Below are 56,951 nucleotides of genomic sequence, written 5' to 3' on the forward strand. Positions count from 1 at the left end.
TCAAAGTTAAGATGATGGTATGACAATTTTATATACTCCATAAACCCTTTAAATTAATTAGGTGGTTTATGTCGCACTTCAAGTTTTACTCTGCCCTCCATAAAGTCGATATTTATAATACAAGGTGAAAAATTTGACATTCGTTTGAAATTTATTCAATGATGTTAGTCTCGTAATTTTATAATTATTATAAAGGTGAGCGACCATGAGTGAAAAAAATGAATGTCGTGAGTGTCTAGTCTGTGGGAAAAAATTCTCCACTAGAAATCTCATTCCGATGGGTGCAATAAGAAAAGTTATTACAGAAGAAATTTCACATGATTTTCCAGCGTGGTTACCCCAGAACTTTATTTGCCAAGCCGATTTAACTAAGTATCGCATTCAGTATGTTCATTCGCTGTTAAAATCAGAGAAAGGCGAAGTCACTGACCTTGAGTTTGAAGTTATAAAAAGCATGGAGCAGCATGAGCTCATCACAAGAAATGTTGAAAACAAACTAGATCAGCATTGGACTTTAGGGGAAAGACTTGCAGACAAAATAGCGACTTTTGGTGGTAGTTGGTCTTTTCTAATTTGTTTTGCTATTTTTATAGCAATTTGGATTGTTGTAAATACTGTGGTAATGATTACACATCCTGCCGATCCGTACCCGTTTATTTTATTGAATTTGATATTATCTTGTTTAGCAGCCATTCAAGCCCCAGTTATTATGATGAGCCAAAATAGACAGGAAGCAAAAGATAGATTGCGTTCACAAAATGATTATAAAATTAATTTAAAAGCTGAGTTGGAAATCCAACATTTAGATGAAAAATTAGATCATCTTTTAATGCATCAATGGGAGAGGTTAACTCAAATACAAGAAATTCAACTAGATTTATTATCTGAAATGAGCAAGAAGTCTTAAAAAGGCTTTTCATTTTTCACAGTGCTCAATGTAGAAATAGAACCATGTTTTCATAATTATAAAAATGGGGCACATGCAGGTTTTATGTTACACATGATAGATGCGCATCAAAGTCAGCAAGACGTTGATGATCTGGAGGATTCACTTGAAATTCAAAAAGGGGCAGGCAACTTTAAAAAATTATTGGTTTATACACTTGGTGGAACTAAGGATGGTGTCAAAGTTATCCCGCTTGCAGAAGTTGCTGCCAAGGATGAATTTTATAGTATTAAAATTGCCAGTCGTGATGATCAACTTGCAGGGCATCGCATACCACCTCAACTTATTGGAGTCGTTCCTCAAAATAGAGGTGGTTTTGGTGATGTCGAAAAGGCAGCTAAAGTTTTTATTATAATGAGATTGTGTATTACCAAAATCTGCTTAAACAAATTAATGAAAGGTTAGGGGTAGAGGTTATAAAATTTAAAGAATATGAGCTTTTAGCTACTCAGGAATAAGTCAGAATTAAAAAATATATATAATAAAAAAAAGCCCAACATCCTGTTGGGCTTTTTTATTGTCTCGATTTTCGATCAAGCTCAGTTTTCTCGAACAAACTTAGGATCAATAATTAAAAGCTTGATGAGTTAATGTACTGTTAATAAGTGCATAGGTAATCCATGATTTTGATTTGAATGAGGTACAGGTGTCAATGTACCAAGTGTATCCATTGTAAATTCTTGGGTTTTATCTAAAGCTGTAATAAATCCTGATTTGCCATCAGGATTGATGGAAAAAGTTGCCCGTGTTTGAGTGCTTGGGGAGCTGGTATCATTAAAATTGTCCCAAGTTGTAGCTATTGAATAAGATCGGAAAGTTCCATCATCTTTTAAATTGAATTGCATAATTTGGGTTACATCAGCGACATAAATTTTATTACGAGTTTCGTCAATCTCAAAAGCATTTAGATTGAGACCAAAGTTCTTACTAGCTGATACTAATTCAAATTTACCTGCTGAATCTTGCTGTAAAAGCAATACTCGATCATTCATTGCAAAATAAACGCGGCCTTGCTTGCTGACCTGTAAATTATGGCTATATGGCTTTAGATATTCTTGAATTGGGTATGTGTATGAATTTACCTTCTGAATAATACCCACATTCAAATTTCGAGAATCGTATTGATACAAGTAGCCTGTATCATCTATCGCATATAAATAGTTATTTACAGTATCATTTTTAATTTCAATAATATTTTTATTGAGTTCAGGAAAATCTGAAGTTTTATAGGTGGACTGCCATTTGAGCTGACCATCAGCTAAAATTTTATATATGGTAAATTCTTTATTGGCGAATGTTGTGAGTGTTTGACTTGTTTGATCGATACTTAATGTTGAAGTCGCACTGTTAAGGTTCACAGGTATAGATGGCAATTTACTGGTGACACCATTTTGATTGATTTTATAGCCATAAAGATAACCATCACCATGGTTAACATAAGCATAAACTGTACCGTTTTCAGCATTAAATAGATTTAATGAGTTTACTTTTGCATTAGGTAATGTATCAATGATTTGCGTGTTGGCAAGATTTAAACTTCCATTTGAATTCAACGGTGTTCTTTGTAATAGCGTTGGTTGTGGTACTTCATTTGCTTTATAATTTGTATTGGTGAAATAACTATATGCGTAACGAGTTACATCGGTATTAGGAGTAGGAGGAGTAGTCGTTGAGGTATCAGTCTTCGGAGGTGTTGTGTTTGAAGAGTGGTCTGATGATCCACCAGCACAAGCAATGAGCATAGAAGATAATATACATAGAGTAGTTAATTTTAAATTTAGTACCATAAAAATATTTCCAAATAAGATTTTTTTCAATTTTAAAGTAAAGTTAATATTTTCTAAAATTAGCATAATAGACCTTATACAAAAGCAAAAATGGGAGATTTAGGCTCCCATTTTTTACTAATCTTTTTAAACTTTAAGTATAATTAACCTTCTCACTGTAAACTTAAAGAGCTTTCAATTTCAACAGTTTTTTCCAACTTTCTAGTTTTGTTAAACCACCGACATAACATTTAATATGCGGATAATTTTCTGCCTGATTTAATGTATAGATTAGACTATTAATGCGAAGCCCATCATAAAATCCGCACTAGTTAAACGATTTTCAATAAAGTATTGTTTATCTTCTAAATAGTCATTTACAAACTTAAATATTTTTAACAAGTAGGGTGCCATTATCGAACTTTCGGTAAATGAATCCATTGTAAATAATCGGCATAATTTGATTCACCAATATCAGGTGCTAACTGAGGCGCTAATTTTAACTTTGCAATCTTTGTGCAACAAAGCCGTACATCATTGTAGTTATAAACAAGGGAAGAAACAAAAACAGATATTACAAAAATACATAGAGCTATTTTATAATTGGCAGAGAATTCAAAAAGGGTTGGATTTTAAAACACCAAATCAAAGGGCAGAGGATTTTTACAAGTTAGTTGCCGAGAATTTCCCAAGTAGAAGTTTCCTGTAATTTATGTATACATCAATTAAAATTGTAACTCAAAAAGTTGAATGAACTGGCTGATAAAATTATCTGAACTATATGTTATAATTTCTAACTTGTAATCGATAAAGACCGTTTATGAAACGTTCTGAATATAAAGCTGCCTAACCGCAGCTTTTTTAATTGATCTTGTTTTTATCGGAAATATGACTTTGGTACGTTTATTGAATGTTATAAACAGGCTAAATTTGCACGGCAATATATTTTAAATGAATTTATTTTATCAACGAATAGCTCAAATCTGACAGGGGCTCAACAATGACAAATCCAAATCCTTCAACGGGTTTGCTCGAACGCTTATTTAAACTAAGCGAAAACAATACGACGTTTAGAACTGAAGTATTGGCAGGTTTAACGACATTTTTGACAATGTGTTACATCATTATTGTCAATCCTTTGATTCTTTCTGAAACAGGTATGGATCACGGTGCTGTATTTGTAGCGACCTGTCTTGCTGCTGCAATTGGCTGTTTAGTGATGGGGGTTATTGCAAATTATCCAATTGCACTTGCTCCTGGAATGGGTTTGAACGCTTATTTCACTTATTCAGTTTGTTTGGGGATGAAAGTGCCTTGGGAAACGGCATTAGCAGCTGTTTTTGTTTCGGGTTTAGTTTTTATTGCGATAAGCATGTTTAAAATCCGTGAAGCAATTGTCAATGCCATTCCGATGTCACTGAAGTTTGCAATTGGTGGTGGTATTGGTTTATTCCTTGCATTGGTTGCATTGAAAAATGCAGGCATCATTGTTGATAATCCTGCAACACTTGTTGGTTTAGGTGATTTGAAAGATCCTAAAGTGTTATTGGCTTTATTAGGCTTTTTGATGGTGGTAGTGATGCATCATTACCGTGTGCGTGGTGCAATTATTCTCAGTATTTTGGCAATTACAGTTCTGTCAACATTATTGGGCATTAACGAGTTTAAAGGTATTGTAGGTACAATTCCTTCAATTGCACCCACATTTATGCAAATGAACTTTGAAGGTTTATTCACTGCAAGTTTAATTGGTGTAATTTTCGTATTTTTTCTGGTTGATTTATTTGACTCTACAGGAACATTGGTCGGTGTTTCACATCGTGCAGGTTTACTGAAGGACGGTAAATTACCACGTCTGAAAAAAGCATTATTTGCCGATTCAACAGCGATTGTGGCAGGTGCTGCATTAGGTACATCATCGACAACGCCTTATATTGAATCTTCGGCGGGCGTTGCCGCAGGTGGTCGTACGGGTCTGACTGCTGTAGTCGTAGGTATACTCTTTATTGCCTGTTTATTCCTTGCACCATTGGCGCAATCTGTACCAGGATTCGCTACTGCACCTGCATTATTATTTGTTGGTGTGTTGATGATTCAAGGGATCACCAATATTGAATGGGATGATATTACAGAAGCTGTTCCAGCATTCTTAACGATCGTATTCATGCCATTTACGTATTCTATTGCAGATGGTATTGCCATGGGCTTTATCAGTTATGCATTGGTGAAATTATTCACAGGCAAGGCTGCAACTGTACCGTATATGGTATGGATTATTGCTGTGCTTTGGGTGATTAAATTCGCTGCATTTGGCGGATAATTTCTCCTGTTAGAAAAAGGGTGTAAACTCATGTTTACACCCTTTTTATTTTGTATTTTATGAAAATTTTTGAGGTAATAACATGAACAGAAATGAACTCATCCGCGCTCTACCAAAAGCAGAATTACATGTGCATATTGAAGGGACGTTTGAGCCAGAACTCATGTTTGCCATTGCACAGCGCAATAAAATTGACATTCCTTACAAGTCTGTTGAAGAAGTAAAACAAGCATATAACTTTCATAATTTACAGTCATTCCTCGACATCTATTATGCAGGGGCAAATGTTCTCATTCATGAACAGGATTTTTATGATCTTGCTTGGGCATATTTTGAGAAATGTGCAGAAGATAAAGTGGTGCATACCGAAATGTTCTTCGATCCGCAAACCCATACAGATCGCGGTGTGGCATTTACAACTGTGATCAATGGTTTGCAACAAGCGCGTGATGATGCACAGCAAAAGTTAGGTATTTCTTCACAATTGATTATGTGTTTCTTGCGCCATTTGAGCGAAGAGGCTGCTTTAGAAACATTGCAGCAGGCCTTGCCATTTAAAGATCAGATTATTGCTGTTGGCTTGGATTCAAGTGAAGTTGGACATCCTCCTTCAAAATTTGAACGTGTCTTTGCCAAAGCGCGTGAAGCTGGCTTTTTAGTTGTAGCTCACGCAGGCGAAGAAGGACCTGCAGAATATGTGTGGCAAGCGCTAGACTTATTAAAAGTTAATCGTATTGATCATGGTGTGCGTTCAGAAGAGGATCCTCAACTAATGCAGCGTTTGATTGCTGAAAAAATGCCTTTAACCGTGTGTCCATTGAGTAATTTGAAACTATGCGTCGTGGATGATATGGCACAACATAACATTCACCGTTTACTGCAACAAGGCGTGCATGTGACAGTTAATTCAGACGATCCATCTTATTTTGGTGGATATATGAATGATAATTTCTTTGCAATTGCCGATGCATTAGATTTGTCTAATGATGATTTGAAGAAATTGGCAAAGAACTCATTTGAGGCCTCTTTCATCAGTGATGCAGAAAAACAAAAATGGATTCAACAGATTGACGCCGTGGCTTAAATCACCACTTAACAGACTTCTTTCATGGCTTATTATATTTTTCTGACCTTCATTCAGAGAGATAAAAAGAGTTAAGCCCTTATGAAAGAAGTCTATTCTGAAATTTTAAGGAAAGCAGTGTAGTGATTGCTGCTTTCCTTAGAGGTGAATGATGAATTTATTAGCAAAAATATTGATGGTTTTTTGTAGTATGCAGTGTGTTACAGTCATGGCTGCAACAGTTCAAGAGCAGACGTGGACGCAGAAAGTATTTAAGCCTTTGATTGCGCTACAATGTGCTAATGAGCTGAAATCATCAAAAATATGGCAAGCCTCTTCATTCTTTTTCAGTGCAGAACAGCAACAGAAAGCGCAGCAAAATATTTGTGGATGTGTTAGTGATAATGCTTTGAATGATGTGTCTACAAAAGAATTATTATTGGCTTCGGTGAATGAAACAGCAAAAAATAAATTAATAAGCCATGCGATATCGAGCAGCCTGAAAGGTTGCGCGCAGGAAGCTTTGAAATAATTACATAACCAAGCAGTTTTAAGCAATAAAGCACATCATTGGATGCACTTTATTGTATATATCTTATTTTCCTTGACGTGTCATGCTACGTAAAACATTGTCTTTATCTATAAAATGGTGTTTTAAAGCGGCAAGAATATGACCAATCAATAAAAGACCTGCTGCCCAAGAAAGATAGATATGCAATGGTTTTACGATATAAAGCAGGTCGTCATTGGCTTCAACTAAGCGCGGAATTTCAAAAAGATAGAGTACAGGTGCAGGATGTCCAGCACTCCAACTAAATAAACAGCCTGTAATCGGTAATGCAAGTAACATGAAATACAATGCAAGATGACCCATATGAGCGAAGGATTTCATCATCGGTGACATGCTATCGGGGAGTTTTGGAACAGGATGGGTATAACGCCAAAAAATTCGAATAATCACAAGAAAGATGATGACCGTTGCAATATTCTTATGCAAGGTAATAACAGATCCTTTAAAGCTACCATCAACTTCGTAGCTTAAAAAATTGCCACTATAAAATCCGATAGCATAAGCTACAATAAAAATGATCGCCATAATCCAATGCAACCATTGAGCTGTTCTTGTGTAGTAAGGAGATTGACTTTGTTCCATGTGGATCTCTAGATGCTGTTTGCAATAATTGAGTAATAATAGACATTTTTTTATGAAAGTGCAGCCTCATAATTTCAACGTATTGTTTTAATATTGAAACGCTGTTTATAAATGTAGAATAATTAAACATTAAGCTTAAAATTACATGGATGCTAAATTTTTTTATATCTTCTGAATGAGGCTTTAGGCAGAATAACGGCACTTATTTATTTAGAAAAAAAGGAAATACCGTGAAAAAATTGATTGCTGTACTTGCTCCATTCGTCCTTGTTCTTTCTGCTTGTGCGACTACGGATTCAACGGGTACCGGTGCAATGCAAACCACTTCGCAGTTAGGGAATGTTGCACTTAAAATTGCGATTAATGCAAAATGTACCACAGAGTTAGGTAATTTACCTGCTTGGAAAACTGCAACAAAAGTAATGACTGCTGACCAAAAAACCAATGTGCAAGGCCAAATTTGTGGTTGTGTAAGTGAAAAAGCACCACAAAATGTAACAGCAGTTGATTTAGCGGCTGCAGCGATAGATCCACAAGCACGCGTAGCGATTGTGTCAAATGTTGTGACAAAAACAATTAATGCCTGTGTTGCAGAAGCTGTAAAATAATACAGTTATAATCCGTGCTAAAATGTAAAAAGGCTGACTTGTTCAGTCTTTTTTTATGATAGGAATGAAAATGTTAATTGCTGGTGTAGATGAGGCGGGCAGAGGCCCATTGGTTGGTTCAGTGGTCGCTGCTGCCGTAATTTTAGATCCTCTTAATCCGATAGAAGGATTAGATGATTCAAAAAAATTGACCGAAAAAAAGCGTGAAAAGTTATATACAGAGATTAAAGAAAAAGCTTTAGCGTGGGCAATTGCCGAGGCAACGCACGAAGAAATAGACCAAATTAATATATTACAAGCTTCGTTATTGGCAATGCGTCGTGCTGTAGAAGCATTGAAAACTCAACCAGAGCATGTCTTGGTCGATGGCAATAAAATTCCACAAGGTTTAACGATGAGCTGTGATGCTGTTGTCGGTGGTGATGCTCTACATGCTGAAATTTCAGCAGCAAGTATTCTGGCTAAAGTAACCCGTGATCGTGAAATGGTTGATTTAGATTTGAAATATCCACAATATGGTTTTGCTAAACATAAAGGTTATCCAACAAAGGCTCATTTTCAAGCGATTGAAGAACATGGTGTGGTTGATCAACATCGTCGTAGCTATGCACCCGTAAAAAAGGCATTGGGTATCAAATAGTATTTTATTTTAAATTATTGAATTATATAAATTTAAAGCGGCCTATTAAGCCGCTTTATTTTACAAAATATCTAAAATCTTATCGATTATAGTTATTTTGCGCAGCAGCAGTATTATCTTCTTCAAAAGAAGGTTGATAATCTTGATCTATGTGTTGAAGATGTTCGTGCATTGCGCGTTCATGTTGAATTCGTTGATAGATTTCTTCACGATGAACAGACACTTCTTTTGGTGCATTTACACCAATACGAACTTGATTACCTTTGACACCAAGCACAGTTACACTGACTTGATCCCCAATCATTAATGTTTCTCCGACACGACGGGTCAGAATCAGCATGTTTATCTCCTTGCCTAAACGCTAAACCTGCAATGAATTTCTAAAAGAAAGACAACCTCGATAGCAGACACAATTTTAACAGAATAATGTGACAAGTTTTTCACTTTTATACATTCTGCTGAAATTATTCTTAAACTAGATGATCTAATATAACAGAGCCACTATGGTAAAAACTATAGTGGCTCTATTAATTTATCACTTGTTAGCGTGAAATATTTAATTAAATTGTTTGAATATTATGCACGTACGCTTGATTCACCATGTTCACGGTCTAAACCGAATGCTGTGTGAAGTGTGCGAACTGCGAGTTCTAGATAATTTTCTTCAATAATCACTGAAATTTTAATTTCAGACGTTGAAATCATGAGAATGTTGATGCCTTCACTCGCTAGAGCAGTGAACATCTTGCTTGCGACACCTGCATGAGAGCGCATACCTACACCCACGATAGATACTTTGACAATATCATCACGAGTTGCAACTTCACGTGCACCAATCTTTTGTGCTGTATCTTCAAGAATAGCTTTGGCTTTTTTTAATTCACTACGGTTTACAGTAAATGTGAAGTCAGTTGTACCATCTTCTTCAACATTTTGGATAATCATATCCACTTCGATGTTTGCATCGCCAATAGGGCATAAGATTTTAGCTGCAATACCTGGTTCGTCAGGTACACCTAAAATAGTCAATTTTGCTTCGTCACGATTGAACGCAATACCCGAAATTATAGGATTTTCCATGTTATCTTCCGCTTCTGTAGTGATTAGTGTCCCGACATTTTGTTTGAAATCTTCGTCGAATGCGCCATCATTGTCATTGTCAAAACTGGATAATACGCGTAAAGGCACTTGGTATTTTCCTGCGAATTCAACTGAACGAATTTGCAGAACTTTTGAACCAAGAGATGCCATTTCAAGCATTTCTTCAAAAGAAATGCGATCAACTTTTTTCGCTTTTGGCGCAACACGTGGATCTGTTGTATAGACACCATCAACATCTGTATAAATCTGACATTCATCTGCTTTAAGAGCAGCAGCGAGTGCAACACCTGAGGTATCTGAACCACCACGACCTAAAGTCGTTGTGTTACCTTCTGCATCAAAACCTTGGAAACCTGCAACAACAATCACATGGCCTGCATCAAGATGACCTGTCATGACATCAGTATCAATCGATTCAATACGTGCTTTATTGAATGCGCTGTCAGTTTTAATACCAACTTGACGCCCAGTCAATGAGGTTGCATTTACACCAATCGAATTGAGTCCCATTGCTAACATAGAAATCGTTACCTGTTCACCCGTAGACACCATCTGGTCTAGCTCACGAGGGTCAGGGGTTTCGGTAATGGCTTTCGCTAAAGCCAATAAGCGGTTGGTTTCACCACTCATTGCTGATACAACCACCACAATTTTGTGTCCGTGATCATGCCAACGCTTTACACGACGAGCAACATTTAAAATGCGCTCAGGAGTACCCATTGAAGTACCGCCATATTTTTGAACGATTAATGCCATAGTTGTTCCATTTTAAGCCATGACTCTGAATTGGCTTCAGAGTCTTTACACAAAAGGTGAAGTATTATTTTGCTTCAAGCCATGCAGTTAAACCTGCAATAACTGAATCAAGCTTCTCGTTAAGTGGCGCGCCACCTTGTGCTAAATCAGGTTTACCACCACCTTTACCACCTAGCTCAGTTGCTAAATGTTTGATGATGTCACCTGCTTTGATTTTTGCAGTAAAGTCGCTTGCAACCGATGCAATTAGACTGACTTTGTCAGCATCTACACCTGCAAGTACGATTACTGCATGATCAAGTTTGGATTTGACACTGTCGTGAAGATGACGAAGTGATTTCGCATCTTGACCTTGTACAGTAGCAATCAATGTCTGGCGATCTGCAACATTCTGAACCTGACCCATCAGATCTGACGCTTGGAAGTTCGCCAGCTTTTGGTGCAATTGTTCAATTTGTTTTTGTAATTGATGAGCATGTTCTACAGTTGCTTGAATTTTTTCAACAGTATGATCTTTTTGAGCTTTGAGTAAGTCATTGATGTGTAAGATATCGGCATCAAACTTTTGTACAATTTCAAGTGCTTTTGTACCAGTAACAGCCTCAATACGACGTACACCTGCCGCTACACCACCTTCAGAAGTGATTTTGAATAGACCGATATCACCTGTACGTTTGACGTGAATACCACCACATAGCTCAATTGAGAAGTTTTTATCTTCTTTGATTGAACCCATAGACAGTACACGAACTTCATCGCCATATTTCTCACCGAACAACATCATTGCGCCTTTTTCTTTAGCAGCATCGATATCTAAAAGTTCAGTAGAAACAGCAGTATTGGCAATGACTTCAGCATTAACAATACGTTCAACTTGTTGCAGTTGTTCAAATGTCACAGGTTGGTCATTGGCAAAGTCAAAACGTAAAATGTCAGAAGCAACCAATGAACCTTTTTGTTGCACATGTTCGCCTAAAACTTGACGTAAAACCGCGTGTAGAAGGTGCGTCGCTGAGTGGTTACGTGCAGTTGCTTCACGAATGTCTGCTTTAACAATCGCTTCAACATTTTGAGTCGCTTTTAAGCTGCCCATTGTCACGATACCTTGGTGAACGAATGCACCACCAGATTTCTTAGTATCTTGTACTTCAAAAATACCTGTATCATTTTTGAAAAGACCTGTATCACCAATCTGACCACCGCTTTCTGCATAGAAAGGGGTTTGGTTCAGAACGATAAGCGCTTCATCGCCTTCAACGACTTCTTCAACTTGTTCGCCATCTTTATAGATCGCAACGATTTGACCTTGACCTTGAGTTGCGTCATAACCATCAAATTGAGTTTCACCTTCAACTTTAACAATGCTGTTGTAGTCGACAGCAAATTTACCTGCATCACGTGCGCGTTGGCGCTGTGCAGCCATTTCGACTTCAAAGCCAGCTTCGTCAATGGTTAAATCACGCTCACGTGCAATATCCGCTGTTAAGTCAGCAGGGAAGCCATAGGTATCGTAAAGTTTAAATACAACTGCACCAGGGATGACTGAACCTTTTAAGTTAGCAAGTTCACCTTCAAGTAGTTTTAAACCTTGCTCAAGTGTTTTAGCGAATTGTTCTTCTTCTTTTAGTAATAGTGCTTCAATACGAGTTTGATTTGCTGCCAGTTCTGGATAAGCAACACCCATCACATCAACAAGCGGTTGAAGCATTTTGTAGAAGAATGAACCTGTTGCACCGAGTTTATTACCATGGCGTACTGCACGACGAATAATACGACGTAATACATAGCCACGACCTTCATTCGATGGATTTACTCCATCGGCGATAAGGAAGCAGCAAGAACGCGCATGGTCAGCAACCACTTTAAGTGAAGCAGGGTATTGAATTGGAGTATTTTTTTCAGTAGCTTCAGCTTGAAGCGCTGTAGTATCTAAACCAATAATGTCGGCAGCAGATTTAAGTAAATTTTGGAACAAGTCAATTTCATAGTTTGAATTAACGTGTTGTAGTACAGCAGTAATACGTTCCAAGCCCATACCTGTATCTACAGATGGTGCAGGAAGGTTATGCAATACACCATCAGCAGTACGATTAAACTGCATGAAGACGTTATTCCAAATTTCGATGAAACGATCGCCATCTTCTTCTGGTGTGCCTGGTAAACCACCCCAAATGTGATCACCATGGTCAAAGAAAATTTCAGAACAAGGACCACATGGGCCAGTATCACCCATTGCCCAGAAGTTATCAGAAGCGTATTTTTCGCCTTTATTGTCACCAATACGGATAATACGATCTGCAGCTAAGCCAATTTCTTTGTTCCAAATGTCAAATGCTTCATCATCTGTATGATAAACAGTGGCATATAATTTATCTTTAGGCAGTGCTAACCATTCTTCACCAGTGAGGAAATTCCAAGCAAAGCGAATAGCATCACGTTTGAAATAATCACCGAAAGAGAAGTTACCTAACATTTCAAAGAATGTGTGGTGACGTGCTGTATAGCCCACGTTATCTAGGTCGTTGTGTTTGCCGCCTGCACGTACACATTTTTGTGATGTTGTTGCACGTACATAGTCACGTTTTTCTAGACCAAGAAAACAGTCTTTAAACTGATTCATACCAGCATTGGTAAACAGCAAAGTAGGGTCGTTGGCAGGTACAAGTGAACTCGACGCGACACGTGTATGTCCTTGCGATTCAAAGTAACGCAAAAAAGCTTCACGTATTTCAGCAGTTGTCATAAAACGAGTACTCACAACCAAGTCACTCCATAATTCTCATATTGGCTAAAAACGCACAGTTCAAGTCTGATTTGTATGCTTATTCTGTACATTGGCTTAATTTTTTAAAACGCCAAAGTATAACGGAAAAACACCGATGTACCAATGAATTTAAGGTGAATTGAGGGTTTTTATATACATTTTTAACTTTCGTCTAAATCAAGTTTGAATTGTATAAATTAAAAATAATGTACCTTTGTCATCATAAGATTTAGGCAATATTAAAAAGGATCGATTGCTAATAAATTATGATGCTGCAATTTATACGATTGACCATTAAACTGAATAATCTGTTGTTGCTTATATTGTTTGGTTAAAGATTTACAGGTTTTGTAATCTGTTATTGTTTGGTTTTTAGTCTCTTTGAGCACAATGTCTTGAAGACCATGATTGGTTTTATTTGAAAGAATTAAAATACGTCTAACCTCAGAGCTCGTATTATTACCTGCACAATTTCCAATTCTTTCATAGCCACTTTCATTGGTATCAATACCTGCAAAAACTTGTTTGATTGGTTGTTTAGGCTCAACTTTAAACAAAGCAAGATTGTTGTGACTATAGGTAAAACCGCCTTGGTGTGAGGATGATGTTTCTAAGCCAATCACATCTATATTCGGCAATGTTGAAAATCGTGTGTTATGGAGTTTTGCGCCATCGTAATGATCTGCATCTGAATAAAAAGTTTCGGGTGCTTTATATTTTTGTAGAATTTTACCTTGGGTCGAATCAATTAAATATAAATTGAGATCATGTTCCATATCATCATAAGCTGTAAAAGCTATAGGCTGGCTGATCGCGAGAAGATGGATTTTTTGTTCTGAATCTAAATTGATACAGCTTTTATACGTTTTAGCATCACTGTCTGAAAATTGATGATTGACCAATTTAAATTGTTGAATTAAAGAAGTTTGTAATTGTTCTGAACAGCTTTGGTAGGGGGTTGCAAAACTATTTCCTGCAATCAAAACCAGTGCAGTATTCAGTAAAATTTGCGATGTTTTCATGTTCAACCTTTTAAATTATAAAATCGAATTAAATTCCAGAGTCTAAAAATTCAACTGTTCAAAAATGATATTTTTACATCAGATATTCATAATATGGTTTTGTTCTTTGACTGAGAGGAGCACATTTCTTTTTATCCTCACGACGTTGGAAAGTTATTTTTGAGAAATTTTTATTACAAAATAAAGCATATTCTAACAGTAGCCTCTATAAATCTTATAACATATACGGCATAAAGTAGTTTTGCTGTAAAAGGACATCTGATGCAACGTGTGGCAATAAATGGATTTGGGCGAATCGGACGGAATGTATTACGAGCTTGGTTCGAAAATCCGAAAAACTTTCATTTTGAAATTGTTGCTATTAACGATATTGCCGATGTTGAAACACTCGTACATTTATTTAAATACGATACCACGCATGGTCGTTTTGATGGTGCAGTCAATATTGTTCAGGAAAATGACCAAATTTATATGACGATTGATGCACGTCAAACTCAGCTTAAAGTACAAGTTTTAAGACAAGCTGAGCCTGAAAAACTGCCTTGGCAAGCGCTTAATATAGATGTGGTTTTAGAATGTACAGGCTTATTCCGTTCAAGAATGGCTGCGACTAAACATCTTACAACAGGGGCGAAACGAGTCATTATTGGCGCAGCACCGTTTGATACAGTTGATGCTGCCATTGTTTATGGTGTGAATCATCATGAATTAAAAAGTTCCGATCAGATTATTTCCAGTGTGTCATGTACCACGCAGGCTTTAGTGCCATTGGTTAAAATTATTGACGATGCTTTTGGGATAGATACGGCATTAATGACCGAAATTCATGCAGTAACAGCAGATCAATCGGTTCTAGATCATGCACATCGTGATTTACGACGTGCAAGAGCGTCTGGGCAAAATATCATTCCAACAACATCTTCGGCTCTCGGTGCATTAAAACAAGTCATGCCTAAGATGGAAAATCGTATAGACGGATACTCAATTCGTGTTCCGACCATAAACGTGGCTGCAATTGATTTAACCTTTATTTCTAAATCACCCATTACCAGTCATTCTATTAATCAAACACTGATACAGGCTGCAAAATACGATTATGCCGAAATCATGTCTGTAACAGATGAGGCGTTGGTTTCAAGTGATTTTAATCATTCGCCATATTCGCTTATTGTCGATTTAGCGCAGACTATGGTGGTGGGGCATCAAGCTAAGGTTTTTGCTTGGTATGATAATGAGTGGGGATATGCAAATCGTTTACTCGATTTGTGTGAGCTGTTTAACTCATAATAAACTAGTTTTTAATCATATATTTTTAAATAGGATTAAACTCAGTTCATTTTAATTCAGCCATTGTTTGATATAAAAAAGTTTCTTTTGGTTCGTGGTTTTTAGCGTGTAATTTTAAGGGGAAAAATAAGATGATATTTATGATTACAGGAATAGTGATTCTTTATTTTGCTGTGATGTTTTTGATCTGGCAAATGGGTAAAATGACTAAGGAAAATCAAGAATTTTTAATCATTCAAAGTGAACAAGAACAGCATATTAATGCACAAGAAGAACATCTCAAGCAAACTTTACATATTATGCAAGATTTAGCGAAAAAGATGCATATACAACAAGAAGTGCTTGATAAAACCACTGCGCGTATGGCGCAAGTTGAAATTCAAAATGTTGAATTGGTTCGTTTGTTGCATCAAAATTTTTCAGATAAATAAGCCATTATTTTTAAAAGAGATGCAGCTATATTCTATTTAAAGCGTATCTCGAATCCTCTTAAAGCAATCTGAATCACTACGGTTGCTCATACGGCTAGATAAATAAAGAACAAGTAAGTTGCGAAAAAAAGCCTCCACGAATGGGGGGCGCTGATTAACTGATGACACGATTTTATTTTCATTATTCTATCATTTATTTAGACTGCTTTAAACTTTTTATGAATATCAAAAGCTATATCTATAAAACTTTCTAAGCGTGATTTGAATTCATTTCACTAGGTAATAATCAAATATTATTCATGTTTAGTCAAGTTCATTAATTTCATGTTATAGTGAATTTTATTCATGACATTAAAGTTATGAAGCATATTAAGTACTTTAATATGCATTAATTTTCTCTTATTTACGATTGAATCGATCATGGAATAGATTTCAATGTTAGAAATCCGTCACCTAAAGACTTTAACTGCCTTGCGTGAACATGGTTCACTTGTTGCAGCAGCCAATGACTTGTGTTTAACACCATCTGCTATTTCCCATCAACTCAAAGAATTAGATCATTGGTATGGTGTAGAAGTTGTTAATCGCCGTAATCGTCCTGTTACTTTTTCCAATGTCGGTCAGCGACTGTTAAAACTTGCAGATGATGTTTTGCCGCAGATTCAGATTACACAATCGGACATCACCCGTATTGTGCATGGGCAAACAGGGCGCATTATATTTTCATCAGAATGCCACAGTTGCTTTGATTGGTTAATGCCTTTGCTAAACCAATATCGTCAGCAATACCCAGATGTAGATCTAGACTTTGCTTCTGGTTTTGAATCGAATCCGCATGAACTATTGCAGAATGCAGAATTTGATTTACTGATTACCGCTGACCCAATTGCATTAAAAGGTATTGAATATTTCCCAATTTTTGAATATGAATCACGTTTAGTATTGTCCAATACTCATCCGTTGGTACGTACGGAAAGTGTCACGATTCAAGAACTTGCAGAAGAGACGTTGATTACTTATCCTGTAGATAAGCATCGCCTAGATATCATGGCGAAATTGTTTATTCCTGCCAATATTTTACCCAAACATATTCGTACAACAGATTTAACCCAAATGCTTATCCAATTGGTTGCAAGTGGTCGTGGAATAGGGGCTTTACCTGATTGGGTTGTGTATGAGTATGAACAAAAAGGTTGGGTGACGTCTCGCCGTTTAGATTGTGTATCACCGCAAGGTCTGCGCCGTACATTGTATGCAGGCTATCGTGTGGAAGAAAAAGAGAAAAGTTATTTTGAAGGGTTTTTAAAGCAACTTGGTAAATTTTCACAGAAGCGTAATCATTATTACCAACAGTAATGTTTGGATTTTCATGTAGTGTAGAAGTAACTTTTATCGACCTATTTTTAGAAAGGCTAGGAAATTTTAAATAGATATTTTGAGTAAAAAGTGTCTCGTTTTTTAGGACTATGATACAGACATTTCATAGTTTTAGTAATTTCCTTTAAATGTGAGTCATTTTAATATGTCGGTATTCAAGTTATTATTGTGCATTAATTTAAGCTTTATATGAAAGCCATACATCAATGCATAATTGAGTTGTAAATTTAATAAAGGGTGCAAGTGTTGGCTTGGCTTTATTTCCAGAGGATGGCTTAGAACTGAATAAATTGATTGAATTTGTAGATTTAAAAATGTATGGGAATAAGAGAGTTCGAAAAGATTTAAATCTCAAAATATGAGATATTAAAAATATAATTAGCAATTATGTTTAAATAAAGCTTTTGTATTTATCGTTTATTTTTCATGTATATTTGAAATATTACATGAAAAGAGTTTTAAAATGTTAAAGCTATCCAAGGATATATGGATTATTTGCGCAGGATTTGTCGCAGCCATGCATATTGGAAAATTACCTCCTGTTGTACACATTTTACAAAATGAACTGCATATTAGTTTGATTCAAGCAGGTTTATTGCTGTCTCTAGTGCAGGGTGCAGGTATGTGTTTTGCATTATTACTTGGCAGTTATGTCGAAAGAATTGGCTTAAAAAATTGTATTGTTATTGGCTTGTTGCTTTTATTTAGTGCAAGTCTATGGGGGAGCTTTAGCCATGATATTTACTCATTATTATTACTCAGAATTGTTGAAGGATTTGGCTTTTTATTGGTGACTTTAAGTGCGCCCGCATACATTCGAAAACTGGTTCCTCCAGAACAAATTCATAAGAAAATGGGTGTTTGGAGTGCCTATATGGGCGGCGGTGTTGGTATTGCGATACTCATTTCACCTTACCTCATCGAATATTTTTATTGGCAAGGCGTTTGGATTTTCTTTGCCATATTATCGGTAATAATCGCTTTGATCATTTACAAGCAAGTCCCCAATGTTCAAGAGATAAATCAAGATTTAAGCCTTAAATATCGAGTGATTGAAAGTTCTGAGAATCAAACGGTGAATGCAAAAAATATCGATGTTAAACAATTAATAGCCATCACTTTAAAACATCCACCTGCTTGGATTTTGGCTATTATTTTTGCAACGTATACAGGGCAATGGTTAGGTTTAATTGGCTTTTTACCATCAATTTATCAGCAAAATCAGATTTCTTTACAAATGGCAGGGGTGCTGACTGCAATCGTTGCAATGAGTAATGCTGTTGGAACAGTATATTGTGGCCATTTGATTCAAAAGGGGATTAGACCTAAATATTTAATTCAAATTGGTTTTTTGATTCTAATTTTTTGCGCAATTGGTTTTTACGGCTTCAAGCAATTTTTACCATTCATTTTGCAATATGTTCTGGTTCTTAGCTTTTCATTGTTTGGCGGTTTTGTTGCCGCAGTCGTTTTTTCCCAAGCTTTGCATTTTGCAGTTCATCCTTTGGCAATTAGTACTACAATTGGGTTGATTTTACAATTATCAGCCATTTCACAACTTGTTTTACCGCCAAGTGTGGCTTTTATCGTTTCACAATTTGGCTCTTGGATCTGGGTAGGCGTACTGATGGCAATATTGTCATGCTGTGGAATCGTCTCTAGTCAGGTGTTATTCAAAACAAAATATAAACAAGTATCGCTAAAACAATCTTCTGGCATAGAGCGAGAGTTGCTTGGTGACTAAACTAAAAGGTGGTGATTGAGGTGAAACTAAAATTCAATCGATATTTCGAGCGAGCATACAATTTGAATCACCATCAAAATTTAAGTAAAGACGTGGGTAATTGACGTAAATAAACGGCTTAAGACTTACCAATTAATAAAGATAAAATACCTGCTGCAATCAATGGACCAACAGGAACGCCACGTAATAGTGCAACGCCTGCAACTGTACCAATTAATAAACCTGCAACAACATTGGGTTGGTTGGTCATCAACTGTACGCCACGACCGCCTAACCAAGCGACCAATAGCCCGATTGCAATTGCAGTTAAAGATTTCCAATGCATGAATGATTTTAAAATAACATCACCCGGAATTTTGCCACTTGCGATTGGGGTTAATACACCAATGGTTAAAATAATGACACCAACTTCTAAGCCATGTGTTTGTAATAAAGGAAAAAATTCACTTAAAGGTGTAATTCTAAATACAATTAATACTCCAGCAGCAATTGTGATCGCCGTGTTGTGGCTAAATACTCCACATGCAAGTAAAACGATTAGGACAATTAAGTTAAGGTCAAGACTGGAAAAACTCATCTAGATTCATCATTTTCAATTAATACTTGGTTTTATTATAACGAAAAGCCAAGTCAGGTTTGGAAAAGTCATGTGATTAAGAATATTAAAATAGCGATTATGATAGTTTTATGTGAAATGAATGTGTGATTTTATGTTGAATAGTCGATTTGTATGAGTTGTAACATCGCTATGTTGTTTATCCTCAGGTAAACTCCGCACTTCAAAAGAAAGGTTTAAATTTATGCTGTTGGAAAAAATGTTGCAATCACAAGGGTTCGGTACACGTAAAAATTGCCAACAGCTCATTCAAAATGCTGCAATTAAGATTCAAGATGACATCATCACAGATCCTAAATTTAGATTGGATTTACAAGATTTAGAATTTGAAGTGTATGGGAATACATTCCAATACCGTGAAAAAGTCTATATCGCTTTAAATAAACCGCAAAATTATGAATGTTCTCATCAAGCAACACATCATTTTAGCGTATTTGATTTGTTTGATGATGTGCTTAAGAATCGTGGATTGCAGTGCGTAGGGCGATTAGATCAAGATACAACGGGCTTGTTGTTGCTCACAGATGATGGGCAGTTTTTGCAAGCTTTGACGCACCCTAAAAAGCATGTGCCAAAAGTTTATCAAATCAAAACAATTGACCCGATTACAGATGAGCAAATTCAACAGCTTGAAAATGGTGTTGAATTACGTAATGAAAAAGGGAGTTTTGCCGCAACTGAAGTAACACGTATTGCAGAACATGAATTGAGTATGGCAATTCATCAAGGAGTTTATCATCAAGTTAAACGAATGCTCGCTGCCGTGGGTAATAAAGTAGAATCTTTACATCGTGGGCAAATTGGTCAGCTCAAATTAGCTGAACTGCCAGAAGGCGAATGGGTTTATTTAACTGAAGCGCAATTTGTTGCAGCAAAAAATACAGATATCAACTATTTCCAAACACTTTAATTGTTTGAAGTATTCATACTAGACCATTTGCGTAAGTTAAAAACAACCAACTATTTACAATTAAAGATGCTATAAAACCAATATTGGTGGTTTCTTCTCTTGCGCTATATATTGTCTGGGAGAAGGTTGGGATAAGGGGGATTTATCAACAAATCCTCTCCCTGAGCCTCTTCTTTAAAAGGAGAGGGAATTCCTACTTACTTATTTTAAAAAACAATGATAGGTTTGAAATTCGGTATCTTTTACAAAGCCCATTTTTTCATAAAGTTCGATCGAGTGATAATTATTTTTTTGCGTTTCTAAGCTAATTCTTAATGCATTGTCATGTCGTGCAAACAAAATTGCAGTATCAATGAGTTGCTTCGCTGAACCTTGTCTACGAAATACAGGGGTGACATAAACATCATCTAGAATATAATAACTAGAACAAGCTACAGAAGAAAAACCCTGATATAACAATACAAATCCTGTAAAAGTCTGATCTTTTATATGAATGAAAATAACACTTTCTTTATTTTCAAAGCGCTGTTTTAGAAAGTTGTAGGATTCTTTAATATTCGATGAAGTACCATAAAATTGACGATATTCATCAAATAAAACAGCAAGTTGGTTTAAGTCTTCTTTGCTCGCACGTCGCACGATCATGGATATACTCCTTGCAATGATTTTTTATCTTTGCAAAAGAGCATAACCAAAAAAAATCAATATGCGCTTAATTAATTGTTTTAAAATGCGACACTGTTAAATTTTGTCACTTTCACCCAAAATGGCATTCAGTTCTGCAAATAGGTCTTCATCGTCGTCTATTAAATCGTCAGAACGATGTGTTTGATCATTTTGCTGTTCTTGTTTCAGTTTTTTTAACTTTAACAATTGATCCATGTTGATGCTCTGATTTTCAATTGCGAAGGGGATCGATTTTGTAATCACCACTTGCTTAAAAAAAAGGCGAACTGCTTGAGCAGGCGTGATCCCCAGTTGTTTAAAAACGGCAAATGCCAGTTTTTTTTCTTGTGAATCAAGGCGTACTTGATAAACTTCCGTTTTTCTCATGTATTTGACCAAACAACATTAAGTTTGAATGCTTATTCTACTCAAAGCTTAAACAATTTCAATGTCTAATCATCAAAAAGTCATATATTTGTCATTACGAAATAATTACAGTGTCAATTCATACTCAGAACAAAAACACATAATTTGCTTTGTTAATGGGTCTAAGAACTCAATTTGTTTGGCTAGAAGTTGCAAGGGTTGTGAAAAATCATCGTCATTTTTGTGAACGACTGTTGGATAAAAAGGATCATTTTTGATTGGAATATTTAAATAATTCAAATGCACACGAAGCTGGTGTTGTTTACCTGTTAATGGTTTGAGTAAATATTTTGCCCAAGACTGGTTGCGTTCAAGTATTTCAATGTCTGTACTTGAATTGGCATTACCTGCAACCACTTGCATAGTGTAAAAAGGATGTCCTTTTTCCATTCTCAAATTGAGCTGACATGGAAAGGTAAGATTTGAATTGTAAGCTGCAATTGCGTGATAGATTTTTTTAACTTCTCGTTCGGCAAACATTTGCTGGTAAACACCGCGTGTAGCTTTATTTTTAGAAAATAATACAATACCTGCCGTTTCACGATCTAAGCGATGAATGGGTGTAAGCTGTTCATTTCCAGTGCTCTTTTTTAACCGAACGAGTAAGGTCTCCTGAACGTATTTTCCAGTCGGGCTAATAGTTAGAAAGTGCGGTTTGTCTACCACTAATAAGTCATTATTTTCAAAGATGATTTTTTCTAAGAATGGTACGTGGATTTCATGTTTCAAAAAGCGGTAATAATAAAGATGCGTATTGCTTTGTAAGGCACTTGCCACAGACAAGGTTTGACCTTGTATATTAAGGATTAATCCGTCTTCAAAGCGTTGTTGCCATTCATTTTTTTCGATATGAGGGAAGTGCTCACACAAATATTCAAAAGTTGTTTGATATTTTTGATTTGTAGATTCAATAAAGACTTTAGATGCAGTCACACCATTACGCATGGGCGGCTGGTATTCTGAAGCTGTAATGGGTTTTTTCATGATAGAGATAAAATCATAGATTTAAGGTAAGTTTGTATGTAGAAAAAGCAGATGAAATATTTTCCAAACAATGCGACATAGGTTTTAAAGCTGCGCAATGCTATCATAATGGCTGGTTGGAATCATGTCGTGAGTGCTATGCAATATTCAAGTAAATTAAGCCTGAACAATGAACAGGATACGCAAAAACTGGCGCAAAAACTGGCGCAAAACATTGCAAATGGCGTAATTTATTTAATCGGCGATTTAGGTGCAGGAAAAACCACGTTAACACGGTATTGGCTACAAAATTTAGGTCATCAAGGTGCGGTAAAAAGCCCAACGTATACTTTGGTTGAACCGTATAAAATTCATGGAAAAGACATTTTTCATTTCGATTTATATCGCTTAAATGATCCGTATGAACTTGAATTAATGGGTATTCGTGATTATTTAGATATTCCAAATGCTTTATTTTTGTTTGAGTGGCCATCTAAAGGTGGTGAAGAAATTCCTCAAGCAGATCATATTATCGAAATTCATAAAACTGATGATGAAAAGGCTCGTGAAGTAACCATTAACAGTATTTCTGCTGAATTAATCAAAGCCTTAAATTGATTGCGTACATACATGAAGTATGTCGTGAACAATCTCATTTTTAAATCTATAGATCATTATTCATTTTAGGTTAATTGAATGCTACGTGAAGAAATTAGTTTAAGACGTATTCAAACTTTAAATCCTGCTTTGGCGAACCAAATTGCCGCAGGTGAAGTGATTGAGCGCCCATCCTCCGTGGTCAAAGAGTTGTTGGAAAACTCGATTGATGCAGGGGCGACTGAACTGATTATTCGTGTGGCGCAAGGTGGCAGTACGCTCATTGAAATTATTGACAATGGACGGGGCATTCATGCAGATGATTTGCCATTATCTGTAACACGGCATGCAACCAGTAAAATTCAAACCGCAGAAGATTTGCAAGCTATTATTAGCTTAGGCTTTCGTGGTGAGGCATTGGCTTCAATTGCAGCGGTTTCAAGGCTAACACTGACCAGTAGTCAAGATGATTCGGGGATCGGTTATCAGCTTGAAGTGAATGGAACGGCTTTTGATCAGCAAGATATTCAAGCGGTTGCTGCACAGCAAGGCACACATATCCGTATACAAGATTTATTTTTTAATGTGCCTGCGCGTCGTAAATTTTTAAAAAAACCAACGACAGAATTTGGGCATATAGAAGAAATTGTTCGTCGTATGGCTTTGACTCATTTCGATATTCGATTTGTGTTAGAACATAATGATAACATTCGTTTAAATCTTCCTATTGCAGATAGTGGCGAATTACGTTTCCAACGGGTTCAACAACTTTTAGGTCGCCAATTTACCGAAAATGCCTATTGGATTGATGCAGATAGTATCAGTATGCGTCTATCCGGTTGGCTCGGTCATCCATCTGATGCACGTGTTCAATCAGATCTACAATATGTCTATGTGAATGGTCGTGTTGTTAAAGATAAAACTATTTCCCATGCATTAAGAATGGCTTACGATGGAATTTTGCATGGTCATCAACATGCAGCTTATTTACTGTTTTTAGAAGTAGATCCTGAAAATATTGATGTGAATGTGCATCCAACTAAGCATGAAATTCGCTTTCTAAATCAACGTGAAGTGCATGAATTTGTACGACATTATGCCAAAGCAACTTTAGCGCAATTTCAAACGGCAACAGCTGAATTGTCTTCTGCAATGAAGCAAGATGACACGACCGAAAATCAATGGCAACAACAGCCACGCCATCAGGAGCAATTTCAATTACATCGTGATACGAATAACGTACAGGGAAACCAGCAGTCGAATACAAGCTCTGAAAATAGCCTAAGCAATACTGGTTCAATTGCAAATCAAGTCGTCAGTGATGGACTGAATGATTTCAGTACATATCAGCCACAAGCGATTCATTATCAACAAAATCAATCGCAACAGTCTCAACTACAGTATCGTGGAACACAGCAACTCAATAATGCTTTAAAAAGCTATCTCGCTCCATTACGTGAAACGGATGGTTCAAATGCCAATCCTATTTATGATGCAGAAAATCTTTCAGATCAAGACTCTTATAATCGTTCTGTAGATGCTATTTCAAATCAGGCGACATCATATGTAGATGAATATCCGCTTGGTATTGCGATTGCACAACTGCATGGTATTTATATACTTTCACAGAATACTGAAGGTTTGATCATTGTTGATATGCATGCAGCACATGAACGAATTTTGTTGCAACAAATGAAACTGGCTTGGGATAAACCTGAATTTTGGACTTCACAGCAATTGCTTATTCCTAAAGTCATTTCAATTACACGTATGCAAGCGACCCGTATTGATGAATTAAAGTCTCAATTGGAGCGATTGGGCTTAGATGTAGATCAATATGGTGATGAGCAAGTAATTGTTCGAGGTGTTCCTGCCATTTTACACAAGGCCGATTTTGACTCGCTTGTGCCAAAATTACTCAATGACTTAGACCCCAATGATGAAGCGCAGGCATTGCAACAAAAGCGTGATCATATTTTAGCGGGTATGGCATGTCATGGAGCGGTTCGAGCCCATCGTATGCTCAGTCTTTCGGAAATGAATGCTTTGCTGCGCCAAATGGAACAAACTGAATTTGCGAGTCAATGTAATCATGGGCGTCCGACATGGCGTGCATTTCCATTGTCACAGCTTGATAAATTATTTGCTCGAGGAGAGTAGTTTTACATGTCAAATCAATTGCCCGTCATCAACTTAATGGGGCCAACAGCGAGCGGGAAAACCGCTTTGGCATGTGAGCTTTTTGAGCGAGGCGGTTATGAGCTCATATCCGTCGATTCTGCATTAGTTTTTAAAGATATGAATATTGGTACCGCTAAACCTTCAAAAGAGGAGCAGGCGCGCTATCCGCATCATTTAATCGACATTATTAGCCCACTTGAAGTCTATTCTGCTGCTGAATTTGTCGAAGATTCAAGCCGCTTAATTGATGAAATTCATGGTAAGGGTAAGACACCGATTCTAGTGGGTGGAACAATGCTGTATTTCAAAGCATTACTGGAAGGTTTGTCTAGTAATTTACCCAGTGCAGATTATGAAATTCGTGCAGCGATAGAGCTAAAGGCAGAAGCTGAAGGGTGGCAAGCAGTTTATGATGAATTAAAGTCAGTTGATCCGCTCGCAGGTGAAAAATTTAAAGTCAGTGATAAGCAGCGTATTATTCGTGCATTAGAAGTTTATAAAATTACTGGACAGGCCATTACACAATTACAAGCAGAACAACCTAAAAAGCAACCATATCGCTATAATTTCCATAATTATGCATTACTCCCTGACCGCGTAGAATTGCACAAACGTATTGAGACTCGTTTGGAAAAAATGTGGGAAATCGGATTTTTAAATGAGGTTGAGAATCTTATGAATAAATACGATCTAGATGAGGATTTGCCCGCTTTTCGTTCTGTAGGCTATCGCCAAGCTATTGATTTTTTAAAAAACAGCGACTTGAGTCAAGAAAGTAAACTTGAAATGCAAAATAAATCGCTATATGCGACACGACAATTAGCAAAACGTCAATACACTTGGTTACGTTCGTTGCAAGAATTACACCATTTTAAAACTTATTTAACGATAAGCCGAGCTCAAGAAGACTTGCGAAACTTATACGGATAAAGCAAAATTTAGCTACTACCTTTTTTATAAATTTTAATTGAAAAATAAAGGTAGTTTTTGCGCTGAATTTTTAATTTTTTTTTTGGAGTATAAAATGTCTAAAGGTCAAACTTTACAAGATCCGTTCTTAAATTCTCTCCGTAAAGAACGTATTCCAGTTTCTATTTTTCTTGTAAATGGTATCAAATTACAAGGTCATATTGAATCTTTTGACCAATACGTTGTTTTGTTGAAAAATACAGTAAGCCAAATGGTTTACAAACACGCTATTTCAACGGTTGTTCCAGCACGTAATCCACGTCCTGCTGGTGCTCCTGCTGGTGCTCCACAAGGCGCTGTTGGCGGCTTCGGTGGTCAACCAACTGGCGGCTTTGGCGGTCAACCTGGTGGCTTCGGTGGTCAAGGTGGCTTCGGCGGTGGTCAACCTGGTGGCTTCGGCGGTCAAGGCGGCTTCGGCGGTCAAGGTGGTGGCTTCGGCGGTCAAGGCGGTTTCGGCGGTCAAGGCGGTGGCTTCGGCGGTGGTCAACCTGGTGGCTTCGGTGGTCAAGGTGGCTTCGGTGGTCAAGGTGCTGACTTTGGTGGCGAAACTAAATTTGAAGATTCACAAGAAGACGAAAACAATCGTTAATTTTTATTAAATTAATGATGTAAAAAAGGCGCCTCATGGCGTCTTTTTTATATCAGGAGATTGACTGCAAATCTTATAGGGATAATTGGATGAGTCGGTAGACTAAAATAAAACCAGTCATTTAGACTGGTTTTATTTTAGTATCTTTAAGTAACTTAGTTACTTGATTTTGGATCTAAGTTAGGATCTTTGATTTCGATATAGGTGTTTGCACGTAACTCACGTAACCAACTGTCAAACTCAGACTCGAATTGACGCTCTCCTAAAGTTTGGCGTGCTAGACGTTTTTGATATTCACCGGTCATATCTTGTTGGCGTGTACCTGTTACTTGCAGAATGTGCCAGCCGAATTGTGTTTCAAAAGGTTGGCTGATTTCGTTAACAGTAATACTTTGCATCGTTTTGTCAAATTCTGGCACCATCATACCTGGGCTGACCCAACCTAAGCTACCACCATCACGTGCTGAACCAGGATCACCTGAGTAAGTTGAGGCAAGTGTTGCAAAGTCAGTGCCTGCTTTTAAACGATTATAAATGCTATCAATCATTTGTTTAGCATTTTCAGGGCTAACCACTTCAGAGGTTTTAATCAGAATATGACGAGTATTGTATTGTGGGACTAATGCTTTTTTGTCGTCTGATTTCTTTTCTAATAATTTAAGAACATGAATTCCGTCTTTCGCTTTAATCAACTCAGTCGTTTGACCAATTTCCAATGTACTTACGCGCGCAGCAAGTTCAGCCGGAATTTCTGAAAGGGGACGGAAACCCATATCTGCACCATCAACTTTTATTTGGGCAGTTGTGAATTTTTTTTCTAAATCTTTGACATCATTGCTGTTTTTTAAGCCGCCACGAACAGCTTTAGCAGTATTGTCTAACTCTTCAGCAGAAGCATTTCCTGATATGCGCATGTGTAATACATGTGCTTGGCTGCCTACAGCGGCTTGACCTTCTGGTGATTTTAAAAAGTTATCGACGTCTAAATCTGTAATTTTGATACGTGACATCACTTGTTGTTGGCTCAGTTTCTGAATCAATAAGTCTTCTGAAATGCGACTACGTAATAATTCATATGTCCCAGGCGCAACAGAGTCTAATTTTTTTTGGAATGCTTCTAATGACGGCGCGCCAGATTGTTGCGCAATTCTGAGTACCGCATCATTTAAGCTTTTTTCATCTGCTTTTAAACCGTATTTTTTGACTTGTTCAAGTTGTGCATCATGAGTGATTAATTGATTTAAAACTTGAGTCTGTAAAATATTAGTGGGTGGAATAGGCTTATTTTGAGCTTGCAATTTATGGACTGCTTCAGCTACACCTTGATCTAAATCACTTTTTAAAATTGCTGTTGAACCAACAATTGCAATAATTTGATCTTGTGGTGCCGCATGGAGCGAAATAGAGGTAGAAATTAACAAAGCTAAGGTTGATGCTTTAAATAAACTTTTAAATTTTTGCGTCTTCATTAATGTGTCCAAGATTGATTAGCTTTATCAAAACCTAAAATACGATTTTCAAGTAGTGAGCTTAATTTGTTGTTCAAACCACCAAGTCCTTTTAAGGTGATTTCAGCCATCACAGCGCGTTTAGGTTTTGTATCTGGAAGAGAAACATCATCTAAATCATTGAAGTATGAGCGACCATACACTGAAACTCCCCAGCAACAAGACTCATAATTCACACCCAATAAGTATTCACGTGCGACATGATTGTCAAGATCATATTGAACATGACCCATGATACGCCAATTGTCTTTTACGGGTTGTATAAATGATGCAACTGCTTGATCGTATTGATCTTGGCGGTCTGGCAGGTTATTTCGATAGAAATAACCGACATTGTAGAGATTGCCTTTTGCGCCTGTGTAATACAATTGGAAGTCGTGTTGGGCACTATCACCATTCGACATCCACGCAGAATTGGTATTAATGGTGAAATTTTGTGAAAGTTGACTAGAGAGACTGATTACGGGGCCAGTACGTTTTTCTGTATCAAAGTCATCTGCCTTGTTGAGCAGTGTAACTTTACGGTCATCAAAGTAAAAACTTTGACCAACACTCGCTCTTAAGCGTTCCAATCCAACTGTATCAAATAAGCTATAACTCATACCGAGCGACAAGAAGTTGTTATCTTCTAAGCGGTCATGCCCATAAAAACGATTCGGGCTGAACAATTGGTCATAGCCAATAGATGCTGTGGTTGAGTCGAAATTCGGATTACCATCTTGGTTTTTATAAGGTGCATATGCATAGAATGCACGCGGTGTAATGGTTTGTAAGAATTTACCATCTTTTTCGAAAGTTAACCCAGTATCCAATGTGAATTGAGGCACAGTAATGGATTTGGTTTTATTATCTGTTCCAAGTGCTAATTCTGTTTCTTGGTCATAGAAGGTATTTAAACTACGAATAGAAACTTCAGGAATGGCAAATGCCCATGGATTTCGGAAATTATAGCGTGTCGCGAATTGGTTGTATAAGCGCGTACCACTTGGTTGGGTAATCTGGTTGGTGTTGCTATCGTTAATATCTTTTTTGAAATAGGCAGTATCGTTATTGTATTCGTATTCCCAACCTTGTGGATTACCACCAATATAATTTAATAAAAATTGTGGTAAACGTGCATAAGGTTTATCTACATCGGAAATGGTTTTATCCAAAGTTTGGAAGTCTTCCACTTTAAATTGTGCTTTCAGTCCTGGAATGCCATGTGCATAATTTAATTCCCATGCACGGCGTTGGTTCAGCTCGGTACGTGAGTTTGGATTACTGTCTAGATCTGAAAAGAAATCTTTATCAGAAACATAGTTGTATTCTACATTTGTTGACCATTGCTCACTGATTTGCCAATTATGCAGTAAATGTAAATCTGAGCGGTCTTCATCATTATATTCACGGTCTGAAGGTAAATAGCTACCCCAAACACTGCCTGCACCGAAATTTTCAGTTAAATAACGGAATTCGCCTTGTGCCATTAAACCACGGTCAGTGATTAAGCGTGGGGTAATGGTGGCATCATAATTGGGTGCTAAATTTAGATAAACAGGAACTGCAACTTCAAAACCGCCGTCATTGGTAAAACCGAAACTTGGATTCAAAATCCCTGTTGTTCTGCGGTCATCAATGGGGAAGTTGAAATAAGGCACAGCTAAGACGGGAACATCTTTGACATAAAGTTTAGTTCCACGTGTTACCCCACGACCTGTTTCTTGGTCAATTTTAATTGTATCCGCTTGAATTTTCCAAGTTGGTTTTTCATCGGGTGGGCAAGTGGTATAGCTAGCTTTTTCTAAAATAATTTGAGTCGGCGAGATTTTATCAATTTTTTGAGCATGACCATGTGCATGCGTCAATTCAGCAATATAGAAACTATTATTGAGCTGACCTGTTCCGCTTTTTAGGTTGTAATCAATTTCATCACTTTGCGCAATAATACCACCTTGCGCCATCTGCACATTGCCTTTGGCTTTGGCAAAAGTTTGAGTTTTATCAATAGTCACTTCGTTGGCACGAATCATACGACCAGATTGGTCAATCATCACATCGCCAGAAAGGACTGAATCACCATTTGGATTGTAATAAGCATTATCAGCTGTGACAACAGATGTGCCATCTTCAGGGCTTGTTGCTTTGGATTGGCTGTTAAAGGGCGTAATCCAAACTCCTTCACAGTAATGATTGCTTGTATTTTTTGTATGGCGAACTTGTGCTTCTGGTGAATTTTTATCGACATAATATTGTTCAAAGAAATTTTGACCTGCAAAACTTTCTTTAATTGCGGATTTTAACTGCGTATTGTTAACTTCCGAAACATTTTCCGTAGATTCAGCATAGCTAGACACAGAACTTCCGCAAAGAAGTGTCAAAATGGCTGTCGCTAAAGGATTAAACTTAAACTGATGCTTCATTTGTTTCATTAACCAACTATGCAAATCGCAATTAATTATTGTCGCATGATAGAGAAAAAGTTGATAAGTAGCTACACTTAGGGCTTCAAAAATGCAGCCTGAATTAGATTTAATTGCAAATGAATACACAACGTGAACAAACAATACAAACTTGGATTACATCTGTACTTAATTCAGATCAATTTCAAATCAACTTTTTAGCTGGCGATGCGAGTTTCCGTCGTTATGCACGAATTAGCTTGAATAATAAAACATTTATGTTGATGGATGCACCTCCTGAGAAGGAAGATTGTCGTCCTTTTGTGTCTATAGATGAATTCTTTGATAAAAATGGTGTACGCGTACCCCATATTGTCGCAAAAGATTTAGAACAAGGGTTTCTACTGATTGAAGATTTTGGTGATGTTTTACTGTCTACTTTACTCAATGATCAGACCGTAGATGCACATTATGAACAGAGCTTTAAACAGTTAATTCAATTACAATCTATTGATGGTGTTGATCATTTCCCTGCCTATACTTACGACAAGCTGATTTCGGAAATGACGTTGCTGACCGATTGGTTGTTGCCATCTTTACAGATCCAACCAACTGAAGCAGAACAGGCTTTAATCAAACGTACTTTTGCAATACTTGCCAATGCCGCTTTAGCGCAGCCTCAAGTGATTGTACATCGTGATTTTCATAGCCGTAATCTGATGATTCTAAAAGATGAAACAGAACAAGGTGTGATTGATTTTCAGGATGCGGTGATTGGTGCGGATACTTATGACTTGATTTCGATTACCCGTGATGCCTACGTACAGTGGGGTCCTGAACGTGTCTATACATGGTTCAAAGTGTTCTATGATCTATTGCCGAATTCTGCAAAAGAAGGGCGTGATTTTGAACAGTTTAAACAAGATGCTGATTTAATGGCGATTCAACGTCACATCAAAATTTTAGGTATTTTTGTGCGCCTATTTGAACGTGATGGGAAATCGGGATATTTGAAAGATTTACCGCGTGTTATGTGGTATTTACTTGAAGAAAGTAAGCCGTATGCAGAATTACAACCATTCATGAATTTCATTCATGCTAAAGTTTTGCCGAAATTTGAAGATAAATTTGGTAAATACGAGGTTGTTGCTTAATGAAGGCGATGATTTTAGCAGCAGGTTTAGGCAATCGTATGCGTCCTTTGACGTTATATAAACCTAAACCTTTGCTTGAAGTAGGTGGGAAGGCTTTAATTGTTTGGCACATCGAAAAACTAAAAAATATTGGTGTGACTGAAATTATTATCAATTCTGCATGGTTGGCAGATGTTTTGATCGGCACGTTAGGTGATGGCTCGCAGTTTGGAGTGACTATTCGCTGGACACGTGAAGATCAAGGTTTGGAAACGGCTGGCGGTATTATCAATGCTTTGCCTTTATTAGGTGCAGAGCCGTTCATACTTGTGAATGGTGATGTGTGGACGACTTTTGATTTTGCTTCGCTTCTAGATGTGAATTTGGATGATGATCTAGCACATTTGGTTTTTGTGGCTAATCCAGAGCAGCATCCAAATGGTGATTTTACTTTGGCTGATGGTCGTGCATATACATTCGATCAGCAGCAACAGGGTGAAAATTTAACATTTAGTGGAGTGTCTATTATCCATCCAAAAATGTTTGATGGTTTGGAAAATGGTAAGCGACCGCTTGCACCTTTGCTGAAACAAGGCATGTCGGATGGTCGGGTTTCTGCCGAAAAAATGCAGAGCGCATGGGTTGATGTAGGAACACCTGAGCGTTTAACTGCCTTAGATTTGCAAATTAGACAGGGTCAACACAACTAAGTGTGTATTAACTCGTCGTTAAGTACTGTTCCACGGACTAGAAATCGGTATACTTTCTACAAATTTTTTTGAGATGTAATATATTATGCATCCATTTTTTCCAGAGCTAAAGCAAGGCAGTCAACAGCTTGGGCTAGAACTAAGTGAAGAAGCACTAAATTTGCTTTTGAAGTATCAAGATGCGTTAGCCTTGTGGAACAAAGCTTATAATTTAACGGCAATCCGTGATCCTAAAGAAATGTTGGTTAAACATTTGTTGGATAGTTTAAGTATTTTAAATGATTTGCCCGCGGGTCGATTACTTGATATTGGTACAGGTGGTGGAATGCCAGGCATGATTATTGCCTTATGCCAACCCGATCGCCAATGTGTTTTATTAGATTCAAATGGTAAGAAAATTCGTTTTCTTAAACAGTTTATTGCAGATTTAAAATTAAAAAATGTAATTGCTGTCCAAACCCGTGTTGAAAATGAAGACATGATTCAAGAGTTGGGTCAGTTTGATGTGATTACCAGTCGTGCTTTTGCATCACTCACAGATTTCATTACAGCATCTACGCCTTATATGAATGCAAGTAGTGTGATTGCCTCGATGAAAGGCTTAGTTCCCACAGATGAAATTGAATTACATAAAAATCAATTTAGTTGCAAAATCATTGAATTAAAAGTGCCACGCTTAGATGAACAACGACACTTACTTTTACTCAAACAAATTTAAAACAAACTAAGGATTGGGGTTACCATGGCTCAAATTATTGCTATCGCAAACCAAAAAGGTGGCGTAGGTAAAACCACAACAGCCGTGAATTTGGCTGCCTCTTTAGCCGTCTTAAAAAAACGTGTTTTATTGGTCGATATGGACTCTCAGGGCAATGCCACGATGGGTTCTGGAATTCAAAAAAATGATTTGCTTTATTCAGTAACCGACGTGTTATTGGGTGAAGTTTCAATTGAAACAGCAATCAGTAAAGCAGAAGTTGGTTATAAAGTTCTAGGTTCAAACCGTGATTTGGCAGGTGTTGAACTTGCAATTGCAGATCAAGAAGGGCGTGAATTTATTTTACGTGAAGCCTTGAAGCAAATTGAAAAAGACTATGATTATATTATTGTCGATTGTGCACCGAGTTTGAGTCTGATTACAGTCAACGCATTAGCTGCTGTTCATTCTGTAATGATTCCGATGCAATGTGAATATTATGCATTGGAAGGTTTGGCAGATCTTACGCAAACCATTGATAAGATTCAGCAAGCTTTAAACCCTGATTTAGAAATTATCGGTGTATTACGTACCATGTATGATGCACGTAATGCATTAACACGTGATGTTTCTGAGGAATTAGAACAGTATTTTGGTAAGAAGCTATATGATACTGTGATTCCGAGAAATGTACGTCTTGCAGAAGCACCTGCTCATGGTTTGCCGATTATTTATTTTGAAAAAAGCTCAAAAGGTGCAATTGCATATTTAAATTTAGCAGCTGAAATGTTGAAAAAAAACAAAGTGAAAAAAGGAAGTAACGCATGACCGTTAAAAAAAGAGGGTTGGCTAAGGGTCGTGGATTAGATGCATTATTAGGTTCAATCCAAAAAGAAAAATTACAGCTCGAAGTTCAGGCACTTGATCATGGTCAGCTCAAACAGATTGATGTGAATCATTTAAAACGTGGGGCTTATCAACCCCGTCGTTTTATTGATGAAAATGAGTTGCAAGAGTTGGCAGCATCGATTCAAAAACATGGTGTGATGCAGCCGATTGTGATTCGTCCAATCGAAGATAGTGAGACACCTTACGAAATTATTGCAGGTGAACGTCGTTGGAGAGCTGCTAAACTCGCAGGTCTAGCTGAAATCCCTGCGATTGTTCGTGATTTGACAGATCAAGTCGCAATTGCTTTGGCATTGATTGAAAATATTCAGCGTCAAGATTTGAACCCGATAGATCAAGCTTTGGCTTTACAGCGTTTTCATGAAGAGTTTGGTCTGAGTCATCAAGAGATTGCGGATACTGTAGGCAAAGCACGTACCACGGTGAGTAATTTATTGCGTTTGTTAAGTCTTGCTGATGAAATTAAAGACTTAATGCAACAAGGTCAATTGGACATGGGGCATGCCCGTGCCATCTTGACGATGAAAGCCAAAGATCAAATACAAATTGCAAAAATTGTTATTGATAAAAGTTTATCTGTTCGTCAAACAGAACAGTTGGTACGTGATTGGAATACGCCAAAGCAGGATAAGTTGAAAGATCCACAAGCACCCGATGTGCAGCAACTTACACAAAAGTTGTCTGAGCGTTTTAGTGCAAGTGTGAAATTAGACTACAACAAACAGGGTAAAGGAAAACTCGTCATTAGCTACAATTCACTTGATGAGTTGGATGGTATTTTAAACATCTGTTTAATAGAAAAATAATTTTTAAAAATGGTTAGATAAGGTTGGGGAACTAAAGATGTGGGAACTTGTTAAAGCTGGTGGCTGGTTAATGGTGCCATTGGTGCTGTGTTCAATTTTTACGGTAGCAATTTCGATTGAGCGATTTTTACGGTTAAAACGATCTTTGGTTCTACCCAAACCCTTGTTGATGCAAAAAGGACGTCAAATTGATGATGTACTTGATGCGATGGAGCAAGATCAAGCTGTTCGTCAAACCTCATTGGGTTATATTTTTAAAGATGGCATAGATGCCTATTCACAAGGCGAAGCCTATGCGCGTGCGCAGATGGAGGCAACTGCGTCTCGTGAAATTGGTTTTTTAGAAAAAAATATTAACTTTTTAGGTACATTAAGTGCGGTTGCACCTTTGTTGGGTTTATTGGGAACAGTAATCGGAATTATCGAATCATTCCTTGTGATTGATTTAGGTTCTACTGCAAATCCAACCATGATGATTCCGGGTATTTCAAAAGCATTAATTACCACTGCAGCGGGTATGGTGATTGCTATCCCTGCTTTATTTGCCTATCGTTATTTTCAGCGTTTAGTTCAAGAGTATGTGGCTGAATTAGAACAGCAATCTACACTATTCCATGCGTCATTGTTTTTTCAAAAGCACCATGAGAAAGAACAACAAAAAGCTAGCTAATCGTTAGGGATGTGGTAATGAAATTTAAACGCAAAGCGGTTGAAGATATTCATATCAATCTTACGCCAATGATTGATTGTTTATTGTTTATCTTAGTGATTCTATTACTGACGACGACTTTTAATCAACAAAGTCGTATTAACTTATCTTTACCAGATGCACAAGGTGTTCCACCAAAAGAATACCAACACAAAATTGAAGTCATGGTAGACTCGACAGGGCATTATTCTGTCAATGGTCAGGCGCTTTCTAGTCAAGAAATTGCGGATTTAAGCACAGCAATTAAACAAGTTGCGAACGATAAACGTGATTTGATGTTTGTTATCGCAGCGGATGCTAAGGCAACTCATCAAGATGTTATTCGTGTCATGGATGTCGCAGGGCAACTTGGTTTTGTTAATATTAATATCAGTACAAAAGTTTCATCCCGAGGTTATTAATCAGTGAATCAAGATTTTAAGGTATACACACGTCTGTTGTCGTATTTAAAGCCATATTGGGGTGTAGCCTTATTAGTCATTGTTGGTTTTGTAGTCAATGCTGCGACAGAAGTGTCTGTGGCGAAGTTGTTAGAAAAAATTATTACTGCGATTCAAACGGGAGATCGTAGTTTTACTTCAATATTTCCAGTGCTTGTCGTCTTACTGATGTTTTTCCGCGGTGTGGGTTTGTTTATGGGGGGGTATTTCACCTCCGTTATTTCTCGTAATTTGATTTTTAATATTCGTCAGGAAGTATTTGCTAAGTTATTACGTTTACCTGCGCAGTATTATCTAGATACCAATAGTGGTCATATCACCGCAAAAATCATGTATAACGTCGAGCAACTGACTGCTGCATCGACTGAATCATTAAAAACGATTGTACAACATGGTTTGATCACCATTGGATTGTTGGGTTATTTGTTGTATAGCAATTGGAAACTTACACTTTGTATTTTGTTTTTTGCGCCAGTAATTGGTTTTATTATCAAAAAGGCAGCAAAGCGAATGCGTAAGTTATCTATTCAAGTTCAAGATACGATGGGTGATGTGAATCATGTCGTGCAAGAAACGGTGAGTGGTAATGCTGTTGTTAAAAGTTTTTCAGGTGAAGAGAGTGAACAAAGACGTTTTTATAAATCCTCAGAAGAAAACTTAAGACGTGGTTTGAAAATGGTGGTGGTACAACAGCTGAATAGTCCAGTTGTACAATTTATTATGTCACTTTCTTTGAGTTTTATTATGTGGATTGCATTGCGTCCTGAAATTTTAGGCAATGATACAACAGCAGGTCAGTTTATTGCGTATATCACTGCCGCAGGAATGTTGAGTAAACCGATTAAAGCATTGACCGATGTTAATGAGAAAATTCAACGAGGTATGGCTGCAGCACATTCAGTTTTTGAGCTTCTGGATTTACCTCAAGAAGAGAATAAAGGTACACTCAAACCAAAATTACACGGCAATATTAAATTTGATCATGTCGATTTAATTTATAAAGGCGATATAAAAGCTATTCAAGATTTCACACTGAATATTCAAGCAGGGCAAACAGTTGCATTGGTTGGACGTTCTGGGGCGGGTAAAACGTCACTTGTGAATATGTTAGTGCGTTTTCAGGAAAATAGCGCAGGACAAATTTACCTTGATGATATTCCAATCCGTGACATTGAGCTGAATTGTTTACGTTCTCAAATTGCAATGGTAAATCAGCAAGTGGTTTTATTTGATCGTACAGTACGTGAAAATATTGCTTATGGGCAGATGGAAGGTGTAAGTGATGAGGCAGTAATTGCAGCAGCACAAGCCGCTTTTGCACATGATTTTATTATGGGATTACCAAAAGGGTATGATACACCGTTGGGTGCGCAAGGTTTAAGTCTCTCAGGTGGTCAGCGTCAACGGATTGCTATTGCACGAGCTATTCTGAAAAATGCGCCAATTATGATTTTAGATGAAGCAACCAGTGCTTTAGATAATGAATCAGAACACTTTATTCAAAAAGCTTTTGATAATGCAATGCAGGCTCAAGACCGCACCACGATCGTTATTGCACACCGTTTGTCGACTATTGAAAATGCAGATTTAATTGTGGTGATGGATAAAGGACATATTGTAGAGCAAGGTACACACGCAGAGTTATTAACGCTGCAAGGTGCGTATTATCAGTTACATGCACGTAATTTCGAGGAATAATCGAGTATGTCAGTCGCGCAAATCATTCAAAATGCTTGGAATAAGAAAGCCAAGTGGTTGATTGTATTGCGCCCATTATCATGGCTTTATCAATCTGGCTTTGCAGTGAACAAATGGCTGTATAGTAGCGGGATAAAAAAAACGTATAAAGCGCCCATTCCAGTCATGATCATTGGCAATATTACGGTTGGTGGTAGTGGTAAGACACCGCTTTTAATTCAATTGGTTAAATATTTACAACAAAATCAAATACGTGTTGGTGTTATTAGTCGTGGTTATGGCGGTAAGGGGCCTTTTCCTGCTTTGGTTACACTCGATTCTGTACCTGAAACTCACGGTGATGAACCATGTTTGATTGTTCAATCGACGGATGTTCCCATGGCTGTGGGTTCAAGTCGCCAAGACAGTATTGTGTTATTACTTAAAAATTATGACTTAGACTTCATTATTAGTGATGATGGCTTGCAGCATTGGGCTTTGGAACGACAACTCGAGTGGATTGTTTTAGATAATAATCGAGGTTTGGGGAATCAGAAAATGCTGCCAGAAGGTTATTTGCGTGAACCTGTTAGTCGTTTGAAAAATAGTACGGTAATAGAACATGCACATCAACCTTTGTCTAATTTAAATATGCATTTAGAAGTTGCTGAGCCCTATTTATTAAATCCCAGTTTTGGTCAATCAGATCGTTTTGATTCGCAGCAAGCTTACTATGCAGTAGTGGGGATTGGATTTCCACAGCGATTTTATCATACGCTGGAAAGTATTGGTGTATACCAGTTTCAATGTCATGAATTTCCAGATCACCATGATTATGAAATTGATGATTTACAGTTTGAAGATACGAACCCGATTATTACCACTGAGAAAGATGCAGTTAAACTTTTGCCGCTATTGAAAAAACATTCTTCTTTCAGCCGTGAAATTTGGGTTGTACCTGTAGAGGCAGTTTTATCAGAAGAATGTTACCAATTGCTAAGGCAGCAACTCACACAGCTTGGTATTGGTTAAATACAAGGTTATTAGATGAAACATATCGTTATTCCAGCACGTTTTGCGAGTTCACGCTTACCTGCTAAGCCACTTTTAGAAATTCATGGTCGTGCCATGATTTTACGTGTGGTCGATCAAGCTAAAAAAGTTCAAGGATTTGATGATCTTTGTGTGGCAACAGACGATCAGCGGATTGCTGAAGTGTGTCGTGCGGAAGGTATTGATGTTGTAGTGACCAGCCCAGATCATCCTTCAGGTACAGATCGTTTGAGTGAAGTTGCTCGGATTAAAGGTTGGGCAGTAGATGATATTATTGTGAATGTACAAGGTGATGAACCTTTATTACCTGCCGAATTGGTGATTCAAGTTGCTGAATTATTGGAGCAAAAGCCTTTATGTTCTATGTCGACATTGTGTGAGTCGATTTATCAATTAGAAGAATTTCAGCGTGATAGCATTGTGAAAGTGGTCATGTCAAAATTTAACGAAGCTTTATATTTTAGTCGTTCACAGATTCCATTTGATCGCGATGGTGCGAAGCTAGTTGAGCCACAATTGCATCAACATGCTTATCGTCATTTAGGTTTATACGCTTATCGTGTAAAACTTTTGCAGGAATATGTGACATGGGATGTAGGCACATTGGAGCATTTAGAGAGTTTGGAGCAATTGCGTATTTTGGAAAATGGTCATCGTATTGCAATTGATGTTGCACAGGTAAACTTACCACCAGGCGTGGATACTCAAGCCGATTTAGATCGTTTGAATGCACTTGATATTTCTGTTTTTGAATAATTATTTCAAATAGATATCTCGAATAGCTTAATGTTAGAAAGGTTAAGTTTTATATTTTATGTTTGTTGGTTGTGATTTTTAGGTAAATGTTTAATGGATGCTGCTAATTCTCAAGTTTATCCTTGGCAACAAACAGTTTGGGATACCTTGACGGGTCGTTTTCCTCAAGTGGGACATGGTTTACTATTCTACGGCAAAAAAGGCTGTGGAAAACACGCATTTGCTCAACAGTTTTTGGCTTGGATTTTATGTCTAAATAAAACTCCAGCTGGTGCTTGCGGTGAATGTAGTAGTTGTCAGTGGTTAAAATCGGATACACATCCGAACTGTGTTTATATCACCACCGATGAAGACAATAAAAAGCAAAACGCAAAAATTAAGATTGAGAAGATCCGTGATCTACTGCCATTTGTCCAGCAAACGGTAGATGGTTGGCGTGTTATTGTAATTGAACCTGCGGAAGCATTAAATATTGCTTCGGCAAATGCATTATTGAAAACACTTGAAGAACCAGGCGACCGTGTGGTGATCATTTTGTTGGCTGATCACTTCTTGAAGTTACCTGCAACGATTAGAAGTCGTTTGCAGCGCTTTGCAATGGATCGTATTAGCCCAAATCAGTCTGAACTTTATTTACAAGAGCATCTTCCAGAAAATTTACACTCTAAAATTCCATTACTGATGAATCTTTCTAGTTATATGCCTTTGCAAGCGATTGCTCTGTCTGAATTGGATTGGTTGAATCGTCGGGCAGAATTTGTAAAAGATTGGTTGCGACTGGTGCAACAAAGAAGTATGCCTTTACAGTTTGCAACGAAATGGAATAAAGAATTAAATTTTTCAGATCTACTGCAAATGTTTGAATACTTGTTGTCAGATATAATTTGTGTCAAGCTGAATCAAGTTGTAAAAAATTCTGATTTAGATTTCACAGTGCTTGCAGAACAATATAGTTTGCAAAAATTATTTGCAATTTATGAAGATCTACAACAATCAAAGTTAAAAGTTGATCAAAATGTTCAAACAAATCTAATTGTTGATCAACTATCCATTCAATTAATGAATGTGACATAAAATTTGTATATTTATATTCATAAGGGATTAAGGGGAAATCATTATGCAACCACGTATGGGCGGCTTGATTCAAGTCAATATTAATGATCGTGCCACACTTCAAGCCAGTTATATGCCTTATATCCTTGGTGGAGGGTTATTTGTACCTTCAAAAAATCCTGTAAAAATGGGTGATGAAGTGTTTGTTTTGGCAGGATTGCCTGAGCAATCACAAAAAATTCCATTAACGGGTAAAGTGGTTTGGATTTCGCAAAAACAGAACGGGATTAAACCGCAAGGTTTCGCAATTCAATTATCTGGTGAAAAAGGCATTTATTACAAAATGGAAGCAGAGAAATTGCTTGCAGGAAGTATGTCTTTGGATCGTCCTAGTTTTACAATGTAAAACTCTTTTAAAGCATTAGGAAATATTGTGTTTGTTGATACCCATTGCCATCTCACTATGTTGGATTTAACCCCTTATCAGGGAAACCTTGACGTAGCTTTACAACAAGCACGTGAAAGTGGTGTTTCTAAATTTATGGGGATTTCTGTCGATTTAGACGATCATCTTGCATTGTCAGAAATTGCGGCTCGTCATGCAGACGTAGGTTATAGTGTTGGTGTACATCCATGTGAAGATGTAGCGGTAATGCAGCGAGCGACCGTTGAAAAATTGGTAGAACTGGCACAAGCGGATAAAGCTTGGGCATTGGGTGAAACAGGTTTAGATTATTTCCACAGCACTGAATTTGTTGCAGAGCAAAAAAACTGTTTTGCACGGCATATTCATGCTTCACAAATTGTGAAAAAGCCTGTGGTTGTACATACACGTTCTGCGAAGCATGATACTGTAGATATCATTCGTGCAGAGCAATCTACGCATGGTATTTTGCATTGTTTTACAGAAGACTGGGAAACAGCAAAAGCTGTTTTAGACTGTGGTTATTACATATCTTTTTCAGGTATCGTGTCTTTTAAGAATGCACAAGATTTACGAGATGTTGCAAAACAAGTGCCTTTAGATCGTGTCTTGATTGAAACCGATAGTCCTTATTTAGCGCCTATGCCATATAGAGGAAAGTCTAATGAACCAAAATACGTTCCCTATGTAGCCAAAGCCTTAAGTGATGTATATGATAAATCGCTTGAGGAAATTGCATTCATTACTACACAAAATTTTGAAAATCTCCTGAAGCAAAAGTAGTCGAATGAATTAAATCGTTTTAACGGATAGAACAAAGAAGAGAGTTTATTGGGTGAAGATGGATCGACAGGCTCAATTTAGAGCAAGAGAAGCGTTAATTTTTCAGGTTGCTGAACAATTGCTTTTAGAGAATGGTGAATCAGGGATGACGCTAGACGCGCTCGCTGCTGAACTTGATCTAGCGAAGGGAACCCTTTACAAACACTTTCAAAGCAAAGATGAGCTATATATGTTGCTCATTACTCGTAATGAACGCATGTTGTTAGAGATGATACGGGATACAGAAAAAGCCTTTCCTGAGCATTTGGCTTTTTTTATGTTGCATCATTTGCATCATCCAGAAAGAGCTGTATTGTTTCATCAGATCGAAGAGCGTCTTTCTACGACAGGTGTCGGTATTCACCTTTTGTTTAGCGAACTTTATCAAATACGTAAACAGCGCTTACGTCTCATTATTCGTATGACAGAAAGTTATTTAATATCGATTGATAGTTTAATGTCTACACGTGATTATCTAGCTTCAATTTGGTCAATCACCCATGGTGGTGCAGCAATTCTCAACTCAAGTTTTTATCAACGTTATTTAGGTTGCAGAGATACACTTCGAGTTTCATTGATTGATCAAGCATTGGCAGTACCTAAACATCCACAATCTTCTGTGCGGGTCGCTTAAGTTGTGATTAAAACTATACCGTCATCTCGAACAATGAAAGGTTTTACCTTGATTGAGGTGATGGTGGTTATTGTCATTATGAGTATTATCGCTTCACTTCTTGTATTAAATATTGATGGTTTGGATCAGCGCAAAGCAATGCAAGCACGAGAAATGTTACTACTCGATTTAAAACAAATTAACCGTGAAGCCAATGATCAAGCACGTATTTATGCTTTGGATCAGCAAAATGCGACCGATGTTACTGCGGGACAGTACGGTATTATTGAATATATTCCGGTAAAAACGGATGCTCAACAAAACGTTCGTATTGTAGAAAATAAGCCGTGGAAAGAGCAGACTGATTTTCAGAAAAGAACATTACCAGACCATGTATCTTTCCAAATCCAAGAACAAGATCATCAATTTCAAAATGCGAGTAATAGTGATTTATTGGGAAATAATGCACCGAAATTAATTTGGTTTGGTAATGGTGAGGCGAAACCAGTAACTATTCAAATGTATTATGACCAAACCCCTGTGGGCGATGTCATACGTGTTGATTATTTGGGTAAAGTAGATGAAGAAAAATAAAGGCTTTACCCTGATAGAGGTCGTGGTGGCATTGGCTATTTTCGCAGTTGCTGCAATGGCGTTAACTAAAGTAGCAATGCAATACACGCAATCCACAGCCAATGCGATTTTGCGTACCAAAGCGCAATTTGTAGCTCAAAATGAAATTGCTCAAATGATAATCAATCGAGAGTGGTTGACTGGAACTGCTTCCAAGCAAATTACTGCACAAGGTGAAACGTGGCAAATTGATAAAAAATCAGAATCTACAATCAGTCCGAATGTGCAAAAAATTGATATTCAAGTCAGTCTTTTTGATAATGATTTAGGGAAAGTAGAGACTGGCATCACCAATATGGTTTTTTTTAATTATCCAATAAAAGAAAAACAATCATGAAAATGATGATAAAAAATAATAAGAAAGCGCAAAACTTTATCCAAAAGTCAGGCTTTACATTGGTAGAGCTATTGGTGGCGATTGCAATTTTTGCAGTGCTTTCTGCATTGGGTTGGAAAATTTTTGATTATTTAATCAAAGTAAAAGACCGCAATGCGATGCATGAGGAAAATCTTGGACAATTACAGGAAGCTTATCAGCAAATTCAACGAGATACATTGCAGATTATTCCAGTTTCAGCCAATAATGGTGGTGAAATTGAACCGCCATTGCGTTTAGATAACCAAAAGCTCACTTTTAGCAAAGCAGGGGTGACCGACCCACTTAAACAGGGTGTTTCTCCCTATGAGCGAGTGGAATATCATTATGAACAGCAAGAAAAAAAATTATATCGTTTAAAGTATTCAAATTTGAACCGAGTGCGTTCAGAACAGCCGTTATCCAGTGTGTTATTGGCAAATGTAGATCAGTTTCAGGTCAGTGTACTTAATCCGAATGAGTTGGATCGTTGGGCAAATGATCAGGAAACCACTGAAAATTTACTACCGCGTGGTTTAAAAATTAAAGTGACTATTCATGATATTGAATATGAATGGATGTTTAGTTTGTTAAATACTAACTATGAGATCAAAAAATCGTAATTTCATCTGATTAAATACTTTGGATAGGTCGATCGATATGCACATGAAGCAGCACAAAGGGATTGCATTAATCACGATATTGGTCATGGTGGCATTGGCGACTATTATTGCTGCAACGATTGCAAAAAGACAAAGTTATACCAATGAAAGTACAGCTTTTTTAAAACGACAAAATCAATCAATTTCTTATGCGGAAAGTGCAGAAGCTTTTTATTCAGAATTGTTAGTACAAGATAGCGAAAGTAGTAAAGCGGCAGATTATTTACAAGAAACTTGGGCAAAGCCAATGCCTGCGTTTCCAGTTGAAGATGGTTATGTCTCTGGACAATTGTTGGATGAATCGGGCAAATTTAATATTAACAGTTTGCTGAATAGTGAAGGGAAGCCGAATCCAGTTACTCAAGAATATTTTTCAAAACTTTTGGTTCGTGTTGGATTGCCAGCAGATGCGGTTCAATCTGTTATCGATTGGCAAGATCCAGATGATGAAACAAATGGCTCAATGGGGGCGGAGAGTAGCTATTATCAAGGATTGGCTAAGCCTTATATGGCGGCAAATCGCAAATTTGCCAGTGTGGAAGAATTAAAATTGGTTCGCGGTTTTGAAGGGAAGAATTTCGATTTGATTCAAATATATATTAGTGCATTACCTGATATAAATACGAAAATTAATATTAATACTGCGCCTGCAATGGTTTTAGCAGCGATTGATGAGCGAATAGATATAAATACGGTGAAATCTACGATTGAATCAAAACAAGGTAAACTTGAGTATTTTGCCAATGTCACAGAGCTAATGAAAACGCCATCATTTGATATATTGGCAGCGGAGACATTTGCACAAAAAAATAAAGATGCACTTTTCGATGTGAAATCGAATTATTTTAAAGCCAATATCGAAGTTCTACTGAGTAATCGCAAACGTCAATTTACTAGTTATTTAATGCGAAATGATAAGGCGCAAGTGTATGTTTATTCACGTAGTTTAGCGCCATTTTAAATTGCATAGTTCATTTTTGGATGTATCTGCACAAGGTATTTAAGCATGATTGAATTAAAGGCATTAAATTTAAAATGTGTATGAAAATATGTGTAATTTAATAAAAGAAGAAAAATATTTAGCGTTGGTATTTGGTAGGTTGTTCATTTGAACGACTACATCTACAGTGCTTTAAAGTAAGAAGCTGTATTTATCTATTTACCAATCGCAAAGATCGTTAAAATTAATGCTCAGTGAATGAATTTTGCTTTATAATCGAGTTTCTCAGCCGCTTTGTTTGTAAAATTTGACTCATGTTAATTCGTAAGTTGTTTAAGTTTGAAAATGCACATATTGTGCGTAATTGCACCTCAGATCGTTGCAAACGCTCTATACATGGGCATAGCTATAAGGTGGAATTACTCCTGAAAGCATCTAAGCTTGATCATGGTCAAATGGTGTATGATTTTGGTCTGCTTAAAGGTGTAATTAAAGAGCTCTTTGATAGCTTTGATCATGCAATATGTTATTGGCAAGATGATAATCCTGAATATATTCAGGCATGTAAAACTTTTAGCGCACGTTGGGTTGCATTGCCTGTCTCACCATCAGCCGAGCAGTTTTCACGTATATTCTTTTTCCTTGCACAGCAAGTGTTACAGTCAACTATTACCCAAAATGGGGAAGGTGACGTAGAAGTTTATTCTGTGATTGTGCATGAAACAGATACAGGTTATGCACAAAGCTTTCAAGAAGATATTGATAATGTTCAAATGGGACAATTAAGCTTAGATAGAATTATCTTTTCAGAACAAGTGCAAGCTGAATGGTCTGATATCGAAATGTATGAAAAATTGAAACAAGGTGTTCAATTCCAAAATCCTGAAGTGGATTTACAAGTTAAAGTTTAAATCGTGATTTTTTAGGAAATTAATTTAAACATCTATGGATAAAATTTAGGAAGTTGGAATTTAGGATGAGCGTAGATGCAATTGACTGAACTCGAACAAACAAAATTAAATCAAGTTCGGTTGGATCAAAGTTGGAAAGATAGTTTGGCTGACTTTTTACTCAGTCCAAAAATGGATGAGCTAAAGTCATTTTTGGTCGAAGAAAAAAATGCTGATAAACTTATTTATCCACCCAGTTCATTGATTTTTAATGCTTTGAATACAACGCCAATCGCCAATGTGAAAGTGGTGATTTTAGGTCAAGATCCTTATCATGGTCCAGATCAAGCGCATGGTTTGAGTTTTTCTGTGCAAAAAGGTCTTGCTATACCACCTTCGTTGCGTAATATTTTTCACGAATTAAATACGGATTTAGGTATTGCTGTGTCACGTAATGGTGATTTAACCAAGTGGGCACAACAAGGTGTATTGCTACTCAACAGTGTTTTGACTGTAGAGGCAGGACAGCCGACTTCACATCAAAAACGTGGCTGGGAAGACTTTACAGATCAAGTGATTGATGTGTTGAATGAATCTAGAGCGCATATTGTATTCATCTTATGGGGTGCGTATGCTCAGAAAAAAGGACAACGCATAGATCAGGAAAAACATCTGGTATTGAAAGCTGTTCATCCTTCTCCATTGGCAGCGAATCGTGGTGGTTTTTTTGGTTGTAAGGCATTTTCTAAAACAAATAATTATCTGAAACAAAATGGCATTGAGCCGATTGACTGGCAGCTGGACGCATGACAAATTCTCCCGAAATGAATGACTATCACCCCGATTTAATCATCGAAGAAGCAAAAAATGGATGGCGAGTTATTCGTTTAAATCGTCCAAAATCGCTTCATGCATTAGATGAATCTATTGTTGCTGCTTTATTAAAGTTGTTCGAAGACTTTCATGATGATGCTTCAGTTAAAGCTATTTGGTTGGACTCGACTACACCTAAAGCATTTTGTGCTGGCGGTGATGTTCGTAAACTTCGCCAATTGGTGATCAATAATGAAGTAGATGCAGCAAACAAATTCTTCGAAACAGAATATGCGCTCGACTTATTGTTACATAACTATGCCAAACCAATCGTTATTTGGGGTGAAGGTTATGTGATGGGTGGTGGTTTAGGTCTGTTTATGGCTGCACCATTCCGTTTAGTTACACCTTATTCGCGTCTTGCCATGCCTGAAGTGAATATTGGTTTATATCCTGATGTAGGTGCTACTCGCTTCTTGGCAGATCGTGGTCCAATTGGTTTATTTACGGGCTTAACGGGTTCAATCATGACTGCTGCGGGTGGTTATGGAATTGGATGGGCAACGCATATTTGTGATGCACAGCGTGATGTTGTTTTACAAAAGCTTATTAGTATTGATTGGGAACATTATCCAGCAGGGGATTTCCGTGCATTGGATGATACTTTAAACAGTTTGCATCGTCCTGTTTCGCCAGGCCCGCTACAAAATTCACTTGATGTTATTCACAGTGTTTGTCGTGGTGCAAATTTCCAGCAAGATTATGAGTCGATTATTGGTTTGAGTGATGCGCGAAGCGATTGGTTGCGCCAAGCCAGTGAAAATCTACAAAAGGGTTCACCAAGTACGGCAGCAATTACATGGTTGTTGTGGCAATGGGGACGTCAGGTTCATCCATGGGCGGAAGTTTTTGAGTTGGAAAAACAAATTTCTAATTGGAAAATTCGCCATCCTGATTTCGTAGAAGGTGTCCGTGCACGTTTGGTTGATAAAGACTTATCTCCTGAATGGGAGCAGTCGGATGCTTTGACATTGGCAGCGATTTTGTCAAAGAATCCTCCAGTGACGACAATAGACAGTTGGAATGCCTTGTTAGCACAGTATGGTGTGATTTAAGGTATTATGTCTGAAGAAATTTTACAGCAAATAGATGAACAATGGATGCAGCAAGCTTTTGAACTTGCTGCATTTGCTGCTTCTAAGGGGGAAATTCCTGTCGGAGCAATCATTGTGAGTCAAGGTCGGGTGATTGGGGAAGGTTATAATTCGCCTATTTCACAATGCGACCCGACTGCGCATGCTGAAATACAGGCCATCCGAACTGCTTGCCAAAATATTGAAAATTATCGACTTCCTGAAGATGCCACACTTTATGTCACGTTAGAGCCTTGTACCATGTGTGTGGGGGCGTTGATTCATTCTCGTATTCAACGTGTTGTTTTTGCAGCACTTGAGCCTAAAGCTGGTTCATTGGTTAGTAGTCGTCAATTGTTAGATACGGGTTATTATAATCATGTATTTAAATTTGAAAGTGGCTGTTTACAAATACAATGTTCTGAACAATTGTCTGATTTTTTTAAAATGCGCCGAGAACAAAAAAAACTGCAGAAATTACAACAAAAGTCATTAAATGATGAATAAATATGTTTTAGAATATGTTTGATTTTTATGACAATATATATTGTCAAAATAAATATAGCATTTAAAAGGGTAATAAAAATGAATTCGATTCAAGTAAAACAAGAGTTTAATGCACCTCTAGACCAAGTATTTGATCTACTTTCAAAGCATGCAACTTATAATACTGCTTTTGCCCCTGTACAAGTGGTTCGCGTGAAAGATTCTGCAGACCCAAAACGTCCAGATGGTTTGGGTTCGATTCGCCGTATGGGTTTTGGACCAATCAAACCTATTCAAGAACAGATTACATTGCTTGATGTGAATAAACGAATTGAATATAAAATTATCAATAATCCATTAATCAAGCATCATATTGGTATTATTGAATTTACTGAAATTGCAGCAAATAAAACACGTGTAGACTATACGATCGAATTACAAGCACGTGCGCCATTTGTGAGTAAATTAATACTTGCACAGCTTAAACTAGCGATTACACTTGGCTTTAAGAAACTTGCTAAGTCTGTAGCTTAATTGGAAATTCAATGACAATTCAAATTATCACGATTGATGGGCCAAGTGGTTCTGGTAAAGGAACACTTGCAGCAAAACTTGCAGATCATTATCAATATCATTTACTTGACTCAGGTGCATTGTATCGTTTACTTGGATTGTCCTTGCAAAATAAAGCATTAATAGATGCGCTTGATGATGAGCCTGTTCTCAAACAAAGCGTTACAATTGCAGCAAATTTAGACATCCAATTTAAAAACTCAGCATCTGGAACGATTGTGTTGTTGGATAATCAAGATGTGACTCAAGCGATTCGTACCGAACGAGTGGGAGAGCTTGCGTCTAAAGTTGCTGCGATTCCTGCACTTAGAGCTGCATTGGTCGATCGTCAACATGCATTTGCCCAACCACCAGGGTTGGTTGCAGATGGTCGAGATATGGCAACTTCTATTTTTCCTCAAGCCCAAGCTAAGATTTATTTGACTGCATCTGCCGAATCACGTGCAGAGCGTCGTGTAAAACAGTTGCAGGGAATGGGGCTGGATGTTAAAATAAGCGATATTTTATCTAATATACAGGCTAGAGATAATCGAGATATGGAGCGCGCTGTTGCTCCACTCAAGCCAGCAGAAGATGCTTATATCATTGATAGTTCTGAATTGAATATCGATGAAGTATTTAAACTGATGACTGATTATGTCGATGCACAGTTAGATAAATAACTTAATTTTTTGATTTTAAAAAATCAGCATAAGCATAGCTTGATCAGTTTTATACGGACTATGTAGACGCTTAACTAAACCGGCCTTGTCTGATCCAAGACCGCTGACTTTTCTAGGTATATCATGACCGAATCTTTTGCAGCCCTCTTTGAAGCAAGTGAATTAAACCTCAACGTTGAAAAGGGTGCAGTCATCCAAGGTATCGTTGTTAGCATCGATTCTGACTGGGTAACTGTTGATACTGGCCTTAAATCTGAAGGTGTTGTATCTCGCTCTGAATTCTTAAATGAACAACGTGAACTTGAAGTTCAAGTTGGCGACACAGTTGATGTTGTTGTTGAAGCACTTGACAACGGTATGGGTCAAACTGTTTTATCACGTGAAAAAGCAAAACGTGCTGAAACTTGGACTAAACTTGAAAAAATCTTTGAAGACGGCGAAATCGTTACTGGTATCATTTCTGGTAAGGTTAAAGGCGGTTTCACTGTTGATATCGGTCCAGTTCGTGCATTCCTACCAGGTTCTTTGGTAGACACTCGTCCTATCCGTGACACGACTCACCTTGAAGGTAAAGAGTTAGAGTTTAAAGTAATTAAACTTGATGCTAAACGTAATAACGTTGTTGTATCTCGTCGTGCAGTTATGGAAGCTGAATCTTCAGCTGACCGTGAAGCATTACTTTCTCAACTTGAAGAAGGTCAAACAGTTACTGGTACTATTAAGAACCTTACTGATTACGGCGCATTCGTTGACCTTGGTGGTATTGACGGTCTTCTACATATCACAGATATGGCTTGGAAACGCATCAAACACCCTTCAGAAGTTGTTGAAGTGGGTCAAGAAGTTACTGTTAAAGTACTTAAATTTGACAAAGAACGTAACCGTGTATCTTTAGGTCTTAAGCAATTAGGCGAAGATCCTTGGTTAGCAATCATGAACCGTTATCCTAAAGGTTCAATCGTTAAAGCTCGTGTAACGAACTTAACTGATTACGGTTGTTTTGCTGAAATTGCTGAAGGCGTTGAAGGCTTAGTACACGTTTCAGAAATGGATCACACTAACAAAAACATCCATCCATCTAAAGTTGTTCAGATTGGTGATGAAGTTGATGTTATGGTTCTTGAAGTTGATGAAGAACGTCGTCGTATTTCACTTGGTATCAAACAAACTCGTGCTAACCCATGGGAAGAGTTCTCTAAGTCACACGACAAAGGCGAAAAGGTTTCTGGTACGATCAAATCTATCACTGACTTTGGTATCTTCATCGGTTTACCAGGCGGTATCGATGGTCTAGTTCACTTGTCTGATATTTCTTGGAACGAACAAGGCGAAGAAGCTATTCGTCGTTACAAGAAAGGCGATACAGTTGAAGCAGTTATCTTGTCTGTAGATGCTGAAGGTAATCGTATCAGTCTTGGTATCAAGCAATTAAACAACGATCCGTTCAATGACTATTTAGCGATTAACGAACGCGGTGCTTTGGTTAAAGGTACTGTGACTGCAGTTGACGCTAAAGGCGCTACTATTAAGTTAGCTGACGAAGTTGAAGCTTCTTTGAAAGCATCTGAAATCAATCGCGATCGCGTTGAAGATGCAACTAAATTCTTAGAAGTTGGTCAAGAAGTTGAAGCGAAGATCATCAACGTAGATCGTAAATCACGTTCTATCAACTTGTCGATCAAAGCGAAAGACGAAGCTGAAGAGAAAGAGGCAGTTGCTGGCTTGAAAGTTGCTGCACCTGCTGCTGGTCAAGAAAATGGTCCTAAAACTATTGGTGATTTGATCAAAGCTCAAATGAACCACTAAGTTATTGTTAAAAAGTATTATTTAATGTAATTAATTAATATTTTTTATGCAATTACTGTAAAAGGTAGCGTAGTATGTGATTACTGCGCTACCTTTTTGTATTTAAAAAGGATATTATCTAGTGTATGTTAATTAGCATTAAAATTAATGAGGTCTTAAATGACAACTGAAGCACTTAATAAGTCTGACTTAATAGAAAGAATTGCTCTCAAAAACCCACATTTAGCAGAACCTTTAGTTGAGGAAGCTGTTAAGATTATGATCGATCAAATGATTGCATCATTATCTTCTGATGATCGTATAGAGATTCGTGGATTTGGTAGCTTTGCTTTACATCACCGTGATCCACGTGTGGGTCGTAATCCTAAAACAGGAAGATCTGTAGAGGTTGCTGCAAAAGCAGTACCACATTTTAAACCTGGTAAAGCACTACGTGATGCAGTAAACGAATCTGCCAATAAATAAAATTCAAATGGGGTGATTATGCGCTTTATCTTAGGACTGCTTTTAATAGCAGTATTTGTATATTCTTTAGCATTAGTTCTTATTAATGGTACAGAATTACCTGTAGACCTTTGGTTTACTCAAGTTCCAGCAATGCGTTTAGGCTTATTGCTTTTACTGACCTTAGTTATTGGTATTGTTCTAGGATTGTTAATTGGTGTTCAGGTTTTCCGTGTTTTTCAAAACAACTGGGAAATTCGCCGATTACGTAAAGATATTGATCATCTAAGAAAAGAACAAATTCAAACTGCACAACTGGCAGCGGCAGAAGCGGCTGCGAAAGTGCGTCATGAAAAGACGGTATTAGATATTCACTCTGAAGATAAGAGCTCTAGTCCCCTTTAATCGTAATGCTAAAAAAGCTCCATGCTGTATAGGTATGGGGCTTTTAGTTTTTTAACTTCCGCACTTTTTTATTTTTCTACACAATATAAAATAATAATTATCATTTTAATGCGTTGTTTATTTTACAGCATCAATCAATCCCCATTATAATCGCCGCACTTATATGTGTTGGAATTGAGATTCGTGAGTATTATTGTAGCCCTAGATGCAAAAAGCCAATATGACGCTTTAACGATAGCCGATCAGCTTGATCCATCACTTTGTCGCTTGAAAGTAGGTAAAGAATTATTTACTCATGAAGGTTCATCTATTGTCAAAGCTTTACATGACCGCAATTTTGAAGTGTTTCTCGATTTAAAATTTCATGATATTCCAAATACGACTGCACAAGCTGTTTGTGCTGCAGGAGATATGGGGGTCTGGATGGTGAATGTACATGCATCTGGTGGACGTAAAATGATGGAAACATGCGTGGAACGCTTAAAAAAGGGCAACTACGCAACACAATTAATTGCAGTAACTGTTTTAACATCTATGGGACGTGAAGACTTACGTGATATTGGTTTGGATGTAGAGCCATTTGAACAGGTTCAGCGTTTAGCCAAATTGACGCAAGACAGTGGTTTGGATGGCGTAGTTTGTTCTGCGCAAGAAGCAAAAATGCTACGTGATCAATTAGGACAGGAATTTTCACTTGTAACGCCTGGTATTCGCCCTGAAGGTTCAAATGCGGATGATCAAAAGCGAATTGTTACACCAAAGCAAGCAATGTTAGATGGTTCTACGCATTTAGTGATTGGCCGCCCAATTACTCAATCAGAAAATCCTAGCCAAACTCTGAGAGATATTCTGGCAACATTGTCTTAATATTATGCGTTATTAAGTTGTTAAAAGCCTTTCATATGAAAGGCTTTTCTTATATGTTTGATTGAATTGTGATTTGCATTCTTTTAAAGAAGAGGGTTGTTTTATGTCACATGATCCTAACGCACTAGACTTACAGCAGCAAGCTGATGAAATTGCACAGCAATTAGAAGAAATAGAACAACAGCAAAGCCAAAATTCAGATTGGACGTCTGGTCTTGATGTTGCTGAAATTGGTGCTGGTGTTTTAGATATCTTGGGTGATTTTCTGGTTGGTATAGCTTTGAGTTTGTAAGATAAACAATCATTTAAAATTAATTTTTCATTGTGTACCGAAATATAAAATTCTAATCATTAATATTATTCTTCAGGCTTAATTATCTAAAGAGGATAGAGTAATCAGAATTGAATATTCTCTAGCCTCTTCGTTAGATGGAAACTTATAAAGCTGCCAATACACTCACAGCGATGGGGGCTAATACTGAAAGTACAAAGCCACTGACCATTGCATGTGGAATAAAATCATTACCACAGGCTTGTTTGACCATAGGCAGTGTTACATCCATCGCTGTTGCGCCTGCGGATGAAATTGCTGAGCGTGGGTAACGCCATCCAACTAAATACATAAATACAATTGCAAAAATTTCTCTAAATAAGTCATTCATTAAGGCAATACTACCTAAATGTGAATTTTTTAATTCTGTAACGACAATTCCTGTCATGGAGTAAAAACCATAACCTTGGGATAACATAATCAAATCATTGAGCTTAATATTTTTAATAAACAATGAAACGACCAACGCACCTAAAATTGATCCCACGATGCAAGCTGTTGGAACGAGTAATATTTTCCAATTTAACCAAGAGCGATCTAATGGTGAATAAGCGAGGTCTAAGCCAATTAAAAACATAAAGATCAGTAGTAAATTCCAAGTACTAACATGCAATGTTGCATCAAAATAATTAAATAATTCAGCTACAAAATAACCGAATGCAAGAGCAATAAATGCATAGCTGATATTAATTAGAGAACTCATGACCAATTGTAGTGATACTTTGCCTTGTGAAGGCTGATAGCCAATGCCTTTAAAAACAACGTAACAACATATAAATGCACCCAGAGAGGTTGCCATTGCAATCATAAAGGCATGGCTTAGAATTTCAGTTGGGCTGGTAATGCTGTGAATAGTTTGAGAAAACTCGATTGCAATTGCAACAAGTAAAATATAAGTAAAATAAGGTAGGATTTTAAGACAGATACGCTCCAGCCACTCGGGTAAACGGCGCGCTAAGATAAAACCAATGAATAAACAGAATAATAGTTGGAAAATAAGCCAAAGAGATTGCATAAAAAATAGATAGGCAAAAAATACCTATCTATTATAGTCGAAACAATTAAGCTACTTTTGACTTTTTATTAGATCCTTGGTGACTGCCCAATAAACGATAATCAGCGGGATTTGCTTTACGTGTTTTTAACCAATATTTCCAAGTATAGGTGGGCCATAAAGAAAAGTTTTTACCACCATCTTGCTGGTACCAGCTGACACAACCTGATTGCCAAACCGTCCCTTTTAATTTATTTTGCACAGCTTGATTAAATTGCTCTTGAATTTCTGGTTTCACTGCAATCGCTTGAACTTGGGTTTTATTCACCATTTGAATAAGCTGTAAAATATAATTAACTTGTGACTCAATCATAAAAATCACTGAGTTATGACCCAATACGGTATTTGGCCCAAGCAATTGAAATAAATTAGGGAAACCTTTTGTACTAATGCCTAAATAGCTTTCCGCACCATCTTTCCATGCTTGTTTAAGTTCAAGGCCATTTTCTCCAAAGCAATCAAATGATTTAAGATAAATTCTTGGATCTGTAATAAAACCAGTACCATAAATTAAACAATCAATTGGTCGTTCTTGACCATCTTTAGAAATAATACTATTTTCAGTGAGTTCAACAATTCCATCTGTAATAAGTTCAACATTCTCACGGTTAAATGTTGGAAAATATTTATTAGAAATCAGAATGCGTTTACAACCCATAACAAAATCAGGAATTAATTTTTGAGCAGTCATTTTGTCTTTGACTTGATACTTGATAAACGCTTCGGCAAGTTTTTGTCCATATTTCATAATTTGTGGTTTTACAATCGGAACAACACGAGACTCATTTGACCAATATAAGCGAGCACGATGTAATTTTCTAAACCAATCGAATCGACTAAATAAATTTTTATCTAATACATTGTAAGCACGTTCATCGCGTGGAATGACCCAAGCGGCAGTGCGTTGAAATACATATAATTGTCCAACTTTGGGCGCTATTTCTGGAATGTATTGGATTGCGCTGCCACCAGTACCAATTGAAGCGACTTTTTTATCATTTAAATTATATTGGTGGTTCCAGTGTGAAGAATGGAACACTTCACCCTTAAACTTTTCGATACCTTTAATATGTGGAATTTGTGGAACATGCAAAGGTCCAGATGCAAAAATTACAAATTGAGCATCAATTTTTTGACCATTTTTTAATGTTAAGTGCCAATTCAAATTTTGTTCGTCATATTGGGTTGCAATGACTTCTTGGTTGAATTGGATGTATTGATTTAAGTTGAATTTGTGGACTAAATCTTGAATATAATTAAAAATTTCAGGTGCTTCGGCATATCGTTTTGACCAATTTAATTTTGGCGCAAAAGATAATGAATACATATGTGATTGTACGTCACACGCTGCACCTGGATATTGATTTTCACGCCAAGTACCACCGACATCATTGGCTTTTTCGAGAATAATAAAATCATGGACATTGGCTTGAATTAAGCGAATGGCCATGGCTAAACCGCCAAAACCTGATCCGATAATTGCGATTTGTGTTGTTTGAATAGGAGTTGTCGTTGCTTGTGTTGTACTCATTTTACATGCTCTGAGTTTTTCAGTTTTACGTAGATTAAACCAATCCTGCAAATGTAATAATGATTGCAATGACACGAAAATTGATATATTCGGCAATTTGCAAAAAGTGAGCTTTATAGTAAAAAGTGAGGGTAAGAATGGTTTGCAGATAATATGAAACGATCAATCCTCGGTTTAATGTATTTAATTCATGGTATGCGTAATGCTGGAATCCAAGTAGATGATCGTCTTGAGAGTATTGGTATTAAAGCTGAAGCGCTTGATCCGAGTTCAATTATTCACCCAAGTTTAGAGTGGGACATTCTTAAAGTTGTGGGTCATGATGTTCAGCCTGAAACGGGTTTATTTATTGGACAGCATTATTCTCTTGCCGGTTATGGTTCTTTACTGATGCTATTGGTGACGTGCAATCGTGTATATGATGCGATTCATAATGGTATCCAATATCAAAGTTTGACTTATTTATATGGTGTTTTAGGTGTTGAAAATAGAGAACACCAAATAGCATTAACTTATCAACCTGTAGATTTAAACTCTGAAATGGGTTTACTTAGAGCGCAATGTGAAGTTTCTGGTACGTATAAGTTCCTGAATGATATTTATAAAATGATGGGTTTAAGCGTACCGAGTGTCAGAATTGAACTGCCTTTTACACAGCCTGAAGATGCTGATATTTTAAAACAATATCATGATTATTATGGCTCAGATCTCCATTTTGGTTGTAAGTACGCATGTTTTTTGATCGACAAAGAAGTGATGGAGCTAAAAATTCCATCATCG

General features: G+C 37.2%; 60 protein-coding genes and 2 pseudogenes (1 of these 62 running past the window's edge). 48 read left to right on the top strand and 14 right to left on the bottom strand.

The annotated features are described in order from the left end of the window. Window positions 1-205 precede the first annotated feature (205 nt). Window positions 206-907, top strand: coding sequence for a DUF1003 domain-containing protein (locus tag ACG94X_RS09585; RefSeq protein ID WP_419383505.1), 702 nt, complete (start codon window positions 206-208; stop codon window positions 905-907). 84 nt (window positions 908-991) lie between these two features. Further along, window positions 992-1,351: a hypothetical protein gene (locus ACG94X_RS09590; RefSeq protein ID WP_419383506.1), complete on the top strand. Its 360-nt coding sequence runs from the start codon at window positions 992-994 to the stop codon at window positions 1,349-1,351. A gap of 182 nt (window positions 1,352-1,533) precedes the next feature. On the opposite strand, the gene ACG94X_RS09595 is transcribed toward ACG94X_RS09590, so the two are convergent. After that, entirely contained in the window at window positions 1,534-2,799 is a 1,266-nt protein-coding gene (locus ACG94X_RS09595) for a hypothetical protein (RefSeq protein WP_419383507.1), read from the bottom strand. A 427-nt stretch (window positions 2,800-3,226) separates the two neighbouring features. Here ACG94X_RS09595 and ACG94X_RS09600 point away from each other — a divergent pair. From ACG94X_RS09600 to ACG94X_RS09615, 4 genes and pseudogenes are all read left to right on the top strand, one after another. Continuing rightward, a pseudogene (locus tag ACG94X_RS09600) lies at window positions 3,227-3,421 on the top strand (hypothetical protein); the annotation flags it as partial. Between the two features lie 291 nt (window positions 3,422-3,712). Then, window positions 3,713-5,032 (top strand): NCS2 family permease, encoded by a 1,320-nt coding sequence (locus ACG94X_RS09605; RefSeq protein WP_419383508.1) that lies wholly within the window; start codon window positions 3,713-3,715, stop codon window positions 5,030-5,032. Between the two features lie 82 nt (window positions 5,033-5,114). Further along, window positions 5,115-6,116, top strand: a complete 1,002-nt coding sequence (locus tag ACG94X_RS09610) for an adenosine deaminase (protein WP_419383509.1) — start codon at window positions 5,115-5,117, stop codon at window positions 6,114-6,116. 148 nt (window positions 6,117-6,264) lie between these two features. Continuing rightward, a complete protein-coding gene (locus tag ACG94X_RS09615; protein ID WP_419383510.1) occupies window positions 6,265-6,627 on the top strand; it encodes a hypothetical protein in 363 nt (120 codons plus the stop codon). 63 nt (window positions 6,628-6,690) lie between these two features. Here ACG94X_RS09615 and ACG94X_RS09620 read toward each other — a convergent pair whose 3' ends face one another. Beyond that, complete coding sequence (locus ACG94X_RS09620) at window positions 6,691-7,248, bottom strand: cytochrome b (RefSeq protein ID WP_419383511.1); 558 nt, start codon at window positions 7,246-7,248, stop codon at window positions 6,691-6,693. 230 nt (window positions 7,249-7,478) lie between these two features. Between ACG94X_RS09620 and ACG94X_RS09625 the strand changes: the two genes are divergently transcribed. Continuing rightward, on the top strand, window positions 7,479-7,856 hold the full coding sequence (locus ACG94X_RS09625) for a hypothetical protein (RefSeq protein ID WP_419383512.1): 378 nt from the start codon (window positions 7,479-7,481) through the stop codon (window positions 7,854-7,856). 70 nt (window positions 7,857-7,926) lie between these two features. Next, a complete protein-coding gene (gene rnhB, locus ACG94X_RS09630) occupies window positions 7,927-8,496 on the top strand; it encodes a ribonuclease HII (RefSeq protein ID WP_419383617.1) in 570 nt (189 codons plus the stop codon). 79 nt (window positions 8,497-8,575) lie between these two features. Here rnhB and csrA read toward each other — a convergent pair whose 3' ends face one another. The 4 genes from csrA to ACG94X_RS09650 all read right to left on the bottom strand — a co-directional run bounded on the left by csrA (window position 8,576) and on the right by ACG94X_RS09650 (window position 14,139). Then, window positions 8,576-8,836: a carbon storage regulator CsrA gene (gene csrA, locus ACG94X_RS09635; protein ID WP_419383513.1), complete on the bottom strand. Its 261-nt coding sequence runs from the start codon at window positions 8,834-8,836 to the stop codon at window positions 8,576-8,578. Window positions 8,837-9,072: 236 nt separating this feature from the next. Next, on the bottom strand, window positions 9,073-10,353 hold the full coding sequence (locus ACG94X_RS09640; RefSeq protein ID WP_419383514.1) for an aspartate kinase: 1,281 nt from the start codon (window positions 10,351-10,353) through the stop codon (window positions 9,073-9,075). 64 nt (window positions 10,354-10,417) lie between these two features. Next, window positions 10,418-13,111 (bottom strand): alanine--tRNA ligase, encoded by a 2,694-nt coding sequence (gene alaS / locus ACG94X_RS09645; RefSeq protein ID WP_419383515.1) that lies wholly within the window; start codon window positions 13,109-13,111, stop codon window positions 10,418-10,420. Window positions 13,112-13,356: 245 nt separating this feature from the next. After that, a complete protein-coding gene (locus ACG94X_RS09650; RefSeq protein ID WP_419383516.1) occupies window positions 13,357-14,139 on the bottom strand; it encodes a PA3715 family protein in 783 nt (260 codons plus the stop codon). 261 nt (window positions 14,140-14,400) lie between these two features. On the opposite strand from ACG94X_RS09650, the gene ACG94X_RS09655 reads away from it, so the two are divergent. The 5 genes and pseudogenes from ACG94X_RS09655 (at window position 14,401) to ACG94X_RS09675 (ending at window position 18,978) form a co-directional block, all read left to right on the top strand. After that, a complete protein-coding gene (locus ACG94X_RS09655; protein WP_419383517.1) occupies window positions 14,401-15,426 on the top strand; it encodes a type I glyceraldehyde-3-phosphate dehydrogenase in 1,026 nt (341 codons plus the stop codon). A gap of 131 nt (window positions 15,427-15,557) precedes the next feature. Then, window positions 15,558-15,857, top strand: coding sequence for a hypothetical protein (locus ACG94X_RS09660; RefSeq protein WP_419383518.1), 300 nt, complete (start codon window positions 15,558-15,560; stop codon window positions 15,855-15,857). A 435-nt stretch (window positions 15,858-16,292) separates the two neighbouring features. Then, complete coding sequence (locus tag ACG94X_RS09665) at window positions 16,293-17,213, top strand: LysR family transcriptional regulator (protein ID WP_419383519.1); 921 nt, start codon at window positions 16,293-16,295, stop codon at window positions 17,211-17,213. A gap of 242 nt (window positions 17,214-17,455) precedes the next feature. Continuing rightward, window positions 17,456-17,596 (top strand): annotated as a pseudogene (locus ACG94X_RS09670) (GGDEF domain-containing protein); the annotation flags it as partial. A gap of 101 nt (window positions 17,597-17,697) precedes the next feature. Continuing rightward, entirely contained in the window at window positions 17,698-18,978 is a 1,281-nt protein-coding gene (locus tag ACG94X_RS09675; RefSeq protein WP_419383520.1) for an MFS transporter, read from the top strand. A gap of 118 nt (window positions 18,979-19,096) precedes the next feature. On the opposite strand, the gene ACG94X_RS09680 is transcribed toward ACG94X_RS09675, so the two are convergent. Beyond that, the gene (locus ACG94X_RS09680; RefSeq protein WP_419383521.1) at window positions 19,097-19,555 is read right to left on the bottom strand and encodes a DUF441 domain-containing protein; all 459 of its coding nucleotides are present in this window, start codon (window positions 19,553-19,555) and stop codon (window positions 19,097-19,099) included. A gap of 223 nt (window positions 19,556-19,778) precedes the next feature. On the opposite strand from ACG94X_RS09680, the gene ACG94X_RS09685 reads away from it, so the two are divergent. After that, window positions 19,779-20,504 carry a pseudouridine synthase gene (locus tag ACG94X_RS09685; RefSeq protein WP_419383522.1) on the top strand — a complete coding sequence of 242 codons (726 nt, stop codon included), beginning with the start codon at window positions 19,779-19,781 and terminating at the stop codon, window positions 20,502-20,504. Window positions 20,505-20,705: 201 nt separating this feature from the next. On the opposite strand, the gene ACG94X_RS09690 is transcribed toward ACG94X_RS09685, so the two are convergent. From ACG94X_RS09690 to ACG94X_RS09700, 3 genes are all read right to left on the bottom strand, one after another. Continuing rightward, window positions 20,706-21,149: a GNAT family N-acetyltransferase gene (locus tag ACG94X_RS09690; RefSeq protein ID WP_419383523.1), complete on the bottom strand. Its 444-nt coding sequence runs from the start codon at window positions 21,147-21,149 to the stop codon at window positions 20,706-20,708. Between the two features lie 96 nt (window positions 21,150-21,245). Further along, window positions 21,246-21,557, bottom strand: a complete 312-nt coding sequence (locus ACG94X_RS09695) for a type II toxin-antitoxin system RelB/DinJ family antitoxin (RefSeq protein ID WP_419383524.1) — start codon at window positions 21,555-21,557, stop codon at window positions 21,246-21,248. 105 nt (window positions 21,558-21,662) lie between these two features. Further along, window positions 21,663-22,580, bottom strand: a complete 918-nt coding sequence (locus tag ACG94X_RS09700) for a pseudouridine synthase (protein ID WP_419383525.1) — start codon at window positions 22,578-22,580, stop codon at window positions 21,663-21,665. A 138-nt stretch (window positions 22,581-22,718) separates the two neighbouring features. Between ACG94X_RS09700 and tsaE the strand changes: the two genes are divergently transcribed. The 4 genes from tsaE to hfq all read left to right on the top strand — a co-directional run bounded on the left by tsaE (window position 22,719) and on the right by hfq (window position 26,895). Then, window positions 22,719-23,177 (top strand): tRNA (adenosine(37)-N6)-threonylcarbamoyltransferase complex ATPase subunit type 1 TsaE, encoded by a 459-nt coding sequence (gene tsaE, locus ACG94X_RS09705; RefSeq protein ID WP_419383618.1) that lies wholly within the window; start codon window positions 22,719-22,721, stop codon window positions 23,175-23,177. A 78-nt stretch (window positions 23,178-23,255) separates the two neighbouring features. Beyond that, window positions 23,256-25,316 (top strand): DNA mismatch repair endonuclease MutL, encoded by a 2,061-nt coding sequence (mutL, locus tag ACG94X_RS09710; RefSeq protein ID WP_419383526.1) that lies wholly within the window; start codon window positions 23,256-23,258, stop codon window positions 25,314-25,316. A gap of 6 nt (window positions 25,317-25,322) precedes the next feature. Continuing rightward, window positions 25,323-26,267, top strand: coding sequence for a tRNA (adenosine(37)-N6)-dimethylallyltransferase MiaA (gene miaA, locus ACG94X_RS09715; RefSeq protein WP_419383527.1), 945 nt, complete (start codon window positions 25,323-25,325; stop codon window positions 26,265-26,267). Window positions 26,268-26,361: 94 nt separating this feature from the next. After that, window positions 26,362-26,895 carry an RNA chaperone Hfq gene (hfq, locus tag ACG94X_RS09720; protein ID WP_419383528.1) on the top strand — a complete coding sequence of 178 codons (534 nt, stop codon included), beginning with the start codon at window positions 26,362-26,364 and terminating at the stop codon, window positions 26,893-26,895. A 155-nt stretch (window positions 26,896-27,050) separates the two neighbouring features. Here hfq and ACG94X_RS09725 read toward each other — a convergent pair whose 3' ends face one another. Further along, window positions 27,051-28,364, bottom strand: a complete 1,314-nt coding sequence (locus ACG94X_RS09725; RefSeq protein WP_419383529.1) for a peptidylprolyl isomerase — start codon at window positions 28,362-28,364, stop codon at window positions 27,051-27,053. Then, window positions 28,364-30,805: an LPS-assembly protein LptD gene (locus ACG94X_RS09730; protein ID WP_419383619.1), complete on the bottom strand. Its 2,442-nt coding sequence runs from the start codon at window positions 30,803-30,805 to the stop codon at window positions 28,364-28,366. The genes ACG94X_RS09725 and ACG94X_RS09730 overlap by 1 nt, the downstream gene beginning before the upstream one ends. A 119-nt stretch (window positions 30,806-30,924) precedes the next feature. On the opposite strand from ACG94X_RS09730, the gene ACG94X_RS09735 reads away from it, so the two are divergent. From ACG94X_RS09735 to ACG94X_RS09875, 29 genes are all read left to right on the top strand, one after another. After that, complete coding sequence (locus ACG94X_RS09735) at window positions 30,925-31,938, top strand: aminoglycoside phosphotransferase family protein (RefSeq protein WP_419383530.1); 1,014 nt, start codon at window positions 30,925-30,927, stop codon at window positions 31,936-31,938. Then, on the top strand, window positions 31,938-32,627 hold the full coding sequence (murU, locus tag ACG94X_RS09740; protein ID WP_419383531.1) for an N-acetylmuramate alpha-1-phosphate uridylyltransferase MurU: 690 nt from the start codon (window positions 31,938-31,940) through the stop codon (window positions 32,625-32,627). Before ACG94X_RS09735 ends, murU begins: the two co-directional genes overlap by 1 nt. Before the next feature lie 85 nt (window positions 32,628-32,712). After that, entirely contained in the window at window positions 32,713-33,345 is a 633-nt protein-coding gene (gene rsmG, locus ACG94X_RS09745) for a 16S rRNA (guanine(527)-N(7))-methyltransferase RsmG (protein ID WP_419383532.1), read from the top strand. Window positions 33,346-33,369: 24 nt separating this feature from the next. Then, window positions 33,370-34,152: a ParA family protein gene (locus ACG94X_RS09750; RefSeq protein ID WP_419383533.1), complete on the top strand. Its 783-nt coding sequence runs from the start codon at window positions 33,370-33,372 to the stop codon at window positions 34,150-34,152. Beyond that, entirely contained in the window at window positions 34,149-35,039 is an 891-nt protein-coding gene (locus ACG94X_RS09755; protein WP_419383534.1) for a ParB/RepB/Spo0J family partition protein, read from the top strand. The genes ACG94X_RS09750 and ACG94X_RS09755 overlap by 4 nt, the downstream gene beginning before the upstream one ends. Window positions 35,040-35,076: 37 nt before the next feature. Next, window positions 35,077-35,709 (top strand): MotA/TolQ/ExbB proton channel family protein, encoded by a 633-nt coding sequence (locus ACG94X_RS09760; RefSeq protein ID WP_419383535.1) that lies wholly within the window; start codon window positions 35,077-35,079, stop codon window positions 35,707-35,709. A gap of 17 nt (window positions 35,710-35,726) precedes the next feature. Further along, window positions 35,727-36,149, top strand: coding sequence for an ExbD/TolR family protein (locus tag ACG94X_RS09765; protein WP_419383536.1), 423 nt, complete (start codon window positions 35,727-35,729; stop codon window positions 36,147-36,149). 3 nt (window positions 36,150-36,152) lie between these two features. Next, complete coding sequence (msbA, locus tag ACG94X_RS09770) at window positions 36,153-37,886, top strand: lipid A export permease/ATP-binding protein MsbA (RefSeq protein ID WP_419383537.1); 1,734 nt, start codon at window positions 36,153-36,155, stop codon at window positions 37,884-37,886. Between the two features lie 6 nt (window positions 37,887-37,892). Further along, window positions 37,893-38,897, top strand: coding sequence for a tetraacyldisaccharide 4'-kinase (gene lpxK, locus ACG94X_RS09775; RefSeq protein WP_419383538.1), 1,005 nt, complete (start codon window positions 37,893-37,895; stop codon window positions 38,895-38,897). 15 nt (window positions 38,898-38,912) lie between these two features. Further along, window positions 38,913-39,674, top strand: coding sequence for a 3-deoxy-manno-octulosonate cytidylyltransferase (gene kdsB, locus ACG94X_RS09780; protein WP_419383539.1), 762 nt, complete (start codon window positions 38,913-38,915; stop codon window positions 39,672-39,674). Window positions 39,675-39,767: 93 nt separating this feature from the next. Continuing rightward, complete coding sequence (locus ACG94X_RS09785; protein ID WP_419383540.1) at window positions 39,768-40,748, top strand: DNA polymerase III delta subunit-related protein; 981 nt, start codon at window positions 39,768-39,770, stop codon at window positions 40,746-40,748. A gap of 43 nt (window positions 40,749-40,791) precedes the next feature. Next, window positions 40,792-41,133: a PilZ domain-containing protein gene (locus ACG94X_RS09790; RefSeq protein WP_419383541.1), complete on the top strand. Its 342-nt coding sequence runs from the start codon at window positions 40,792-40,794 to the stop codon at window positions 41,131-41,133. A 27-nt stretch (window positions 41,134-41,160) separates the two neighbouring features. Next, window positions 41,161-41,934 (top strand): TatD family hydrolase, encoded by a 774-nt coding sequence (locus tag ACG94X_RS09795; RefSeq protein WP_419383542.1) that lies wholly within the window; start codon window positions 41,161-41,163, stop codon window positions 41,932-41,934. A gap of 58 nt (window positions 41,935-41,992) precedes the next feature. After that, the gene (locus ACG94X_RS09800; RefSeq protein ID WP_419383543.1) at window positions 41,993-42,607 is read left to right on the top strand and encodes a TetR/AcrR family transcriptional regulator; all 615 of its coding nucleotides are present in this window, start codon (window positions 41,993-41,995) and stop codon (window positions 42,605-42,607) included. 33 nt (window positions 42,608-42,640) lie between these two features. After that, entirely contained in the window at window positions 42,641-43,180 is a 540-nt protein-coding gene (locus ACG94X_RS09805) for a prepilin-type N-terminal cleavage/methylation domain-containing protein (protein ID WP_419383620.1), read from the top strand. After that, complete coding sequence (gene gspI / locus ACG94X_RS09810) at window positions 43,167-43,556, top strand: type II secretion system minor pseudopilin GspI (RefSeq protein WP_419383544.1); 390 nt, start codon at window positions 43,167-43,169, stop codon at window positions 43,554-43,556. The genes ACG94X_RS09805 and gspI overlap by 14 nt, the downstream gene beginning before the upstream one ends. Continuing rightward, complete coding sequence (gene gspJ, locus ACG94X_RS09815) at window positions 43,553-44,197, top strand: type II secretion system minor pseudopilin GspJ (protein ID WP_419383545.1); 645 nt, start codon at window positions 43,553-43,555, stop codon at window positions 44,195-44,197. The genes gspI and gspJ overlap by 4 nt, the downstream gene beginning before the upstream one ends. A 37-nt stretch (window positions 44,198-44,234) precedes the next feature. After that, complete coding sequence (gene gspK / locus ACG94X_RS09820) at window positions 44,235-45,197, top strand: type II secretion system minor pseudopilin GspK (RefSeq protein ID WP_419383546.1); 963 nt, start codon at window positions 44,235-44,237, stop codon at window positions 45,195-45,197. A gap of 293 nt (window positions 45,198-45,490) precedes the next feature. Then, window positions 45,491-46,087 (top strand): 6-pyruvoyl trahydropterin synthase family protein, encoded by a 597-nt coding sequence (locus ACG94X_RS09825; protein ID WP_419383547.1) that lies wholly within the window; start codon window positions 45,491-45,493, stop codon window positions 46,085-46,087. 75 nt (window positions 46,088-46,162) lie between these two features. Further along, a complete protein-coding gene (ung, locus tag ACG94X_RS09830) occupies window positions 46,163-46,876 on the top strand; it encodes a uracil-DNA glycosylase (RefSeq protein ID WP_419383548.1) in 714 nt (237 codons plus the stop codon). Further along, a complete protein-coding gene (locus tag ACG94X_RS09835) occupies window positions 46,873-47,994 on the top strand; it encodes an enoyl-CoA hydratase/isomerase family protein (protein ID WP_419383549.1) in 1,122 nt (373 codons plus the stop codon). Before ung ends, ACG94X_RS09835 begins: the two co-directional genes overlap by 4 nt. 6 nt (window positions 47,995-48,000) lie before the next feature. Then, window positions 48,001-48,519, top strand: coding sequence for a tRNA adenosine(34) deaminase TadA (tadA, locus tag ACG94X_RS09840; protein ID WP_419383550.1), 519 nt, complete (start codon window positions 48,001-48,003; stop codon window positions 48,517-48,519). 78 nt (window positions 48,520-48,597) lie between these two features. Further along, complete coding sequence (locus tag ACG94X_RS09845; protein ID WP_419383551.1) at window positions 48,598-49,032, top strand: SRPBCC family protein; 435 nt, start codon at window positions 48,598-48,600, stop codon at window positions 49,030-49,032. 11 nt (window positions 49,033-49,043) lie between these two features. Continuing rightward, window positions 49,044-49,733: a (d)CMP kinase gene (gene cmk, locus ACG94X_RS09850; protein WP_419383552.1), complete on the top strand. Its 690-nt coding sequence runs from the start codon at window positions 49,044-49,046 to the stop codon at window positions 49,731-49,733. Between the two features lie 123 nt (window positions 49,734-49,856). Beyond that, the gene (gene rpsA / locus ACG94X_RS09855) at window positions 49,857-51,539 is read left to right on the top strand and encodes a 30S ribosomal protein S1 (RefSeq protein WP_419383553.1); all 1,683 of its coding nucleotides are present in this window, start codon (window positions 49,857-49,859) and stop codon (window positions 51,537-51,539) included. Between the two features lie 159 nt (window positions 51,540-51,698). Further along, window positions 51,699-52,004, top strand: a complete 306-nt coding sequence (locus tag ACG94X_RS09860) for an integration host factor subunit beta (protein ID WP_419383554.1) — start codon at window positions 51,699-51,701, stop codon at window positions 52,002-52,004. A gap of 18 nt (window positions 52,005-52,022) precedes the next feature. After that, window positions 52,023-52,388 carry a lipopolysaccharide assembly protein LapA domain-containing protein gene (locus tag ACG94X_RS09865; protein WP_419383555.1) on the top strand — a complete coding sequence of 122 codons (366 nt, stop codon included), beginning with the start codon at window positions 52,023-52,025 and terminating at the stop codon, window positions 52,386-52,388. Window positions 52,389-52,571: 183 nt separating this feature from the next. Continuing rightward, a complete protein-coding gene (gene pyrF / locus ACG94X_RS09870; protein ID WP_419383556.1) occupies window positions 52,572-53,255 on the top strand; it encodes an orotidine-5'-phosphate decarboxylase in 684 nt (227 codons plus the stop codon). 103 nt (window positions 53,256-53,358) lie between these two features. Beyond that, the gene (locus ACG94X_RS09875) at window positions 53,359-53,547 is read left to right on the top strand and encodes a hypothetical protein (RefSeq protein WP_419383557.1); all 189 of its coding nucleotides are present in this window, start codon (window positions 53,359-53,361) and stop codon (window positions 53,545-53,547) included. Window positions 53,548-53,692: 145 nt separating this feature from the next. Here ACG94X_RS09875 and ACG94X_RS09880 read toward each other — a convergent pair whose 3' ends face one another. Both ACG94X_RS09880 and ACG94X_RS09885 read right to left on the bottom strand, forming a co-directional pair. Continuing rightward, the gene (locus ACG94X_RS09880) at window positions 53,693-54,601 is read right to left on the bottom strand and encodes a LysO family transporter (RefSeq protein ID WP_419383558.1); all 909 of its coding nucleotides are present in this window, start codon (window positions 54,599-54,601) and stop codon (window positions 53,693-53,695) included. A 46-nt stretch (window positions 54,602-54,647) separates the two neighbouring features. After that, on the bottom strand, window positions 54,648-56,171 hold the full coding sequence (locus tag ACG94X_RS09885; RefSeq protein ID WP_419383559.1) for a flavin-containing monooxygenase: 1,524 nt from the start codon (window positions 56,169-56,171) through the stop codon (window positions 54,648-54,650). A 153-nt stretch (window positions 56,172-56,324) separates the two neighbouring features. On the opposite strand from ACG94X_RS09885, the gene ACG94X_RS09890 reads away from it, so the two are divergent. Then, window positions 56,325-56,951, top strand: the 5' portion of a protein-coding gene (locus tag ACG94X_RS09890; protein ID WP_419383560.1) for an AraC family transcriptional regulator. Its footprint extends 384 nt past the window's final position; 627 of the gene's 1,011 nt are visible here — the first part of the coding sequence; its start codon is at window positions 56,325-56,327; the stop codon falls past the right edge of the window.

The sequence above is a fragment of the Acinetobacter psychrotolerans genome (assembly GCF_048552595.1).
Lineage (GTDB): Bacteria > Pseudomonadota > Gammaproteobacteria > Pseudomonadales > Moraxellaceae > Acinetobacter.

Bases quoted from the DNA above. Each gene is read 5' to 3' on its own strand.
- rpsA (WP_419383553.1), top strand. From the start codon at position 49,857: ATGACCGAATCTTTTGCAGCCCTCTTTGAAGCAAGTGAATTAAACCTC.
- ACG94X_RS09640 (WP_419383514.1), bottom strand. From the start codon at position 10,353: ATGGCATTAATCGTTCAAAAATATGGCGGTACTTCAATGGGTACTCCT.
- rnhB (WP_419383617.1), top strand. From the start codon at position 7,927: ATGTTAATTGCTGGTGTAGATGAGGCGGGCAGAGGCCCATTGGTTGGT.
- ACG94X_RS09885 (WP_419383559.1), bottom strand. From the start codon at position 56,171: ATGAGTACAACACAAGCAACGACAACTCCTATTCAAACAACACAAATC.
- ACG94X_RS09845 (WP_419383551.1), top strand. From the start codon at position 48,598: ATGAATTCGATTCAAGTAAAACAAGAGTTTAATGCACCTCTAGACCAA.
- rsmG (WP_419383532.1), top strand. From the start codon at position 32,713: ATGCATCCATTTTTTCCAGAGCTAAAGCAAGGCAGTCAACAGCTTGGG.
- ACG94X_RS09730 (WP_419383619.1), bottom strand. From the start codon at position 30,805: ATGAAGCATCAGTTTAAGTTTAATCCTTTAGCGACAGCCATTTTGACA.
- mutL (WP_419383526.1), top strand. From the start codon at position 23,256: ATGCTACGTGAAGAAATTAGTTTAAGACGTATTCAAACTTTAAATCCT.
- ACG94X_RS09835 (WP_419383549.1), top strand. From the start codon at position 46,873: ATGACAAATTCTCCCGAAATGAATGACTATCACCCCGATTTAATCATC.
- gspI (WP_419383544.1), top strand. From the start codon at position 43,167: ATGAAGAAAAATAAAGGCTTTACCCTGATAGAGGTCGTGGTGGCATTG.
- ACG94X_RS09880 (WP_419383558.1), bottom strand. From the start codon at position 54,601: ATGCAATCTCTTTGGCTTATTTTCCAACTATTATTCTGTTTATTCATT.
- ACG94X_RS09685 (WP_419383522.1), top strand. From the start codon at position 19,779: ATGCTGTTGGAAAAAATGTTGCAATCACAAGGGTTCGGTACACGTAAA.
- ACG94X_RS09585 (WP_419383505.1), top strand. From the start codon at position 206: ATGAGTGAAAAAAATGAATGTCGTGAGTGTCTAGTCTGTGGGAAAAAA.
- ACG94X_RS09620 (WP_419383511.1), bottom strand. From the start codon at position 7,248: ATGGAACAAAGTCAATCTCCTTACTACACAAGAACAGCTCAATGGTTG.
- ACG94X_RS09605 (WP_419383508.1), top strand. From the start codon at position 3,713: ATGACAAATCCAAATCCTTCAACGGGTTTGCTCGAACGCTTATTTAAA.
- ACG94X_RS09595 (WP_419383507.1), bottom strand. From the start codon at position 2,799: ATGCTAATTTTAGAAAATATTAACTTTACTTTAAAATTGAAAAAAATC.
- ACG94X_RS09690 (WP_419383523.1), bottom strand. From the start codon at position 21,149: ATGATCGTGCGACGTGCGAGCAAAGAAGACTTAAACCAACTTGCTGTT.
- gspJ (WP_419383545.1), top strand. From the start codon at position 43,553: ATGAAAATGATGATAAAAAATAATAAGAAAGCGCAAAACTTTATCCAA.
- ACG94X_RS09655 (WP_419383517.1), top strand. From the start codon at position 14,401: ATGCAACGTGTGGCAATAAATGGATTTGGGCGAATCGGACGGAATGTA.
- ACG94X_RS09750 (WP_419383533.1), top strand. From the start codon at position 33,370: ATGGCTCAAATTATTGCTATCGCAAACCAAAAAGGTGGCGTAGGTAAA.
- ACG94X_RS09675 (WP_419383520.1), top strand. From the start codon at position 17,698: ATGTTAAAGCTATCCAAGGATATATGGATTATTTGCGCAGGATTTGTC.
- ACG94X_RS09700 (WP_419383525.1), bottom strand. From the start codon at position 22,580: ATGAAAAAACCCATTACAGCTTCAGAATACCAGCCGCCCATGCGTAAT.
- csrA (WP_419383513.1), bottom strand. From the start codon at position 8,836: ATGCTGATTCTGACCCGTCGTGTCGGAGAAACATTAATGATTGGGGAT.
- hfq (WP_419383528.1), top strand. From the start codon at position 26,362: ATGTCTAAAGGTCAAACTTTACAAGATCCGTTCTTAAATTCTCTCCGT.
- ACG94X_RS09805 (WP_419383620.1), top strand. From the start codon at position 42,641: ATGAAAGGTTTTACCTTGATTGAGGTGATGGTGGTTATTGTCATTATG.
- murU (WP_419383531.1), top strand. From the start codon at position 31,938: ATGAAGGCGATGATTTTAGCAGCAGGTTTAGGCAATCGTATGCGTCCT.
- ACG94X_RS09785 (WP_419383540.1), top strand. From the start codon at position 39,768: ATGGATGCTGCTAATTCTCAAGTTTATCCTTGGCAACAAACAGTTTGG.
- gspK (WP_419383546.1), top strand. From the start codon at position 44,235: ATGCACATGAAGCAGCACAAAGGGATTGCATTAATCACGATATTGGTC.
- miaA (WP_419383527.1), top strand. From the start codon at position 25,323: ATGTCAAATCAATTGCCCGTCATCAACTTAATGGGGCCAACAGCGAGC.
- ACG94X_RS09650 (WP_419383516.1), bottom strand. From the start codon at position 14,139: ATGAAAACATCGCAAATTTTACTGAATACTGCACTGGTTTTGATTGCA.
- lpxK (WP_419383538.1), top strand. From the start codon at position 37,893: ATGTCAGTCGCGCAAATCATTCAAAATGCTTGGAATAAGAAAGCCAAG.
- ACG94X_RS09755 (WP_419383534.1), top strand. From the start codon at position 34,149: ATGACCGTTAAAAAAAGAGGGTTGGCTAAGGGTCGTGGATTAGATGCA.
- ACG94X_RS09695 (WP_419383524.1), bottom strand. From the start codon at position 21,557: ATGAGAAAAACGGAAGTTTATCAAGTACGCCTTGATTCACAAGAAAAA.
- ACG94X_RS09760 (WP_419383535.1), top strand. From the start codon at position 35,077: ATGTGGGAACTTGTTAAAGCTGGTGGCTGGTTAATGGTGCCATTGGTG.
- ACG94X_RS09725 (WP_419383529.1), bottom strand. From the start codon at position 28,364: ATGAAGACGCAAAAATTTAAAAGTTTATTTAAAGCATCAACCTTAGCT.
- ACG94X_RS09765 (WP_419383536.1), top strand. From the start codon at position 35,727: ATGAAATTTAAACGCAAAGCGGTTGAAGATATTCATATCAATCTTACG.
- ung (WP_419383548.1), top strand. From the start codon at position 46,163: ATGCAATTGACTGAACTCGAACAAACAAAATTAAATCAAGTTCGGTTG.
- ACG94X_RS09660 (WP_419383518.1), top strand. From the start codon at position 15,558: ATGATATTTATGATTACAGGAATAGTGATTCTTTATTTTGCTGTGATG.
- ACG94X_RS09735 (WP_419383530.1), top strand. From the start codon at position 30,925: ATGAATACACAACGTGAACAAACAATACAAACTTGGATTACATCTGTA.
- tadA (WP_419383550.1), top strand. From the start codon at position 48,001: ATGTCTGAAGAAATTTTACAGCAAATAGATGAACAATGGATGCAGCAA.
- tsaE (WP_419383618.1), top strand. From the start codon at position 22,719: ATGCAATATTCAAGTAAATTAAGCCTGAACAATGAACAGGATACGCAA.
- ACG94X_RS09590 (WP_419383506.1), top strand. From the start codon at position 992: ATGTTACACATGATAGATGCGCATCAAAGTCAGCAAGACGTTGATGAT.
- cmk (WP_419383552.1), top strand. From the start codon at position 49,044: ATGACAATTCAAATTATCACGATTGATGGGCCAAGTGGTTCTGGTAAA.
- ACG94X_RS09860 (WP_419383554.1), top strand. From the start codon at position 51,699: ATGACAACTGAAGCACTTAATAAGTCTGACTTAATAGAAAGAATTGCT.
- ACG94X_RS09610 (WP_419383509.1), top strand. From the start codon at position 5,115: ATGAACAGAAATGAACTCATCCGCGCTCTACCAAAAGCAGAATTACAT.
- ACG94X_RS09665 (WP_419383519.1), top strand. From the start codon at position 16,293: ATGTTAGAAATCCGTCACCTAAAGACTTTAACTGCCTTGCGTGAACAT.
- ACG94X_RS09790 (WP_419383541.1), top strand. From the start codon at position 40,792: ATGCAACCACGTATGGGCGGCTTGATTCAAGTCAATATTAATGATCGT.
- ACG94X_RS09800 (WP_419383543.1), top strand. From the start codon at position 41,993: ATGGATCGACAGGCTCAATTTAGAGCAAGAGAAGCGTTAATTTTTCAG.
- kdsB (WP_419383539.1), top strand. From the start codon at position 38,913: ATGAAACATATCGTTATTCCAGCACGTTTTGCGAGTTCACGCTTACCT.
- ACG94X_RS09680 (WP_419383521.1), bottom strand. From the start codon at position 19,555: ATGAGTTTTTCCAGTCTTGACCTTAACTTAATTGTCCTAATCGTTTTA.
- ACG94X_RS09615 (WP_419383510.1), top strand. From the start codon at position 6,265: ATGATGAATTTATTAGCAAAAATATTGATGGTTTTTTGTAGTATGCAG.
- ACG94X_RS09865 (WP_419383555.1), top strand. From the start codon at position 52,023: ATGCGCTTTATCTTAGGACTGCTTTTAATAGCAGTATTTGTATATTCT.
- ACG94X_RS09825 (WP_419383547.1), top strand. From the start codon at position 45,491: ATGTTAATTCGTAAGTTGTTTAAGTTTGAAAATGCACATATTGTGCGT.
- ACG94X_RS09875 (WP_419383557.1), top strand. From the start codon at position 53,359: ATGTCACATGATCCTAACGCACTAGACTTACAGCAGCAAGCTGATGAA.